The 49,503-nt window shown below is 62.1% G+C and carries 43 protein-coding genes and 1 pseudogene (1 of these 44 only partly in view); 27 read left to right on the top strand and 17 right to left on the bottom strand.

Annotated elements, in window-relative coordinates; genetic code table 11:
• Together ACT6VE_RS07785 and ACT6VE_RS07790 are read left to right on the top strand one after the other, a co-directional pair.
• On the top strand, positions 1-58 hold the end of the coding sequence (locus tag ACT6VE_RS07785; RefSeq protein ID WP_444798035.1) for an amidohydrolase family protein. 1,130 nt of this gene lie to the left of the window's left edge; only the last 58 of its 1,188 coding nucleotides appear in the window; its start codon lies off the left edge, out of view; the stop codon is at positions 56-58.
• Positions 59-248: 190 nt separating this feature from the next.
• Positions 249-722 carry a VOC family protein gene (locus ACT6VE_RS07790; protein ID WP_444798036.1) on the top strand — a complete coding sequence of 158 codons (474 nt, stop codon included), beginning with the start codon at positions 249-251 and terminating at the stop codon, positions 720-722.
• A 59-nt stretch (positions 723-781) separates the two neighbouring features.
• Here the strand turns inward: ACT6VE_RS07790 and ACT6VE_RS07795 are convergent, their stop codons facing one another.
• The 5 genes from ACT6VE_RS07795 to ACT6VE_RS07815 all read right to left on the bottom strand — a co-directional run bounded on the left by ACT6VE_RS07795 (position 782) and on the right by ACT6VE_RS07815 (position 6,530).
• On the bottom strand, positions 782-2,671 hold the full coding sequence (locus tag ACT6VE_RS07795) for a bifunctional sugar phosphate isomerase/epimerase/4-hydroxyphenylpyruvate dioxygenase family protein (RefSeq protein WP_444798037.1): 1,890 nt from the start codon (positions 2,669-2,671) through the stop codon (positions 782-784).
• An 11-nt stretch (positions 2,672-2,682) separates the two neighbouring features.
• Entirely contained in the window at positions 2,683-3,543 is an 861-nt protein-coding gene (locus tag ACT6VE_RS07800; protein ID WP_444798038.1) for a shikimate dehydrogenase, read from the bottom strand.
• Positions 3,544-3,604: 61 nt separating this feature from the next.
• Positions 3,605-4,621 carry a TRAP transporter substrate-binding protein gene (locus ACT6VE_RS07805; protein WP_444798039.1) on the bottom strand — a complete coding sequence of 339 codons (1,017 nt, stop codon included), beginning with the start codon at positions 4,619-4,621 and terminating at the stop codon, positions 3,605-3,607.
• A gap of 54 nt (positions 4,622-4,675) precedes the next feature.
• The gene (locus ACT6VE_RS07810) at positions 4,676-5,956 is read right to left on the bottom strand and encodes a TRAP transporter large permease (protein WP_444798040.1); all 1,281 of its coding nucleotides are present in this window, start codon (positions 5,954-5,956) and stop codon (positions 4,676-4,678) included.
• A gap of 10 nt (positions 5,957-5,966) precedes the next feature.
• Entirely contained in the window at positions 5,967-6,530 is a 564-nt protein-coding gene (locus ACT6VE_RS07815) for a TRAP transporter small permease (protein ID WP_444798041.1), read from the bottom strand.
• 284 nt (positions 6,531-6,814) lie between these two features.
• On the opposite strand from ACT6VE_RS07815, the gene ACT6VE_RS07820 reads away from it, so the two are divergent.
• Complete coding sequence (locus ACT6VE_RS07820; protein ID WP_444798042.1) at positions 6,815-7,453, top strand: TetR/AcrR family transcriptional regulator; 639 nt, start codon at positions 6,815-6,817, stop codon at positions 7,451-7,453.
• A 383-nt stretch (positions 7,454-7,836) separates the two neighbouring features.
• The gene (locus tag ACT6VE_RS07825; protein ID WP_444798043.1) at positions 7,837-9,024 is read left to right on the top strand and encodes a TCR/Tet family MFS transporter; all 1,188 of its coding nucleotides are present in this window, start codon (positions 7,837-7,839) and stop codon (positions 9,022-9,024) included.
• A gap of 91 nt (positions 9,025-9,115) precedes the next feature.
• Here the strand turns inward: ACT6VE_RS07825 and ACT6VE_RS07830 are convergent, their stop codons facing one another.
• On the bottom strand, positions 9,116-10,078 hold the full coding sequence (locus ACT6VE_RS07830) for a LysR family transcriptional regulator (RefSeq protein ID WP_444798044.1): 963 nt from the start codon (positions 10,076-10,078) through the stop codon (positions 9,116-9,118).
• Between the two features lie 164 nt (positions 10,079-10,242).
• Between ACT6VE_RS07830 and ACT6VE_RS07835 the strand changes: the two genes are divergently transcribed.
• From ACT6VE_RS07835 to ACT6VE_RS07865, 7 genes and pseudogenes are all read left to right on the top strand, one after another.
• On the top strand, positions 10,243-10,551 hold the full coding sequence (locus ACT6VE_RS07835; protein WP_444798045.1) for a cupin domain-containing protein: 309 nt from the start codon (positions 10,243-10,245) through the stop codon (positions 10,549-10,551).
• Between the two features lie 5 nt (positions 10,552-10,556).
• A pseudogene (locus ACT6VE_RS07840) lies at positions 10,557-12,209 on the top strand (choline dehydrogenase); the annotation flags it as partial.
• A 101-nt stretch (positions 12,210-12,310) separates the two neighbouring features.
• Complete coding sequence (locus tag ACT6VE_RS07845; RefSeq protein ID WP_444798046.1) at positions 12,311-13,342, top strand: histone deacetylase family protein; 1,032 nt, start codon at positions 12,311-12,313, stop codon at positions 13,340-13,342.
• Between the two features lie 14 nt (positions 13,343-13,356).
• On the top strand, positions 13,357-14,472 hold the full coding sequence (locus tag ACT6VE_RS07850) for an ABC transporter substrate-binding protein (RefSeq protein WP_444798047.1): 1,116 nt from the start codon (positions 13,357-13,359) through the stop codon (positions 14,470-14,472).
• Positions 14,473-14,480: 8 nt separating this feature from the next.
• Complete coding sequence (locus tag ACT6VE_RS07855) at positions 14,481-15,524, top strand: ABC transporter ATP-binding protein (protein WP_444798048.1); 1,044 nt, start codon at positions 14,481-14,483, stop codon at positions 15,522-15,524.
• Positions 15,521-16,384 carry an ABC transporter permease gene (locus tag ACT6VE_RS07860; RefSeq protein ID WP_444798049.1) on the top strand — a complete coding sequence of 288 codons (864 nt, stop codon included), beginning with the start codon at positions 15,521-15,523 and terminating at the stop codon, positions 16,382-16,384. The genes ACT6VE_RS07855 and ACT6VE_RS07860 overlap by 4 nt, the downstream gene beginning before the upstream one ends.
• Entirely contained in the window at positions 16,377-17,216 is an 840-nt protein-coding gene (locus ACT6VE_RS07865; RefSeq protein ID WP_444798050.1) for an ABC transporter permease, read from the top strand. The genes ACT6VE_RS07860 and ACT6VE_RS07865 overlap by 8 nt, the downstream gene beginning before the upstream one ends.
• A 282-nt stretch (positions 17,217-17,498) precedes the next feature.
• Here ACT6VE_RS07865 and ACT6VE_RS07870 read toward each other — a convergent pair whose 3' ends face one another.
• The gene (locus ACT6VE_RS07870) at positions 17,499-18,866 is read right to left on the bottom strand and encodes a virulence factor family protein (RefSeq protein ID WP_444798051.1); all 1,368 of its coding nucleotides are present in this window, start codon (positions 18,864-18,866) and stop codon (positions 17,499-17,501) included.
• Positions 18,863-21,460: a bifunctional lysylphosphatidylglycerol flippase/synthetase MprF gene (gene mprF / locus ACT6VE_RS07875; protein WP_444798052.1), complete on the bottom strand. Its 2,598-nt coding sequence runs from the start codon at positions 21,458-21,460 to the stop codon at positions 18,863-18,865. The genes ACT6VE_RS07870 and mprF overlap by 4 nt, the downstream gene beginning before the upstream one ends.
• A 516-nt stretch (positions 21,461-21,976) precedes the next feature.
• On the opposite strand from mprF, the gene ACT6VE_RS07880 reads away from it, so the two are divergent.
• The 16 genes from ACT6VE_RS07880 (at position 21,977) to cas1c (ending at position 39,084) form a co-directional block, all read left to right on the top strand.
• Positions 21,977-22,633: a pentapeptide repeat-containing protein gene (locus ACT6VE_RS07880; RefSeq protein WP_444798263.1), complete on the top strand. Its 657-nt coding sequence runs from the start codon at positions 21,977-21,979 to the stop codon at positions 22,631-22,633.
• 323 nt (positions 22,634-22,956) lie between these two features.
• The gene (locus tag ACT6VE_RS07885; RefSeq protein ID WP_444798053.1) at positions 22,957-25,113 is read left to right on the top strand and encodes a 4Fe-4S binding protein; all 2,157 of its coding nucleotides are present in this window, start codon (positions 22,957-22,959) and stop codon (positions 25,111-25,113) included.
• A 32-nt stretch (positions 25,114-25,145) separates the two neighbouring features.
• A complete protein-coding gene (nosZ, locus tag ACT6VE_RS07890; protein WP_444798054.1) occupies positions 25,146-27,074 on the top strand; it encodes a TAT-dependent nitrous-oxide reductase in 1,929 nt (642 codons plus the stop codon).
• A 3-nt stretch (positions 27,075-27,077) separates the two neighbouring features.
• Complete coding sequence (locus tag ACT6VE_RS07895) at positions 27,078-28,409, top strand: nitrous oxide reductase family maturation protein NosD (RefSeq protein WP_444798055.1); 1,332 nt, start codon at positions 27,078-27,080, stop codon at positions 28,407-28,409.
• Positions 28,375-29,274 carry an ABC transporter ATP-binding protein gene (locus tag ACT6VE_RS07900; protein ID WP_444798056.1) on the top strand — a complete coding sequence of 300 codons (900 nt, stop codon included), beginning with the start codon at positions 28,375-28,377 and terminating at the stop codon, positions 29,272-29,274. Before ACT6VE_RS07895 ends, ACT6VE_RS07900 begins: the two co-directional genes overlap by 35 nt.
• Positions 29,271-30,092 carry an ABC transporter permease gene (locus tag ACT6VE_RS07905; protein WP_444798057.1) on the top strand — a complete coding sequence of 274 codons (822 nt, stop codon included), beginning with the start codon at positions 29,271-29,273 and terminating at the stop codon, positions 30,090-30,092. The genes ACT6VE_RS07900 and ACT6VE_RS07905 overlap by 4 nt, the downstream gene beginning before the upstream one ends.
• Positions 30,089-30,670: a nitrous oxide reductase accessory protein NosL gene (locus ACT6VE_RS07910; protein WP_444798058.1), complete on the top strand. Its 582-nt coding sequence runs from the start codon at positions 30,089-30,091 to the stop codon at positions 30,668-30,670. The genes ACT6VE_RS07905 and ACT6VE_RS07910 overlap by 4 nt, the downstream gene beginning before the upstream one ends.
• Before the next feature lie 3 nt (positions 30,671-30,673).
• Entirely contained in the window at positions 30,674-31,588 is a 915-nt protein-coding gene (locus ACT6VE_RS07915; protein ID WP_444798059.1) for an FAD:protein FMN transferase, read from the top strand.
• Between the two features lie 138 nt (positions 31,589-31,726).
• Positions 31,727-32,017 (top strand): CRISPR-associated endonuclease Cas3'', encoded by a 291-nt coding sequence (locus ACT6VE_RS07920; protein ID WP_444798060.1) that lies wholly within the window; start codon positions 31,727-31,729, stop codon positions 32,015-32,017.
• The gene (gene cas3, locus ACT6VE_RS07925) at positions 31,984-33,987 is read left to right on the top strand and encodes a CRISPR-associated helicase Cas3' (RefSeq protein ID WP_444798061.1); all 2,004 of its coding nucleotides are present in this window, start codon (positions 31,984-31,986) and stop codon (positions 33,985-33,987) included. The genes ACT6VE_RS07920 and cas3 overlap by 34 nt, the downstream gene beginning before the upstream one ends.
• Positions 33,988-34,017: 30 nt before the next feature.
• Complete coding sequence (cas5c, locus tag ACT6VE_RS07930; protein WP_444798062.1) at positions 34,018-34,686, top strand: type I-C CRISPR-associated protein Cas5c; 669 nt, start codon at positions 34,018-34,020, stop codon at positions 34,684-34,686.
• Positions 34,683-36,431, top strand: coding sequence for a type I-C CRISPR-associated protein Cas8c/Csd1 (cas8c, locus tag ACT6VE_RS07935; RefSeq protein ID WP_444798063.1), 1,749 nt, complete (start codon positions 34,683-34,685; stop codon positions 36,429-36,431). Before cas5c ends, cas8c begins: the two co-directional genes overlap by 4 nt.
• Positions 36,428-37,381, top strand: a complete 954-nt coding sequence (gene cas7c / locus ACT6VE_RS07940) for a type I-C CRISPR-associated protein Cas7/Csd2 (protein ID WP_444798064.1) — start codon at positions 36,428-36,430, stop codon at positions 37,379-37,381. Before cas8c ends, cas7c begins: the two co-directional genes overlap by 4 nt.
• A 2-nt stretch (positions 37,382-37,383) precedes the next feature.
• Complete coding sequence (locus ACT6VE_RS07945) at positions 37,384-37,653, top strand: CRISPR-associated protein Cas4 (protein WP_444798065.1); 270 nt, start codon at positions 37,384-37,386, stop codon at positions 37,651-37,653.
• A gap of 115 nt (positions 37,654-37,768) precedes the next feature.
• Positions 37,769-38,053, top strand: coding sequence for a CRISPR-associated protein Cas4 (locus tag ACT6VE_RS07950; RefSeq protein ID WP_444798066.1), 285 nt, complete (start codon positions 37,769-37,771; stop codon positions 38,051-38,053).
• Positions 38,050-39,084 (top strand): type I-C CRISPR-associated endonuclease Cas1c, encoded by a 1,035-nt coding sequence (cas1c, locus tag ACT6VE_RS07955; protein WP_444798067.1) that lies wholly within the window; start codon positions 38,050-38,052, stop codon positions 39,082-39,084. Before ACT6VE_RS07950 ends, cas1c begins: the two co-directional genes overlap by 4 nt.
• A 73-nt stretch (positions 39,085-39,157) precedes the next feature.
• On the opposite strand, the gene ACT6VE_RS07960 is transcribed toward cas1c, so the two are convergent.
• From ACT6VE_RS07960 to ACT6VE_RS08000, 9 genes are all read right to left on the bottom strand, one after another.
• The gene (locus ACT6VE_RS07960) at positions 39,158-39,961 is read right to left on the bottom strand and encodes a hypothetical protein (protein ID WP_444798068.1); all 804 of its coding nucleotides are present in this window, start codon (positions 39,959-39,961) and stop codon (positions 39,158-39,160) included.
• A gap of 97 nt (positions 39,962-40,058) precedes the next feature.
• Positions 40,059-41,225: a PP2C family protein-serine/threonine phosphatase gene (locus ACT6VE_RS07965; RefSeq protein ID WP_444798069.1), complete on the bottom strand. Its 1,167-nt coding sequence runs from the start codon at positions 41,223-41,225 to the stop codon at positions 40,059-40,061.
• A gap of 90 nt (positions 41,226-41,315) precedes the next feature.
• Positions 41,316-41,795 (bottom strand): type VI secretion system baseplate subunit TssE, encoded by a 480-nt coding sequence (tssE, locus tag ACT6VE_RS07970; RefSeq protein WP_444798070.1) that lies wholly within the window; start codon positions 41,793-41,795, stop codon positions 41,316-41,318.
• Positions 41,796-41,837: 42 nt separating this feature from the next.
• Positions 41,838-43,373, bottom strand: a complete 1,536-nt coding sequence (gene tssC, locus ACT6VE_RS07975) for a type VI secretion system contractile sheath large subunit (RefSeq protein WP_444798071.1) — start codon at positions 43,371-43,373, stop codon at positions 41,838-41,840.
• Positions 43,374-43,380: 7 nt separating this feature from the next.
• Positions 43,381-44,874, bottom strand: coding sequence for a type VI secretion system contractile sheath large subunit (tssC, locus tag ACT6VE_RS07980; protein ID WP_444798072.1), 1,494 nt, complete (start codon positions 44,872-44,874; stop codon positions 43,381-43,383).
• A 4-nt stretch (positions 44,875-44,878) separates the two neighbouring features.
• Positions 44,879-45,388: a type VI secretion system contractile sheath small subunit gene (gene tssB, locus ACT6VE_RS07985; RefSeq protein WP_444798073.1), complete on the bottom strand. Its 510-nt coding sequence runs from the start codon at positions 45,386-45,388 to the stop codon at positions 44,879-44,881.
• A 50-nt stretch (positions 45,389-45,438) separates the two neighbouring features.
• A complete protein-coding gene (gene tssA / locus ACT6VE_RS07990) occupies positions 45,439-46,572 on the bottom strand; it encodes a type VI secretion system protein TssA (RefSeq protein ID WP_444798074.1) in 1,134 nt (377 codons plus the stop codon).
• 186 nt (positions 46,573-46,758) lie between these two features.
• Complete coding sequence (locus ACT6VE_RS07995; RefSeq protein WP_444798075.1) at positions 46,759-47,367, bottom strand: DUF6931 family protein; 609 nt, start codon at positions 47,365-47,367, stop codon at positions 46,759-46,761.
• Between the two features lie 9 nt (positions 47,368-47,376).
• Entirely contained in the window at positions 47,377-49,413 is a 2,037-nt protein-coding gene (locus tag ACT6VE_RS08000) for a type VI secretion system Vgr family protein (RefSeq protein ID WP_444798076.1), read from the bottom strand.
• Between the last annotated feature and the right edge of the window lie 90 nt (positions 49,414-49,503).

The following is a 49,503-nucleotide window of genomic DNA, read 5'->3' on the forward strand; positions in this document are numbered from 1 at the left end:
CAGCCTCGTGGTTAAGCGCGGCCGCATCGTTGCGTGCGAGGGCGTCTGGGTGGGTTGAACGCTCGCTCATGCAGAAGGCAGCCAGCACCGCATAGATCAACGCCGTCCATGTCGGTGCGTGGTTCGACGCGCCGTGCGCAGGCTCATCGTTTTTCGATGGTAGTTAAAACGGCGTGCGGGACTGGAGAATGACGGCCTGGCCTCTATTTCGGAAGGACATCGGAAACAAAGCGCGAAAGGATCGCACAATGGCGAAGAACACCATTTGTCTCTGGTACGACAAGGACGCCGAGGACGCCGCCCGTTTCTACGCCGAGACCTTTCCCGATAGCGCGGTGGGCGCCCTTATCCGTGCCCCCGGAAACTATCCGGAGGGGAAACAGGGAGACGTCCTGGTTGTCGAGTTCACGGTTGCCGGTGTTGCCTGCATCGGCCTGAACGGCGGCCCGGCGATCAAGCACAATGAAGCCTTTTCCTTCCAGATCTCGACCGAAGACCAGGAGGAAACCGACCGCTACTGGAACGCGATCGTCAACAATGGTGGCCGGGAGAACGACTGCGGCTGGTGCAAGGATAAATGGGGCGTGTCCTGGCAGATCACGCCGCGTGTCCTGATGGAGGCGCTGGCGGTTGGCGGCGATGAGGCAAAGCGCGCTTTCGATGCCATGATGACGATGAGGAAGATCGATGTCGCAGCAATCGAGGCGGCGCGGCGCGGTTGAATTCATCGTGGCGCCGGGGCTGCGCTAGTCCGGTCTGGCCATGCGTGCCATCGAAGCAATCACGCGCGCGGCATCCCCGCCGGCCGGAGATGCCGGCGTAGCGCGGCGATGCGGAAGATCGCATTCGCCGCTCCATAACCGTGATAGCCCTTGCGCTGGACGATTTCGAAGAAGAAGCCTTCCCGGTAGGTGGGACTGTAGAGTTGGAAATACTCGCCGTGCTCGTCGCGGTCGTAAAGGATGTTGTGCGACTGGAGCTGTTCCGTGAGGGCAGGGTCGAGGCCGAAGCGCGCTTCCAGGTCATCGTAATAGTTTGGCGAGATTTCCAGTGCGGCGAAGCCATTGGCGGTGAGTGCAGCGGCTGTGGCGAAGATGTCGTCGGTGGTGAAGGCGAGGTGCTGGATGCCGGAACCAAAGGTCTCCGTGATGAAACGCCCGGCGACCGTGTTGCGGTTCTCCGCACCATTCATGGTGATGCGCAACGATCCTTCACTGTTCTCGATCGCCTGGCTGCGCACGAGGCCGGATGGATCGACGATATCGACCATGGGTGTTTTCCCGGCTTCGAAGATCGAGGTGTAAAACAACAGCCAGGTCAGGAGTTCGTCATAGGGCATCGTCTGCGCGACGTGATCGATGGTTGCAAGACCGGCGTCATGCGTGTGCATCTCGTTTTCGATGGAATCGAACTCGATGTCCCAGATGCGGGCGAGATCAGTGCTCCGGTCCAGAAGGTAGATGATGCCGCCGCCGACACCGCGCACGGCCGGCATTTCGATCTCGCCACGGTCGAGCGGTTGTTCAAAGACTTCGGCGCCGAGCGCGATAGCGCGCGCCCTTGCCGCCCAGGCGTCGTCGACGAGAAGGCCCATCGCATAGGCGGATGTGCCGTGCACGAGATAGGAAGAACTGGCAAAGCCGCGGCCATCCGCATTGACGACCAACCGGATATCGCCCTGCCGGAACACGGTGACGTTCTTGGTCTTGTGGCGCGCATCCCGGCGAAAGCCGAGGGTTGTGATCATGGCCTCCAGCGCCGGCGCCTCCGTTTCGTCTACCGCGAACTCGATGAAGGCGACGCCTTCGACGCGGCTGCGATCCGGCATTTTGGGCACGTTCACCGCGAGGCCGGGATTGGCGCGACGAACCCGGTCGCCGAGATAGACGAGGGAGCGATGCCCGTCGGCCGCGATCGCGGCGGGCGAACCGCCGCGGAACTGGTCGTTGAAGATTTCGAGGGACAGATAGCCATCATAGCCGGTCTCCGCGACGGCGGCCATGAACGCCTCGACCGGCAGCTCGCCTTCGCCCGGCATGTTGCGGAAATGCCGGCTCCAGTAGAGAAGGTCCATGTCCATCTTCGGTGCATCCGCGAGCTGGATGATGAAGATCTTCTCTTTCGGGATCGAGCGGATCGAATTGACATCGATCTTGCGCGCAAGCGTGTGAAAGCTGTCGAGGATCAGCCCGATATTGGCATGATCGGCCCGACGCACGATTTCCCACGCATCCCGGTGATCATTGATGTGTTTGCCCCAGGCGAGTGCTTCATACCCGACCCGGAGGCCGCGTTTCGCCGCACGCTCGCCAAGTTCACGGAAATCGGCCGCGGCGCGATCCAGGCCACCGAGGGCGGCGCTGGAAACGTTCGAGCAGACGAGCACGAGGTCCGTGCCCATGTCCTGCATGAGGTCGAACTTGCGCTCGGCCCGATCGAAGGTGCGGCTACGCAGCGGTTCCGGCATCCCCTCGAAATCGCGGAAGGGCTGGAAGAGGGTAATCTCCAGGCCGAAATCCCGCACCATGCGGCCGAGCTGCTTCGGGCTCTCGTCGAAAACGAGGAAATCGTTTTCGAAGATCTCGACACCATCGAAGCCTGCCTTGGCGATGGCTCCGAGTTTTTCACGCAGGTCGCCGCTGAGCGAGACGGTCGCGATCGAGGTCTTCATGGCATCTTCCTTCAGCGTGCGAGCGTGTTGAAATGCGCGAGCATGCGGTCAACGTCCGGCTCGCGGCCGGTAAACAGCCGGAATGCATCGACCGCCTGGAACACCGCCATGCCGCCACCATCGAGCGTCCGGCAGCCAACGCGCTTCGCCGCGCGCAAAAGCTCGGTTTCAAGCGGAAAATAGACGACCTCGGCAACCCAGTGCCGGTGGTCGAGCAGATCGGCCGGCAAAGGCAGGCCGGGATACTTGGCCATCCCGGTCGGAGTCGCATGCACGAGGCCGGCAACTGTCTGCATGGCGTGCGCCAGGTCATCAGCCACATCGACGGCGGCATTCGGAAAGAGGGCGGCCATGGCCTGTGCGAGCGCCGCGGCGCGCTTCCGTTCGCGGTCGAACACAAGGAGCTTTTCCAGCCCAAGCGACAGAAGGGCGTAGGCGGTGGCGGCTCCGGCGCCGCCGGCGCCAAGCTGCAAGGCCGACGATAAGTCCGTCTGCGGCAGGCCTCTTCGAAAACTTTCGGCAAAACCCCACCAGTCGGTGTTGTGGCCGGAACGCCTGCCGTTGCGAAACACCACGGTGTTGACGGCCCCAAGATCGCGGGCTTGCGGGGAGAGCTCATCGAGATGGGGAATGACACTCTGCTTGCAGGGATAGGTAATGTTGAGGCCGGCGAGCCCTCGGGCCTCGGCCTCGTCGAGCAGGCGCGGAAGATCGGCCGGCGTGGCGTTAATCTGGCTGAGATCGATCAGCTCATAATCATAGGAGAAGCCCTGTGCCTCGCCTTCGCGCATGTGCATGGCCGGGGTCAGTGATGCCTGAATGCCGGCACCGATAAGCCCAGCCTTCAACGGTTTCAGCAGAATTTCGCTCATCTCTCGCAGTCCAGTGAGGTGAAATCCGGCCCGCCAGCTCCGGCGGGCCGGTTTGCTGGCCTTAGTTGCCGCGGATCGTCTCGAGTTCCTTGAAGAGGGCGGCAACCGTCTCGGGGCCGATCTCCGCAGCGAACTTCTCAATCAGCGGCTTGACGGCGTCACGCAGCTTCTGGGTTTCCTCCGGCGAGAGCTCGCCGACCTCCATGCCGGTCGCCTTGATGTCTTCGATGGCCTTGGCGTCCACCTCGCGCGAAACCTTGCGCTGATAGTCGCGCGCCTCCGTAGCAGCGGACTGGAAGACAGCCTTCTCCTCGTCGTTAAGCCCGTCCCAGACCTTCTTGCTGATCAGCACGATCTGCGGATTGTACTGGTGACGTGTCACCGTCATGTATTTCTGCACTTCGTAGAATTTGGCGTTGAGGATGTTGGCGGCAGGGTTTTCCTGGCCATCGACAGTGCCGGTTTCGAGTGCCGTGTAGAGTTCGGTATAGGGCAGCGGCACGGCATTGGCGCCGAGGCTGTTGAACAGCTCGATCGGGATCGGCGACTGGATCGTGCGGATCTTCAGTCCGCTGATGTCTTCCAGCTTGGTGACCGGATGGCGGTTGTTGGTGAGGTTGCGGAACCCGAGCTCCCAATAGCCGAGGCCCACAAGGCCGGTATCGGGCAGGAGATCCATCAGGCCCGTGCCGAAGGCGCCGTCCATCACCTTGTCGGCTTCCTCGCCGCTGTTGAACAGGAACGGCAAATCGACGGCACCGAACTGCTTGACGTTGCTGGCGAGGATGCCGGCATTCAGCACGGTCATTTCGATGACGCCGCCCTGCAGCGCCGAAATGGTCTGCACGTCGCCGCCGAGCACGCCGCCGGGGAACAGCTTCACGTCGATCTTGCCGCCGCTCTTCTCCTTGATCAGTTCGGCGAATTTCTCCATGCCGGTCACCTGCGGGTGACCCTTGTTGTTGGCCGAGGCGAATTTGAGCTGGTGCTCGCGGATTTCTGCCGCGGCCGGACCGGCAGCCAGCACGGCGAGCGGAACGATCGCCCCGAACACCAGCCTCTTCAGGATATTGCGCATGTTTTCCTCCCAGGTTTGGCCGCGCTTTTGCGTTCGGCCGGTTAAATCAACTGCTCAATGCCCCATCAGCGCCACGGGAAACGTGACGAGTTGCGGGAACAGGACGAGCAGCAGAAGCACGATGATTTCGGCGATGAGGAAGGGCATCACACCCTTCATCAGTTGCTCCATGTTGAGCTTGGAGACGCCGCAGATCACGTTGAGCACGGTGCCGACCGGCGGCGTGATCAGGCCGATGGAATTGTTGATGATGAACAGCACGCCGAAATAGACCGGGTCGATGCCAGCCTGCTTGATGATCGGCATCAGCACCGGCGTCATGATCAGGATGGTCGGCGTCATGTCCATGGCGGTACCCACCACGACGACGAGGGCCATGATGGCGAGCAACAGCAGCGTCTGGTTGTCCATCAGCGGCTCGAGCAGGGACACGAGCTCGCCGGGCACATCCGCGACGGTGACGAGCCAGGCCGAGACGGCCGCGCAAGCGACGAGGAACATGACGACGGACGTGATCTTGGCCGCAGCGACGAAGACGCCGAAGAGTTTTGCCGGCGGCAACTCGCGGTAGACGACCATGGCCACGAAGAGCGAATAGACCGCGGCAACGACACCCGCCTCCGTCGGCGTGAACACGCCGAATTTCAGCCCGATGATGATGATGACCGGCAGCATCAAGGCCCAGAGGCTGTCGACGAAGGCTTTCAGGCGCACCGCGCCGCTCTGGCGTGGCGGCAGCGCAAACTGCTCCTTGCGCGCGACCAGCAGCCAGGTGATGCAGAGCGCGGCTGCGATCATCAGGCCGGGAAAGATGCCGGCGAGAAAGAGCTTGGTGATCGAGACGCCGCCGATGACGCCGTAGAGGATGAAGCCGATCGACGGCGGAATGATCGGCCCGATGACCGAGGCGGACGCGAGCAGCCCGCCGGTGCGCGCCGGGTCATGGCCGGATTTCACCATCATCGGGTAGAGCAGGGCGCCGAGTGCCGCCGCATCGGCAACCGCCGAGCCGGAGAGGCTGGACAGGATGCAGGCCGCGAAGATGGCGACGAACCCGAGCCCGCCGCGGATATGGCCGACCAGCGCCATGGCGAGGTTGACGATGCGGCGCGACAGCCCGCCCGTGTTCATCACCTCCCCGGCAAGCAGGAAGAAGGGCACGGCCATCAGGGGAAAACTGTCGGCGCCATTGAGCACGTTCTGGGCGACGATCTGCGCGTCGAAGAGGCCGAGATACATCATCAGCGCGACGCCGCTGAGGATCAGGGCGAAGGCGATCGGCACACCAAGGGCCATGGGAACGAGAAGGGCGCCGAAGAAGATCGTGACGGTCATCGGTGCAACCTCAATGTTTGACGGAAGACGTGACGAGGGACGGCTCCGGCTGGTGTTCCAGCGCCACCTCGTCCTCGCTGTCCTTGACGAATTCGGCGGTGGTGACGTCGATACGGCCGGTGAGAACGCCGATCATGTCGGCGAGGATGAGGAGCAGGGCGGGCACGCCGAAGGCAAGGCCGGCGCCGTAGAAGACGCCCATGGAAATCCCCGTCGCGGGTGCCGAAACGTGAAGGTTGATTACGGTCTGTGTCCAGCTTCCGCTGATCATCAGCCACGTCGCCCAGAGCATCAGCGCCTGCCCGGCAAGGACGGCAACCTTTGCTCCCTTGGGTGGCAGACGACGCAGAAGGGAATCGACACCGAGATGGCCGTGTTCGCGCATGGCGACGACCGCGCCGAGAAAGGTTAGCCAGACGAAGAACATGCGCGACAGTTCTTCCGAATAGGTGATGCCCGTGTTGAAGGCGTAGCGCAGGACGACGTTGCCGAAGACGAGGACGACCATGCCGGCAAGCAGGGCGGCGATCGCTGCCTTCAGCAGCCAGAAGCTGAAATCAATGATGCGAACCATAACGCTCCTCCCAAAGCGAATTGCCGCTGATGCGGCCTGTATCCGTTCCTAGCCTAGGTCCGGCCTGGCGCGTTAGCGCTATGGTGCAGCGACGCCCTCCTCCTGGCCGTCGGCGCATCTACAAAATGTACGAACTAGTACGTATGTCAAGCAGAGTCTCTTGAAAGACCCCCATAAGCTCAATATGACTTTCCTGGGAGGCGAGATGGGACGGCTGTTTAGCCGGCCCGTTAGGCGGTGTTTTCTTGATGAAAATCAAGTTGATCGCGGGGAGAATGGGGAAAATGGTAGAGCGGGCTGAGGCGAGTCGAAAAAACGATCCGGAGCGGACGAAGGAAGATATCCTCGTCGTCGCCACGGAGGAATTTTCGACCCATGGTCTCGCCGGCGCGCGTGTCGATGCCATCGCAGAGCGCACGCGCACGTCGAAGCGCATGATCTATTACTATTTCGGCGGCAAGGAGGGGCTCTATCTCTCCGTGCTGGAGCGCGCCTATCGCAAGATCCGCACGCTGGAGGAGGATCTCAAGCTCGCCAGCCTCGCGCCGGAAGAAGCACTCCGCACGCTCATCGCCAGCACCTTCGACCACGACGAGGCCAATCCGGATTTCGTGCGGCTGGTCAGCATCGAAAACATCCACCACGCCGCCCATATGCTGCGTTCGGAGGCGATCCGCGACCTCAACGTCTCCGTCATCGAAACGATCGCTGGCATCCTGGAACGCGGTGTCGCCGAGGGCGCTTTCAAGCGCCAGGCCGATCCGATCGACGTCCACATGCTGATCAGCGCCTTCTGCTTCTTCCGCGTCTCGAACCGCTACACCTTCGGAACGATTTTCCGGCGCGACCTGTCCGAGCCGGAAACGATGACGCGGCACAAGGGCCTGATCGCAGACGCGGTTATCCACTATCTCAAGGGGTAGAGCTTGTCCTGTATCCGCCTTCGCTGGCGCGCCGCGTCGAAGACGAGTGAGTTTGTCGAAAATGTCACTGGGCCGCGGTGACACCCTATCCTCGCGACGTAGAACGGTGCCGACGTTGAAGCGGTGGCTCCAGCGCCTTTAAGAGCGGCTGAACTCAACTGGCCCAACGGGTTGCTATAAATGTGGCTTGCTGTGCCAGGCAATCAAGTATAGATGGCGATAGTCGCGAAAATCGGCAGCCATTTCTAGGCAGCCAAGTATACGCCATCTGCGCAGCTGATCGGCCAGCGTCTCCCAAACATCAACCGCCTGACAATTTGTCGGCTATAGCGAACGTCCGTAGCCCTTTGGTCGCTGCCGAGTTCGTCTGAACGGAGCACGCTATGCGCAAATCGCTCATCGTCATCTATACTGCCATCGCCCTTGATGCCGTCGGCGTCGGGCTGATCTTTCCCATCCTGCCTTCGCTGTTGCAGGAGGTTACCCATGCCGAGAACGTGGCCGCCTACATCGGCGTCATGACGGCCCTTTACGCTGCCATGCAGTTCATCTTCGCGCCGGTACTCGGTTCGCTAAGCGACCGGCTGGGCCGGCGACCTGTGCTGCTGGTTTCCCTTGCCGGGGCCACGATCAACTATCTTTTCCTCGCCGTCGCTCCCAGCCTCTGGATGCTGGTGCTCGGCAGGGCGATCGCTGGCGTAACGAGCGCCAACGCCTCGGTGGCGGCGGCCTACATCACCGACGTTTCGCCCGCGCAGACGCGCGCGCGCCGCTTCGGCCTGCTCAACGCCATGTTCGGTATGGGCTTCATAGTCGGGCCCGTGCTCGGGGGCGCGCTTGGTGACACCTGGCTGCGGTTGCCTTTCATGGCAGCAGCCGTGCTGAACGGTGGAAACCTCCTTCTAGCCTTCTTCGCTCTTCCGGAGTCGCGCATGCCGACCCGCGAAAGGATCGACCTGGCGGCACTCAACCCGCTGCGGCCATTGCGCTGGGCGTTCTCAATGAAGAGCCTTCTGCCTGTCATCCTGATCTTCTTCCTCTTCAGTGCCATTGGTGAAGCCTACGGTGTTTGCTGGGCCTTGTGGTGTGGAGATACGTTCCATTGGAACGGGCTGTGGATCGGTCTGTCGCTTGGCGCGTTCGGCGTGTGCCAGACGCTCGCTCAGGCATTCCTGCCTGGACCAGCGGTCAAACTGCTGGGCGAGCGGGCAGCCGTTACCACTGGCATCGCCGCCGTCTGCGCCGCCCTTGTGGTCATGGCGTTTGCCACGCAAGGCTGGATGATCTTCGCAATCATGCCCGTCTTCGCTCTCGGTGGCATCGGCGTACCCGCTTTGCAGTCGCTTGCGACAAGGCAAGTCGAGGAGAGCCTGCAAGGCCAGTTCCAGGGCGTGCTAGCCTCGGTGGTGAGCCTTGCCTCCATTGCCGCGCCACTCGGCTTCTCGAGCTTCTACTTTGTCGTCAGAGAGCAATGGCCCGGCGCCGTTTGGCTGTTGGCCGTGGCTATCTACGCCATCGCAATTCCGATCGTCCTCGGGCTGCAGCTAGAAAAGGCGGAGGCTTCCGCGTGACAAGTGAGTGAACGCTCTTGAGGTGATGGGGCGTCAATCTATCGGCAGGTTCGTATCCCGTTGAGTTAGCAGGCCCTCAACAGCCGCCAGATTACCCCTGGTCACAGGGGCGTTCGGCGACTTCAATTCCTTTTTCCTCAAGCACCTGGAGCACCGTCAGTTGATAGGTATTGATCGCGCCGCGGAGCCATGATTCGAATTTTCGGCTCGCTGACGCTGGTGCGCGCCCCTGCGGCTTGAAGAGGGCATAGTTCTGCGCGCTCATCAGACCGAGCTTGTGCGGCACAATCAGTTGACCTGCCCGGATCGCGGGCATAGCCAGAAAGCTGTCGCCTATTGTCAGGCCACCGCCCGATGCGGCAACTGACAGGCATAGTGTGGTCTCGTTGAAGACGGTCTGTTGTCGGCGCGGGCCACCGGGATCGATTCCGGTTAGCGCGCACCACTCGTCCCAAACGTCATAATTGGCATCGATCAGATATGGCGCATCGCATATATCGCGGTCTTGGCCGAGATAGGAATCCGCGAATGAGCGGGTGCAAACCAACATGTCGATCCAGCGGCACAGCTCGCTTTCTTCGAGCCCCATTCCAGCCTTGGCCCCCTGCATTCCATAAAAAATGCGGAAGTCAAAATCTTCGTCCAGACGGAAGGCGCCGTTCTTCTCTGCGGTGATCTCTACCGAGATGCCGGGATTGGCCACCAAGAATGCGCCCACCTGGCCGGCCAGCCAGCTCGATGCGAAGTCGCGACAGACCAAGACCCGGAGGTGCTGGCCTTGCTTGGCTCTGCGGATGATCGTGTCGGTTGTCGAATGGATCAGTTCGAACGCTTGCTTCAGGGCCAGAAACAGCTCGCTCCCGGCAGGCGTAAGGCGGATCATGTTGCCGGTGCGCAAAAGCAGGGCGCACCCCATATCATGCTCGAGCTGCGTAACCTGTTTTGACACAGCCGGCCGCGTTACGTGCAGCTCTTCGGCTGCTGACGAGATGCTATTCAGGCGCGCTACTGCCTCAAATGCGCGCAATGCAGTCAAAGACTGACGATTACTCAAAGCTCTCTCCGTAACCTCAGGTTACTCAATTGGAAATCTTGTAACTTGTCAACCGCGCGCGGCGATCACACGGTGCACAGCAATTCAACACCCGCGAATCCCGAGGCTTTTCCATGGTTCTGCCTATCCGTTTCTCTTCAACCGGCCCGGAAGGGTGGCAGCAAATGCCCGATCTTCCTCTTGAACATGCAGAGTTGATCGAGGGGCTGCCGGTGGGGCTGGACCACGCATACCATGCTCGTCCCGAACGCGGCATGAAGGCCGGTATCTGGCGTTGCGGCCCCTATACGGAACACTACGATAGCTATCCCGCCGACGAATTCATGGTTGTGCTGGAAGGCGAGGTGACGCTCGAGACGGAGGGTTTTTCCGAAACCTACGGCAAGGGTGCGTCTTTCCTCGTGCCGAAAGGATTTAGTGGCACCTGGCGACAGACGGTACCGATGCTCAAATTCTACATGATCGTCGAGTAGCCGACATGCGGGATGAGGGCATCTATCACTACATTATTGTTGGTGCAGGGGCTGCGGGCTGCGTCCTGGCGAACCGTCTGGGCGAGGATCCCGACACGCGCATACTGGTGATCGAGGCAGGCGGCAGCGAGAAGGCGGTCGTCGTCGACATGCCTGCTGCCTTGTCGATTCCGATGAACACGAAACGCTTCAATTGGGGCATGAGGACCGAGCCTGAGCCGGCGCTGGGCGGCCGCGAGTTGAACTTGCCGCGTGGCAAGGGGATTGGCGGCTCGTCCTCGATCAACGGCATGTGCTGGGTGCGCGGCAATCCCATGGATTACGAATTGTGGGAGGCGCACGGCGCCGACGGCTGGCGCTGGTCGAACGTGCTTCCCTATTTCGAACGTCTCGAAAATGTCGAGGGTGGCGGCCGGCTCCGCGGAACGGCAGGCCCGATGCGCATCAAGCGCGGGCCTGAGACGAACCCGCTCTATCACGCTTTCGTGGAGGCGGGCGTTGAGGCCGGCTATGCGCGAAGTGACAACATGAACGGCCGGCAGCATGAAGGTTTCGGCCCGATGGAAATGAATGTCGGGGATGGGCGTCGCATGAGTGCGGCGCGCGCCTATCTGCGCCCCGCGATTGTGCGCGGCAATGTCCGGGTGATCGAGGGGGGGCTGGTCGAACGTGTGACCTTTGATGGGCGACGGGCGACGGGCGTTGTCTTTTCGGTGGGGGGAGGCACAGCACGGGCCACCGCCGAGCGGGAGGTGATCCTGTCGGCTGGCTCCATCATGTCCCCTGTCATCTTGAAACGTTCAGGTGTCGGGCCGGCACAGGAACTGGCCGACCATGGTATTGCTGTGGTGCAGGACGCCGGAGACGTGGGCGAAAACCTGATGGATCATCTGGAACTCTACCTTCAGATGGAATGCACGCAGCCAGTCAGTCTGTTCCCGACGCAGAGCCTGTTGGGCAAGGCGAAGATCGGCATCGAGTGGCTGGCAACCAAACGCGGACACGGAGCAACGAACCATTTTGAAAGCGGTGGCCATATCCGCAGCCGCGCAGGCATCGTCTATCCCGACATCCAGTTTCATTTCCTGCCGCTCGCCATTTCCTATGATGGGCAAACGCTTGCCGAAGGACATGGGTTCCAGGTGCATGTCGGCACCAAGCGGTCGAAGAGCCGCGGCTGGGTCAGGCTGCGCGACGCGCACCCCGAAAGCCTGCCGCGCGTGCGCTTCAACTACATGTCGCATCAGGATGACTGGGCGGAGTTTCGTGCCTGCGTCCGCCTGACGCGCGAAATCTTCGCGCAACCTGCCTTTACGCCGTACCGCGGTCGGGAACTGACGCCCGGTGCAGCCGTTCAAAACAATGCGTTGCTGAACGACTTCGTGAAACAGAAGGTAGAGAGCGCCTATCATCCCTGCGGTACGTGTCGAATGGGCAGCGACGAGGCTGCCGTGACATCGCCCGATGGGCGCGTGCGCGGGCTGCATGGCCTGCGCGTGGTCGACGCTTCTCTGATGCCGCAGGCAACGGCCGGCGACCTGCATGCGCCCACGCTCGTACTGGCCGAGCGCATATCCGATCTCATTCGCGGGCGGCACCTTCCCGAAGCGGTAGAGGCCGAGCTGCTGGCGGACCCGCAGTGGGCGACGCGCCAGCGCGGTCCCGCCATCACTCGCAACTATGCTGGCGACCGTGACCTGCTGGCAGCAACCCTTCTCGCCAATGCGAAGGGTCAGCCTGCGCCGGAGGAGTCCACCTGATGCGCATAGTCTACTCAGAAGCTCATCGTGGTCACGATGGCGCAAAGGAGATGCGCTATGACCAGATGATCCCGATGTGCGAAAATCCGGGCCGGATGGATGCGATCGTCGCGGCGTTGCGCGTGGAGGGGCATCATGATTTTGTCGATGCACGGTCTTTCGAACTGAATTCGATCCTGCGCGTCCACACGCCCGGTTTCGTGGATTTCCTCGAGCGATGCTGGCCATTGTGGGAAGTCGAGTTTGGCGCCAGTGGCTTTGCTACTGCCTATATGTTCGGTATGCGTGGCATGGAGCAGCTGCCAAATGACAGCGTCCATTCGATGCTGTCCTGCTACACCTTCGATGTGTGCGTGCCCTTCGTGAAGGGGACATGGAGCGCGATCCGTTCAGCCGTCGATGTCACGCTGACGGCGACGCAGGAAATCACGAACGGCGCGGACGCCGCCTTTGCCCTATGCCGACCGCCGGGTCATCATGCCTCGTCGGATCTTGCCGGCGGCTATTGTTATGTGAACAACGCTGCTGTGGCTGCGCAGACACTGCTCGACCAGGGCGCCAACCGCATCGCGATCCTCGATGTCGACTACCATCACGGCAACGGCACGCAACGGATCTTCCACGATCGCTCCGATGTGCTCTACGCATCCTTGCACGCCCGGCCGGAGCAGGAATATCCGTTCCTGACCGGCTATGCGCACGAGACTGGCACAAGTGCCGGCGAGGGGTTCAACCTCAATCTGCCGCTACCGCTCGGGACCACCATTGCCGCCTATCGTGAGGCTCTTGCCGCGGCGATCGCCCGGATCCGCACATTCGGGCCGGACGTGCTGATTGTCTCCCTCGGCGTGGATACCTTTGTAGGCGACCCGGTTGGCGGATTCCGGCTCGAAACGCCCGATTTCCTAACGATCGGCGCCGACATCTCGACCCTCGGCCTGAAAACCCTGTTCGTCATGGAAGGCGGTTACGCCATCGCAGCACTCGGCACAAATACCGCCAACGTCATCACCGGGTTCATCCAACGATAAAAAGGGAACATCATATGACTGACAGGATTCATCTATCGCGCCGGCATTTTCTGGCAGCGGGCACTGTCGCTCTTGCCATGCCCGCCATCATCGGGCGTGCTTCCGTCGCCTCGGCGAAGGCAAGCTTTGCCGGCGAAGGCATGATTGTCGTCCCTTGGTCCGGCGGCTACGAGACGGTTTTCAAGGAAACGGTGATCGAACCCTTCAATGCCGAATTTGGAACCCGGGTCGAGAGCAGTGGCGGCTGGGACCAGATGGTGCCGCAAATCCTGGCCGCGCCGGTGGACAACCCGCCCTTTGATATCACCATTACCGAAGAATTCGTCACCAAGCAGGGCATTGCCGAGAACCTGTGGGTGAAGAACAACCGTGCGGCGCTTCCCAATCTCGATGCGGTCTATCCCTATTTCGCCGAGACCCGCCCCGGTGCAGGGGACTACGGTGTGCCGTTTTCCGGTGGCACCTGCATGCTGCTGGTTCGCAAGAGCCTCGGTCTCGAGCCGACGAGCTGGTCGATTCTCTGGGACGAGAAGCTCGCGGAGAAGGTCACGCTCGACGGATCGTCGTGGTGGTGGTCGCTCTCGGTCCCGGCGCTGATGAGCGCCAGAAAGCCGGGCCTCGATGACATGTTTTCGATGGCAAGCGCCGAACCGCTGTTTCATGAACTCGACAAGCTGCGTGTCGCGCGATGGTATATGAGCGGCGCGGAACAGGCCACAGTCCTGAACCAGGAGGAGGCGGATGCCGCACTTACCTATTCTTCTGACGCGCTCTCCCTGATGCAGGCGAGCCCGGATGAATATCTGGTCACCGTTCCAAAGGAAGGAACATCGGCATGGACTGACTGGTTCATCAAGGTTCGCGGCACGCGGCACAGCGATCTAGCCGATCTCTTTCTCAACTACCTTCTGGCAAAGGAAACTCAGGATCGCTTCCTCGCCAAATCAATGGTCTTCATGTCGCGCAGGGATGTTGAGGTGCCCTCTCACTGGCAGAACTATCCCCGCTCCAACGAGGACCTCCACAGCATGTTCCAGCTTATTACAATGGAGGGATGGGCGAGCATCAATAATGAATATCAGGCGTTTGACGACCGGATGAAGCTCGCGATCTCGCGTTCGGCGGGCTGAGGGTGGGGATGGTGCCTGCGCTGGAACTGGACCGTCTCCACCGCCGCTACGGCGCGGTGATGGCAGTGAACGGAGTATCCCTCTCCCTTGGCAAGGGAGAGTTCCTCACCCTGCTTGGACCGTCGGGTTCTGGAAAAACGACGACGTTGAGGATGGTCGGAGGCTTCGAAGCACCCGATGGCGGCGAGATCCGCATCAACGGCGAACGCGCCGATCGGCTGCCGCCCTATCGACGCGATACAGCGACGATCTTCCAGTCTGGCGCGCTTTTTCCTCACAAGACGGTGGCCGACAACATTGCCTTCGGACTGCGGATGCGAGGGGTTCCTCGCAATGAGATCGCCCGCAGGATCGCTGAGGTGCTGGACACCGTGCGGCTTGGCGGCATGGAAGAGCGTTATCCCGAGCAACTTTCCGGGGGGCAGCGGCAGCGGGTGGCGCTGGCGCGTTCGCTGGCGGTTCGCCCGGCAGTACTGCTTTTCGATGAGCCGCTTTCCGCCCTCGACCTGACGCTGCGCCTGCAGCTGCGAGCGGAAATTCGCCGGCTGCATCAGCAGATCGGCTTTTCAGCAATCTACGTGACGCATGACCAGGGCGAAGCCATGGCGCTCTCCGACCGGGTGGCGGTGATGAACCGCGGGCAGATCGAGCAGATCGGCCCGCCCGATATCATCTATGGCGCAGCCTCGAGCGAGTTCGTGCATGGCTTTGTTGGGGAAAGCTCGTGCTTCGAGGTCACGGCGACGGGAAACGACTATCGTGACGCAGGCGGAGCGCTGCTCTGCCTCGCCCTTGCCACCCCCCTTCCGCCTGGCCGGCATCGGCTCTATCTGCGCCCCGCCCAACTGCACATGAGCCCGGAGGAGGCGACGGGGGCAAACCGTCTGAATCTTCGCGTCGAAACACTGGAGTATCTTGGCGATAGCTGGCGCTATCACCTCGTTGCCGGACAGGTATCGCTGGTGTGCGACCATCGCACCAATCTGGGGCTCCAGCCCGGAGCCGACGTAACCGTTGGCTGGGACAATGCCGCGATGCGGGTGTTTGCATGAGCCGCCCGGGGGAAAGCCGGCTGGGGTTCTGGCTGGTCATGGCGCCGGCGCTGACGCTCTCGCTGGTCTGCTTCGGCGTGCCGGCCCTGTTCATGGCCCGCATGAGCCTCAACGGGCATGAGCCGATGACCGCCTATGTCGACGGGTTCACCTTCGAACACTATCGCCGCCTCCTGTCGGATCAGCTGATCGCCGGCGTGATCTGGAACACGGCTCGGCTCGCGTTCCTCGCGTCGATCCTGACGGTCGTCCTCGCCTATGCCTTCGCTCTGCTCGTCTGGTTGCGGCCGGGACGGTGGCGCATCATGTTCATCGGGCTGGCCCTCCTGCCAATGCTGATTTCCGAGATTGCCATCATCTTCGGCTGGTGGATGGTCTTTCCCAAAAACGGGCTGCTCAGCTACCTTCTTATGTCGGCAGGTCTGATCAACAACAAGATCAGTATGATGTACACCGAAGGTGCCGCCCTCGTGGGCCTCGTCTATGTCACACTTCCCTATTGTTTCTTCATCCTGCTCTCGGTTTTCGATGGCATCGACCGGCGTACGCTAGAGGCCGCTTCCGATCTCGGTGCGCCGCCGCTCACGACATTTTACGAGGTGATCCTGCCACAAACGATCGTCGGTCTGTTTGCGGCCTTCGCGCAAGCCTTCATCTGGACGATGGGCGCCTACGCGACACCGCTGGCGCTTGGCCCCGATACGCTGTGGACGCTCGGTTATCTGATCCAGGATCAGATGCTGAGTAAACATCATTGGCCCATGGCCGCAACACTTTCCATGGCGCTGATGCTGGGGGTTGCCGGCATGATTGTCGTGGTCCGCTGGCTTCAGCCCACCCAGAGGGCTTTCCATGTCTAGATCCGTTCCAATGCCAGCGCGAAGGGACCGCATCCTGCGGATATCGGCAACCCTCTTCGGCGCGAGCATCCTGGTGTACATCCTGCTCCCGATCCTGATGACGCTGGCAATGTCGTTCAGTGCCGGTCAGCAGCTCCGTTTCCCTGTCCGTGCCTTGTCCCTCGGCTGGTATCTCGATTTTGCCGGAAGCGCGCAATGGACGTCTGCATTGGCCAACAGCTTGCTTATCGCCACCGGCACGATGCTCCTCTCCACCAGTACTGGCGTTGCCGCTGCATGGGTTTTTACACGCTCCAGAATGCGGGGCTCCTCTGTGCTTTACGTTATCATCATGTTGCCGCTGTTCATGCCCGGCGTGGTTCTGGGTCTTGGCATTGCGATGACGTTCAGCCGGATCGAGGTTTTTGGCATGTCGCTTTTCGGTTCGCCGTTGCTGGTCGTGCTTGCCCATTCTCTCTGGGCCATGCCGCTGGTCTTCCTGCTGATGGAAGCCGTCTTCCGCACCGTCGATCAGCGGCTCGTTGAAGCGGCTCTTGATCTCGGCGCGCGCCCGTGGCGGGTCTTTGTCGAGGTTGTGCTTCCGGGGTGTACGACGGGCATCTTTTCGTCGGCGCTGTTTGCCTTCGTGATTTCGCTGAACGAGTTCGTAATGGCGCTTTTCCTGACGGATCGGGGCAGCCAGACGTTGCCCGTTCTCATGTGGCTGTCCTTGCGCTCCGCGGCCACACCAGCGCTCGCAGTCGCGTCGATGGCACTCACCGGCTCGGTGCTTATCGGCCTTGCTCTCATTGTGTTCGTCCGGACCCGTCGCGCACGACCAGAGTTCGGATAATCAATATCGCAAGGACATTTTAATGCATGTCGCCCAAAGGTGTGCAGCGGTTTAGCGCCAACGACATGCGAAAAATCAGGAACTTAAAGCGCGAGGAGCGAGCCTGAACGATCGCGACGTACTTTGGGGGTACTTCCTTGGTCTACCAGGAAAGCCGTTTGATAAGCTCTCGAACTGCCGCTTTTCAAAGCCCGCTGAATCTGGCCGCGGCAGCTACGACGTCGTCTTTGCCGTCTGTAAGGTTCTTTCGGAAAAGGCAGGGCGCTCGCCTGGCAGTGGTGATCAATTCTGGGCCAGCCGCGCCTTCAACCCATCGATGATACGCCCGGCAAGACTCTCGTAGTCGCTGTCGAAATGATGGCCTCCTTCGATGGCAATCGATTGTACGCCCGAAGACTTCAGGGTGGGGCAGGGATCGTCGCCCTCCTGCGTGCCGTAGATGCATTGGACCAGTCTGGCGTCGATCTTGGCGATATCCTCGACCGGATCGCCGCCCGCCCCAGCGCCAGCGGCGCCGAGCCAACCCGATACGGAAATTTCGTAGTCGACCTGATGGGAGAGCGCCATCAGCGTCACTTGCTGCACGCGGGCACGGTCCTCGGGCGAGAGGAGATTGTAGGTGGCCGGCAGAATGTCGGCGCCGAAGGAATAGCCGACGAGCAGCACATGCTTGACGTTCCATTGCTTGCGGAAGGCATCGATGATGCGAGCAAGGTCGTCGCTCGTCTCCTGCGGTTCGCGCTCGGACCAGAAGTAGCGCAGTGAATCCACGCCGACAACGGGAATACCGCGCTGTTGCAGTGCGCCGGCGACCTGTTTGTCGATGTCGCGCCAGCCGCCGTCGCCGGAATAGACCACGGCCATCGTGTCGAAGGCCGGCGTTGCCTTGAGGATGCTGAGTGGCAGGCCGAGCGGCGTTTCCGTATCACCGGCCGCATCCACGCGGTCGGCGAGCACCTGCGACAGGGCGCTGGCGGCCGATGTAGTCTCATTGCGCACATCGATATCCGCATGAGCCTGTTTCAGGGCGGCAACGTGGTCGCGACCGTCCTGTGACGCGTTGCCGGTCAGGAGCACGGTCACCGAAGCGGGCAGTGCGCCATCGGTGAGGCCGTAAATCGTGCGGCCCCCCGCTTTGGTCTTGGAAGCGGGGGTGCAGAGGACTTTGTCGAGCGGGATGCCGGCCTCGGGATCGACGACGATCGCTTCGCCGATCGTTGCCAAGGGGCTCTGCGCGATCATGGCGAGCGCCAGCGCTCCGCCTTCGCCAATGCCGGCGACGATGGGCGGGTTGTAGCTCATGGCCCCGCCGGCGCGCTGCACTTGGTGGGCGAGCGCCTCGATGTCGGAGATCATGTAGATGCAATCGCCGTTGTCGGCCTGCAGGGTCTTGAGATAGGTGGGGAAATCGATGCCGATGACGGCCGCGCCCTTGGCGGCGAGCCCGGCGGCTTCTTTGTCCTCCGCCGCGCCCCAGCCGGCGGCGCCCGAGATCAGGAAGATACTCGCCTCCGGCGCGCTGTCCGGCATCAGGATGTGATCGGCAGGGATCATGCCGGTCGAAAAAGCCTGCATGTCCTGTGCGAATGCGGCGAGCGAGAGACAGCACGCGAGGAGGCCGGTGGCTGCGAAGTGGAAACAAGTCTTCATTTGGAAATGACTCCTTTGACGCCGCCGCCGATGAGGAAGGTCACGTCCATCATGGCGAGCGCCGCGCCGGTGCCGTTCGAGACCGCAAGATAGCGCGGCTCCCAGCGTGGATGGAATTTCGACTTGAAGGCGCGCAGACCCTTGAAATTGTAGAAGCGTTCGCCGTGCTCGAAAAGCGTGCCGCCGACGCGATCCCAGACCGGCGCTGCCTCGCGCCGCGCCATGCCGGAAAGCGGCGCCATGCCGAGATTGAATTGGCGATAACCTTGCGAGCGCAAATACTCGAATATGCTGGCGAAGAGGAAATCCATCGCGCCCTTCGGTGCGTCAGGCGCGAAACGCATGAGGTCCACCGTCGCCTCCGCCTTGGTGTCCGTCACCAGCAGCGTTGCGAAGGCGACGATACGCTCTGCCAGCCGCACCACGGCGACCGGCTGCGCCAGCACATAGGCATCCTCGAAGGCGCCCAGCGAAAAGGTCTTTTCCCTGGTGTTGTGGTGGTCGAGCCAGCCATCAGACACTGCCCTGAGGTCGGGCAGGATCGCAGCGATCTCGGCGGGTGGCACGACGGTAAAGGTGAGCCCGTCGCGCAGGCCGCGGCTGTAGGATTGTCGGAGATTGGCGAAGCGACTGCCCTTCATCTCGAATTGCGCGAGATCGATGATGGCGAGTTCTCCGAGCTTGAAGGCGCGTAGCCCCACATCCGCGCAGGCCGAGAGCAGGGCAGGAGATGTCTGGTAGAAGGACGCGCGTCCGCCGCCGGCCCGCGCCGCGCTGACGAACTGCCAGACGAGCTCCGGAAATTCGTCTTCCCGGCCGATCGGGCCAGAGAGTGCGACCCAGGACCGGCCGTGGATGCCATACATGATGTAGGAGTTTCCTGAGGGGGAGAAGAGCAACCGTTTGTCGCCCATGCGCACGAGATTTGCGTCGGCCACATCCTGTCCAAGGGTGATGGCGACAGCCCTGTCCAACTCCTCCGCTGTCGGGCCTTGCGCGCGTAGATGCGCTGGCCGCAACAGGCTGGAAAGCGCCAGCACCGAGGCCGCGATGGCAAGACCGAGCAGGGCACGCAGGCCCCGGGGGGCCTCCTCCGAGAATTCGAACTGCCACCAGAGCTCATGTGCATATTCCGTATCACGATAGACGAACAGCAAGATGAGGGCAGCGGTGACGAGGACGACTGCGATGGCCGCAAGCCAGGAGGGGCCGAGCGCCTGGCGGAGCAGCGAACTGTGCCGGTCGAAGGCGCGGGCATTGGCAAGCAGCGCCACGATAAAGAAGGCGAGCAGCCCCGCTTCAAACACGGCGATGGCTTTCAGGAAGGCGAAAGCAAACGCGACGGAAGCGCCGGCAAGCGCCACCCACCAGGCGCCGTCCAGACGTTGGCCGAGGCCGCGGGCGGCGATGATCAGCAAGAGACCGATCAGGCTCGACAGGAAATGCGCGCCCTCGACGATCGGCAGCGGCAGGTAGGTGGAGAGAAAATCGAGGTCGGAGCCCGGGGTCGGCACCACGCTCGAAAAGATCAGCATGGTGCCGAGCACAAGCGAGAGCGCAGCGATCAGCGACGGGGCGAGTTTTCCGGCAAGCTGTGCGGCCTCCGCCACGCCCGGCTTCAGCACGAGCTGCCGCATTTCGGTGACGAGCAGTAGAACAGTCGCCAACAACAGGGGCAGCACATAGTAGATCAGGCGGTAAAGCACGAGGCTGCCGAGCAGTTGGTCGATACCGATCGCATTGGACAGCCCCGCCATGATGATCGCCTCGAAGACGCCAAGGCCTGCGGGTACGTGGCTGAGCACGCCGAAGCCGATCGCCACTGCATAGACGGCGAGGAAGGTCGGCCAGCCGACATGCGTATCCGGCAGAAGCACGTAGAGGGCGGATGCTGCGGCCGCGATGTCGAAGGCCGAGACGAGGAACTGGCGAGAGGTGGTGCGGCTGTCGGGCAGACGAAGGCTGAAGTTCCCGATGCCGATCGCACGGCCGCTGCGGCCAGCGTAGAACAAGGCGATCAAGGCGGCAAGCACGAGGAGCGCGATGGCACGCAGCCAGAGTGCATCGATACCGAGGATGCCGGCGACGCGTGGGGCGACGGCAAGCGTGGCAAGCGCACTGACGCAGAGCAGACCAAGGCCGAAGGCGAGCGTAACGAAGGCGATGACACGCGCGATCTCGCCGGGCGCAAGGCCGAGGCGGGAATAGGCGCGGAAGCGGATCGCCCCGCCGCTGAGCGGCCCGAAGCCCACCGTGTTGCCAACCGCATAGGCCATGAGCGCCGTCACGGCAACCGAAGGAAAGGGCGTTCGGCGGCCGATATAGTCAAGCGCATTGGCATCGTAAAAAATCAGTGCGAAGAAGCTCAAGCCGGTGAAGAGCACTGCCATCGCGATGGCGCTCCAGGAGGTCGCCGAAAGCGCTGCCAGCACGTCCTCGTAGCGCACCTCCGCTGTCAGCTGGTAAATGGCGAAGGCAACGAGGGCGAAGACGAAGAGGCTCGCCGCCCCGAGGACATAGAGCCGATATGTCAGGAACAGCCGGACAAACCGCGACGACCGATCTTCGGCAACGACACTCTTTTCATCCACCATGTTCCGACCCGTACTGAGCTGACGGAGCCGCATACTAGCCGCGGATGTGGCAAATATCGGACGATTTGAAAGTAACCGCAATTGAAACGAGTAGGCTTACAAAATCCGACAGTCGGGGCGCAGGTCACGCGCGGCTGTATGGCCTCCCGAAAGCTCACGCTGGAGCGGGAAAGCGGTGCCGACATCACGTGGTCTGGCGGCAGGATTGCATTGAGAGCCTGCCTCATATGGCTCCCAATGGAAAATCCCCACAGAATTTGCCGGAACATCAGGCCTGTGCCATGACGGAGAGGTCAAAATCGCCGCTGGATTCCAACGCCTGACCCGAACTACCCATTGGGCAGCGAGATGAACGCCTTGATGTTTCTGCGGCCGCGAGTTGGCTGATGACATTTGGCTTCTAATCGCCATATTTACGTAGCTGTCAGATTAGAAGCAGCATTTGCAACAGGAGTTACATCAGTGAGCGGACTGCAGAAGGGCGTGTTTTTTGGCTTCGTTGCGGCATTCCTGGCGATGGCCGTGAGCCTTCCTTTCCGTCTTGCCAACGCCGCGGATTGCCGGGCAGATCCAGCGCCTGAAGTCGACTGGAGCAACTGCAGCAAGAAGAACCTGATGCTGAGCGGAAATGATTTTTCCGGTGCGAATTTCCGTGATGCCGACCTGAGCCTAACCGACATGCGCAATACGAATTTGACGACTGCCGATCTGGAGAAGGCGACCTTGATCCGCGCCTGGTTCACTGGTGCGCGTCTGGACAAGGCGAATTTCGAAAGGGTCGAAGCCTATCGAGCGGGCTTTCAGAATGTCTCTGCGCAGGGAACCTCGTTTGCATCCGCCGAACTTCAACGCGCTACGTTCAATGGTGCCGATCTGCGTTACGCAAGTTTCGAGAAGGCTGACCTGAGCCGCGCGACCTTTGCCGAGGCGGTACTGTCGGGGGCGACCTTTTCCTATGCGAACCTCTCGCGCGCCGATCTGACCAAGGCGAGCGTGCAGGGAACGCTCGGCTTTGAAAGGGCGTTCATGTTGTTGACCCGGATCGAGGGGCTGGATCTGTCCGGCGCTGCCGGTCTCGACCAGTCCCAGATTGACATTGCCTGCGGCGACGCCAAGACCAAGCTTCCGAAAGGCCTTACGGCACCAACATCCTGGCCCTGCCCACGGGACTGAGACGTCCCTTCTTCGCCCGTACACGTCTGGCTCAAGAGGTCAGCATGAATTTGCTGGCTGGCGCTGAACCGCGCGGGCTTTTCCCCTCGACCCCAGCTTGTAGGGTCGCTGACAAGCAAACCGGACATGGCCGATACCCTCTGCGCTGAACCCCGCCTTGATGGTTCGAATGCCTTCGAGGCCGCCAAAATATCTTGGCGTAGCCGGATTTCGCGCTGACCTGAGACATTAACTGGGCAATCGTCGCTTGTTTGACCCAGGTCAACGACCGCCCTGCGCGAACGCTCCAATGGTCCTGCAACGATTTGCGGGAATGCCCTGGAATGAAACTCTTCCGTCTAGTCTTTTTGCTCTGCGCCAGCCTTTGTGTTGCGGTCTCGGCCAGGGCGGCCACGGTGTTGCAGGAGTATCTGCCCGTCGCTACGGCCTCGGATCTCGTGCCGGGCGCGGAGCGCTTTGGCCCGGTGCGTGACGATCTGGCGGTGGCCCCGGTGTTGAAGGGCGGCCAGACGGTCGCTTGGGTCTTTATTACCTCGGATTTCGTGGGAACGACCGGCTATTCCGGCAAGCCGATCCATACGCTCGTAGCGGTGGACAAGGACGCGAGGATCGTCAGCGTCCGGCTGGTGAAACACTCCGAGCCCATCGTCCTCATCGGCATTCCGGATGCGAAGATCAAGGCATTGGTTGCCGGTTATGCTGGCCTCGACCTCGTCGCTGAGGCGAAATCCGGCGGCACGGCGCATGAGGTGGATATCATCTCCGGCGCGACGGTGACGGTGATGGTGATCGACGATTCCATCGTTCGTTCGGGGCTGAAGGTCGCGCGTGCGCTCGGCCTTGGCGGACTGGCCCCGGACGTGGAAAATGCCGGCCCGCGCTTCGAGATTGATCCCGCTGCCGCCTCGCCGGCGGACTGGGTCGAGGCCGAGGGCGATGGAACGTTGCGCCGGCTGTCGCTCGATGTGGCGCAGGTCAATGCCGCCTTTGCCGAACATCCCGACGAGCGAGCCCGCGAGCGCGCGATTGGGGAAGCGCCGCAAACCACCTTCATCGAGATGCAGACGGCGCTGGTCTCCGTTCCCGCCATCGGCGAGGCGCTGCTCGGTCCGGCCGAGGAGGCCAATCTCGCGGGATGGCTGGGCGAAGGCGAGCATGCCGTCGCGGTGATGGCGCGCGGGCTCTATTCCTTCAAGGGCTCGGGCTATGTGCGTGGCGGCATTTTCGACCGCATCGTGCTTATCCAGGACGACGTTTCCGTCCGCTTCCGTGACCGTGACCATCGTCGTCTTGGCGCCATCGCGCTTGCCGGCGCGCCGGAATTCAACGAGATGGACCTGTTCCGCATTCCCGCCGGCCTCGGCTTCGATCCGACAAAACCTTTCCGCATCCAGCTCCTGGCGCAACGCGAGGTCGGGCCGATCGAGAAGGTTTTCCATACATTCGATCTCGCCTACCAGCTGCCGCAAAAGTATCTGCGCGCCATCGAGCCGCCGGCAAAGGACATCGCCGCTGTCGCAGACCGTGACGAGGGAACCGCGCAGGCGGAGCTGTGGAAACGCATCTGGAGCGACTCGACGCTGAAGATCGCCGTGCTGGGCGTCATGCTTGTGGTGCTGACCGGGGTATTCTTCTTCCAGAGCTATGCGGTTCGGAACGCGCGGGGCTTCTATATTTTCCGCATGGGCTTCCTGGTGGTGACGCTGGTCTTCCTCGGCTGGTACGCCAACGCACAGCTTTCGGTCGTCAACCTCATGGCGCTGTTCGGCAGTCTCGTGAACGGCTTCAGCTGGCAGGCCTTCCTGCTGGACCCGCTGACCTTCATCCTGTGGTTCTCCCTGGCCGCCGCGCTGCTGTTCTGGGGACGGGGCGCCTATTGCGGCTGGCTGTGCCCCTTTGGCGCCCTGCAGGAGTTGACCAACCAGATCGCACGCAAGCTGCTCATTCCGCAGTGGACACTGCCCTGGGGCCTGCACGAGCGGCTCTGGCCGATCAAATACATGATCTTCCTCGGGCTTTTCGGGGTGTCGCTGGTCAGCGTCGAACAGGCCGAACATCTGGCCGAGATCGAGCCGTTCAAGACCGCGATCATCCTGAAATTCATCCGCGCCTGGCCATTCGTGGCCTATGCCGTCGCGCTGCTGGTCGCCGGGCTTTTCGTCGAGCGGTTCTACTGCCGCTACCTCTGCCCGCTGGGTGCGGCGTTGGCGATCCCCGCGCGCATGCGCATGTTCGATTGGCTCAAACGCTACCATGAATGCGGAAACCCCTGCCAGAGCTGCTCCAACCAGTGTCCGGTGCAGGCCATTCATCGGACCGGCGAGATCAATCCGAACGAATGCATCAACTGCCTGCACTGCCAGGTGCTCTACCAGTCCGAAACCATCTGCCCCGTCGTGATGAAGAAGATGAAGTCGCGGGCAAAGCTCGCGGCGAGCCCCGGCGGCGCCCCGATCCACCAACCCGCAGCCAAAGTTTAATTGAAGCCAGGTTTATAAACAGGAGTCCGATCATGGAATCGAAGGAAAACAAGGGATTGAGCCGCCGAGCGCTGTTCAGCGCCACGGCAGGAAGCGCCGTGCTGGCCGGGGCGATGGGGCCTGCCGCACTGGGCTTCGGCACTGCGGGGCTGGCGACTCCGGCCCGCGCCGCCACCGGGGCGGACGGGTCGGTCGCACCCGGCAAGCTGGACGACTATTACGGCTTCTGGTCTTCGGGCCAGACCGGTGAGATGCGCATTCTCGGCATCCCCTCCATGCGCGAACTGATGCGGGTGCCGGTGTTCAACCGCTGCTCGGCCACCGGCTGGGGCCAGACCAATGAATCGCTCCGCATTCACCAGCGCTCGATGACGGAAAAGACCAGGAAGCAGCTTGCCGCGAACGGCAAGCAGATCCATGACAATGGCGACCTTCACCATGTCCACATGTCCTTCACCGAGGGCAAGTATGACGGTCGCTACCTGTTCATGAACGACAAGGCCAACACCCGCGTGGCGCGGGTGCGCTGCGACGTGATGAAGACCGATGCCATCCTGGAAATTCCCAACGCCAAGGGAATCCACGGCATGCGCCCGCAGAAATGGCCGCGGTCGAACTACGTGTTCTGCAACGGCGAGGACGAAGCGCCGCTCATCAATGACGGCTCGACCATGACGGATGTCTCGACCTATGTGAACATCTTCACGGCGGTCGATGCGGACAAGTGGGATGTGGCCTGGCAAGTGAAGGTGTCGGGCAACCTCGACAATTGCGACGCCGACTACGAAGGCAAATGGGCGTTTTCGACCAGCTACAACTCCGAAATGGGCATGACCCTGGAGGAGATGACCAAGTCCGAGATGGACCACATCGTCGTCTTCAACCTCGCCGAGATCGAGAAGGCCATCGCCGCCGGTCAGTACGAGGAGATCAATGGCGTCAAGGTGGTGGACGGGCGCAAGGAGGCCAAGTCCCTCTTCACCCGCTACATTCCGATCGCCAACAATCCCCATGGCTGCAACATGGCGCCGGACAAGAAGCACCTGTGCGTTGCCGGCAAGCTGTCGCCCACCGTCACCGTTCTGGATGTGACGAAGTTCGACGCCCTGTTCTACGACAATGCCGAGCCCCGCAGCGCGGTGGTGGCAGAGCCGGAACTGGGCCTCGGTCCGCTTCATACCGCCTTCGATGGACGCGGTAACGCCTACACCTCGCTCTTCCTCGACAGCCAGGTGGTGAAGTGGAACATCGACGAGGCGATCCGCGCCTATGCCGGTGAGAAGATCAACCCGATCAAGGACAAGCTGGATGTTCAGTACCAGCCGGGTCACCTGAAGACGGTCATGGGCGAGACGCTGGATGCGTCCAATGACTGGCTGGTGTGCTTGTGCAAGTTCTCCAAGGACCGCTTCCTGAACGTCGGCCCGCTGAAGCCGGAAAACGACCAGCTCATCGACATCTCCGGCGACAAGATGGTGCTGATGCATGATGGCCCGACTTTCGCCGAGCCGCATGATGCGATTGCCGTCGCCCCCTCGATCCTGTCGAACATCCGCTCCGTCTGGGACCGTAACGATCCGTTGTGGGCCGAAACGCGCAAGCAGGCCGAGGCCGATGGCGTCAATATCGACGAATGGACCGATGCCGTGATCCGCGACGGCAACAAGGTCCGCGTCTACCTGACCTCGGTCGCGCCCAGCTTCAGCCAGGAAAGCTTCACGGTGAAGGAAGGCGACGAGATCACGGTGATCGTCACCAATCTCGACGAGATCGACGACCTGACCCACGGTTTCACCATGGGCAACCATGGCGTGGCGATGGAGGTCGGGCCGCAGCAGACGAGTTCCGTTACCTTCGTCGCCGCCAATCCTGGCGTCTACTGGTACTATTGCCAGTGGTTCTGCCACGCCCTGCACATGGAAATGCGCGGGCGCATGTTCGTGGAACCGAAGGGCGCCTGACCGATGATGCGTCTGCCCGTTCTCCTGATCGGCCTTCTTCTCGCGTCGCCGCTTGCGGCGGCGGAGCGCGCCGTTGTGCCGGGAACGGGCAGCCTGGCGGCTGCCATCGCCGGGGCTGCCCCCGGCGATGTGCTGAAACTGATCGACGGGGTCTATCGCGGCCCCGTTACCGTCGACCGTCCGCTCACCATTCTCGGACCCCGTGGGGCCGTGGTGGACGGAGAGGGCCAGGGCAGCGTGCTGACGATTGCCGCACCGGATGTGACGTTGACGGGTTTTACCGTTACCGGGTCGGGCCGGGTGAACCAGGATCTCGATTCAGGCGTAAAAATCCTCCAGGGCGCCGACCGCGCCCGTATCGAAAAGCTGCTTGTCACGGGCAATATGCATGGCATCGATGTGCATGGCGGCCGAAACGCCACAGTCCTGCAAAATGAAATCGTCGGGACGAACAGCCCGCGCATGAACGAGCGCGGCAACGGCATCTATGTCTGGAACAGTCCCGGCACGCTGCTGGAGGGCAATTCGATCCGTTACGGCCGCGATGGCATCTTCTCCAACGCCAGCGCCGACAGTGTCTATCGCGGCAACATCATGCGCGACCTGCGCTTTGCCGTGCATTTCATGTACACCCGAAACACAGAGGTTTCCGGCAATGTCTCGGTTGGAAACCATCTCGGCTTCGCCATCATGTTCTCCAACCGGGCGAAGATCCTGAACAATCTCAGCCTTGGCGACCGCGAACACGGGCTGATGCTGAACTATGCCAACAATGCCGACGTCACCGGCAACCTGGTGCGGGGTGGCACGAAGAAATGTTTCTTCATCTACAACGCCCACAAGAACCTCATCTGGGACAACCGCTTCGAGAATTGCGGCATCGGCATTCACTTTACCGCCGGCTCTGAGAAGAACGTGCTGACCGGCAATGCCTTCATCGCCAATCGCGAGCAGGTGAAATATGTCGGCACCCGCAACATGGAATGGAGCCATGAGGGGCGGGGCAATTTCTGGTCCGACCATCCGGCCTTCGATCTCAACGGCGACAGCATCGCCGACAGTTTCTACCGCCCCAATGACCTGATGGACCAGATCCTCTGGTCGCAACCGGCGGCGAGCCTGCTGATCGGCTCGCCCGCCGTGCAACTCGTACGCTGGAGCCAGCGGGACTTTCCCGCAACGCTGCCCGGAGGCGTGCGCGACAGCGCGCCGCTGATGCGCCCCCTGACCATATCCGTACCGCCCGAAATCCTTGGCTACGAAGCCGAGGCCGCCGGTCGCTGGGCCGAAGGAAATTATGATGACACCGACCCTGACAATCTCTCGGCTCACTAAGCGGTTTCAGACCGTCGAAGCGCTGAAGCAGGTTTCGCTGACGCTGGAGCCGGGAAAACGCGCAGCGCTGCTCGGCCATAACGGCGCAGGCAAATCGACGATGATGAAGATCGTCCTCGGCCTCATTCCCTTCGATGGCGGCGAGGTGTCGGTCTGCGGTGCGCCTCCGGGCTCCACGTCCGCACGGGCGCAGGTTGCCTATCTGCCGGAAAACGTCGCCTTCCATCCCGCCCTCACAGGGGAAGAGCAGGTGCGCCACTATCTGGCCCTGCGCGGCGAAAACCCGCGCCAGGCCACGGAGCTTCTGTCCCGCGTGGGTCTGACCCATGCCGCTCGGCGGCGGATCGGCACCTATTCCAAGGGCATGCGCCAGCGCGTGGGCTTGGCCCAGACGCTGATCGGTCGCCCCCGCCTGCTGGTGCTGGACGAGCCGACCTCGGGTCTCGACCCGGTTTCGCGACGCGATTTTTACGATCTGCTCGACGGCCTTTCCGCCGAGGGAACGGCGATCCTCCTCTCCTCCCACGTACTGACCGAGGTGGAGGCCCGCACCGACCGCATCCTCATTCTTTCTGGTGGGGACCTGGTGGCGGAAGGCACGCTTGCGGATTTGCGCACCCGGGCCGCACTGCCGGTCGCTTTCTCGGTTCGCCCCGCGCCCGGCCATGCGGCATCGCTGGCGGCGGCTTTTCCCGAAGGCGGGCTAGGGGACGACGGTCTTTTGCGCCTTTCCTGCTCGCAGGCGGAAAAACTGCCGCTCCTCGCCCGTATCGCAGCGCTTGGGGAAGAGATTGCCGATCTCGATGTCATCCCGCCGAGCCTTGAGGACATCTACAGCCATTTCAGCCGGAGGGACGGGCAATGAACCGCATCCTCGCCACCGCGATGAGCGAATTCCGCATCGCCTTCCGCAATCGCTGGGTCTCCATCGCCACCGGCATGATGGTGCTGTTCGCGCTGGTTCTGGCCGCTGCCGGCTCCGCCCCTACGGGCGATGTCGGCGTGGACCGGCTCTCGGTGACGGTTGCCTCCCTGACCTCGCTTGCCGTCTATCTCGTGCCGCTCTTGGCATTGCTGATGAGTTTCGACGCGGTGGCGGGCGAGGTGGAGCGCGGCACGCTGCCGCTTCTGCTCACCTATCCCGTTTCGCGCCTGCAGATCCTGCTCGGCAAGCTTTTGGCGCATCTGGCGATCCTCGGCCTTGCGGTGACGCTCGGCTATGGCGCGGCAGCACTGGTGGCCATCTGGTCCGATCCCGCTGCAATCGCGGGACTTGGCTCGCTGTGGCGGCTGATCTGGTCCTCGGTCCTGTTGGGCGCAACCTTCGTCGGTGCGGGCTATGCGCTCTCCGCGCTGGCGCGGCGACCCTCCGGGGCGGCAGGGCTGGCGATTGCCCTTTGGCTGGTGGCCGTGGTGCTCTACGACCTTGCTTTGCTGGCGCTGATCGTCACAGACGGCGGCGGGGCTTTCACGACGCAGGCCTTGCCCGTGGCGCTGCTCGCCAATCCGGCCGACGCCTTCCGCGTCTTCAATCTTTCGGCAGCGGAAGCTGTCGCCGTTGCCGGCGGCATCGGCGGGGCGGCGGGCGCAATCCCCCTCTGGCAATCGGCAGCCTCGCTCCTTCTCTGGCCGCTTGCCGCCATCGCGCTTGCCGTTACGGCCTTCCGGAAGGTGACGCCATGAGAATTCGCCTTCGCCCCGTGCTGCTTGTGGCAATGCTCGCGCTGCTGTCCGCCTGCAAGGAGGACGTGGCCCACGATACCACGCCGCAGGACCTGACACCCGAGACCCTCGGCCATTACTGCCAGATGAACCTTCTGGAACATCCCGGCCCCAAGGCCCAGATATTCCTCGAAGGCAACCCCGCGCCGCTGTTCTTCAGCCAGGTGCGCGACGCCATCGCCTATATGCGCGGGCCCGAGCAGGTCGCGCCGATCCTCGCCGTCTATGTCAATGACATGGGGAACGCCGGGGCAACGTGGGACCGGCCCGGCGACGGCAACTGGATTACCGCCGACCTGGCCTTCTATGTCGTCGGTTCCGCCCGACGAGGAGGCATGGGGGCGCCCGAGACCGTGCCCTTTTTCAGCCGGGAGGAGGCCGCGGCCTTTGCCCAAGCCGAGGGCGGCCATGTGCTGGCGCTTGCCGACATTACCGATGCCATGGTCCTGACCCCGGTGGAAACCGACACGGACGATGGACCTGACGACGATGACTATCTCGGTCGTCTGCGCGCTCTGCCCAATCCAGCCGGAGGTTGACCCATGATGCTGACAAGACGCCGCCTGATCGCCATTTCCGCCGTTATGGCTGCTCTACCCGCCACTACTGCTCGCGCCAGGGCGGGAGCCGTCCGGCACTGGACAGGTCAGGCTCTCGGCGCGCGCGCCTCGATCAGGCTCGACCACCCCGAAGCCGAAGCCATCACGGCGCGCGTCATGGCCGAGATCGACAGGCTGGAAAACGTTCTGAGCCTCTATCGGCCGCAAAGCGCGCTTTCGCGGCTGAACCGCGAGGGTCATCTCGACGCCCCGCCCTTTGAGCTGCTGGAATGCCTGTCACTGGCCGGCGCCGTGCAGCGAGCGAGTGGCGGGCGGTTTGATCCGACCGTGCAGCCGCTCTGGGCGCTCTGGGCAGAGTCAGCCGCAAGTGGCGGTCGACCCGATGCGCGGGCCATCGAAGAAGCGCGGCGCAAGACCGGCTGGGAAAAGATGAAACTCGATGCCGCGGCGGTCACCCTGCAGCCGGGTATGGCGCTGACGCTAAACGGGATCGGTCAGGGCTATGTCGCCGACCGTGTTGCCACGCTTCTGGAGGCCGAGGGCCTGACCGACATCCTGATCGACACGGGTGAGTTGCGTGCTCTCGGAGGGCGGCCGGCGGGCGGCGAATGGCCCGTACGGCTGGAAACCGGAGGGCATCTGGCGTTGCGCCAGCGCGCTCTGGCGACCTCCGCCCCGCTTGGCACGACCTTCGATCAGGCCGGAAGAGACGGGCATATCCTCGATCCTGCGACCGGTATGCCCGCGCCGGCGAAATGGCGCTCGATTTCGGTCTCTGCCTCTACCGCCGCCATAGCCGATGCGCTGGCAACAGCTGCTTGCCTGATGCCCGACACAGGATCGATCCTCGCCATGATCGGGCATTTTGAAGGCGCGCGTCTGGATGCCGGAGTGTAGCCATCGCCGCGGTATTTGGCACGCCGCACGCAACTGCTTCATCCATTCCACCACACGGACCAGCCGGAACCGACCAAAAGCCGCGTGACAACGTCTCGGATTTATGAAGCCTAAGCGTGTATAAAGGGGACGCGCGCCATGACTTACTACGCCCATTCCGGTCCATCCGATGACAAAAGCGACTGGCAGGGGCTGAAGGCGCATCTCGAGCAGGTTGCCGCACTGGCCGCTCAAATGGCCGAGCCACTGGGCTTGGAAAAGGCGGCTTGCCTTGCAGGGCTGTTCCACGATCTCGGGAAATATACGGCCGACTTTCAGAAGCGCCTGACGGGTGCCGATGTTCGGGTCGACCATTCGACCATTCGACCGCCGGGGCCTGGCATATTCTTCAGGCGGTGCAGGGCCCGGACAGGTTCGTCGCCGAGCTGATCGCCTACGCCATCCTCGGCCACCACGCCGGATTGCCGGACAAGCGTGGCATCGAATTCGCCCTGACGGAACGCATTGCCGGGTTCAAGAGCGGTTCGCTGGACAGGATCTGGGAGACGGAACTCACCGCAGACCTTTCCGCGCTGATGCCCGGCTTCTCCTGGGAAAAGACAAAGGAAAGGCTTGCCTTCCAGCTGGCATTTTGCGGCCGCATGTTGTTTTCGTGTCTGGTAGATGCAGATTTCAAGGATACGGAAGCGTTTTACGGGGCGCTGGAAGGGCGCCAGGTGGACCGCGCGTGGCTGCCGTTGCAGCAGCTTCTGCCGGCGTTTCTTGCCGGCTTCGAGCACTATATGGCGGGCAAGAAGAGCAGTGCGAGCGATCTCAACAGGCTGCGGTCGGAAATTCTCGCGCATGTGCGTGAAGAGGCGCTGGAAAAGCCCGGCCTGTTCACCCTCACCGTGCCGACCGGCGGCGGCAAGACGCTGGCCTCGCTGGCCTTTGCCCTCGACCATGCGCGCGCCCACGGGCACAGCCGCATCATCTACGCCATACCGTTCACCTCGATCATTGATCAGACGGCGTCCATTTTCCGGGATGTTCTTGGCGACGCGCATGTGCTGGAGCATCATTCCGCAATCGACGAGGAAAAGTTCGATCCAAAGGAGCGAAGGGAAGGCCGCGACAAGCTGAAGCTGGCCATGGAGGATTGGGCAGCGCCGGTGGTGGTGACGACCAATGTGCAGCTCTTCGAAAGCCTGTTTGCCGCAAAAACCTCCCGGGCGCGCAAACTCCACAATATTGCCGGCTCGATCATCATTCTGGACGAGGCCCAGACGATCCCCCGCCACCTGCTGGCCCCGGCCGTCCGCGCGCTCGACGAACTGGCGCGCAACTACAAATGCACCATCGTGCTGTGCACGGCGACGCAACCGGCTCTGGACGAGCGAAAGTTTCCGGAGGCGCATCCGGCCGGGCTCACACTCGAAGGCCAGGAACTCGCTCCCGATCCCGAAAGGCTGGCGAAGGAACTGCGGCGCGTGACGATCGAGCGCGCCGGCGCGATGAGCAATGCCGATCTCATCGCAGCGCTGGAGGGGACGTCGCAGGGGCTGGTCATCGTCAACAGCCGCAAACATGCCCTCGAACTTTTTCGCGAGGCACAGGCCGCCGGACTGGAGGGCCTGGTTCACCTCACGACCCGGCAATATGCGGCACACCGGCGGGAGATCCTCGCGGGTGTTCGGCAAAGACTGCGCGACGGCGTACCGTGCAGGGTGATTGCGACCAGCCTAGTCGAGGCGGGCGTCGACGTGGATTTTCCAAAAGTCTGGCGGGCAGAGGCGGGACTGGATTCCATCGCGCAGGCCGCAGGCCGTTGCAACCGCGAGGGCAGGAGGCCGGTGGAGACGAGCATCGTCATCGTGTTTTCCGCGCCGGACTATCCACCGCCCTCCGAGATCAAGGGGCTGATCGCTGACACCGCACGCATGGTCGACAAGCATGAGGACCTGCTGTCCCCCAAAGCCATTGCCGCCTATTTCGAAGAGGTCTACTGGCGCGTCGGCATCAAGGGCCTCGACAGGAAAGCCATCCTCGAACGCTTCCGGGTGGACAAGACCGGAACCGACTTTGCCTATCGCAGCGTGGCTGCGGATTTCCGCATGATCGAGAGCGAGATGGTGCCGGTCATCATCGCCCGCGACGAGGTTGCAAAGAGAGTGGTGGATGAACTGGGGATAGAGAACATTCCTTCTGGTGGGGTCGCCAGAAAGTTGCAAGCATATGTCGTGCAAGTACCGTTAAAGGCGCGCGATCTCTTGCTTGCGAATGGGCATGTGAAATTCATTCACCCGAAAATCCGGGGGGATCAGTTCGCGGTGTTACAGACGGCCACCCTGTATTCGGAGGAGATCGGCTTGTTGTGGGAGGACGCTGATTATCTCTCGGTGGAGAGTCTGGTGATTTAACATTCCCGGCAGTGAGGTGAGGGGGAAAATTTGTCATATGGAGTCCGCTTAAGAGTTTCTGGCGACTACGCCTGCTTTACGAGACCGGAAATGAAGGTAGAGCGCGTCAGCTACGACGTGCCGACACCGTCGGCTGCGAGAGGCATACTCGAAGCGATCCACTGGAAGCCGGCCATCCGCTGGATCATCAATGCCATCCATGTGCTGGAGCCCATCCGCTTCCAGTCGATCCGCCGCAACGAAGTGGGCGGCAAGGCGCCGGCGGGCAAGATCAAGAGTGCGATGAAGCGCGGCGATCTCGCAGACCTGCAATTGCTGGTGGACGAGGACCGCCAGCAGCGGGCCTCCACCGTGCTCGTCAAGCCGGCCTATGTCATCGAGGCGCATTTTGAACTGACGGACAAGGCGAGTGCGGAAGACAACGAGGGCAAGCATCTCGACATCTTCAACCGGCGTGCCGCACGCGGGCAGTGTTTTCACCAGCCCTGCCTCGGCACGCGGGAATTCGCGGCGCATTTTGAACTTTTACCGGCCGACGCGCCGCTTCCCGAGGCGATCGGGGAGACCCGCGATCTCGGCTACATGCTTTTCGATATCGATCACCAGGCCAAGGACCGGCCGTCGCTGTTCTTCCGGGCCTTGATGGAGAACGGCATCATAAAGGTGCCGTCACCGAATTCTCCGGAGATCCGCCGATGAGCATTCTGGCTTCGCTGGCGAGAGCCTATGACCGGCTGCCGGACGCGCCGCCGTTCGGGTTTTCGTCCGAAAAGATCGGGTTCCTGATTTCCCTGAATGCCGACGGCAGCGTGGTATCTGTGAGCGATCTGCGGGAGGGGGAGGGCAAGAAGAAAATAGCACCCACCATGCTGGTGCCGCAGCCGGTCAAACGCACGGCCGGCATTGCGCCGAACTTTCTGTGGGACAAGACATCCTATGTGCTGGGCGTGACGGCAGGGGAGGGCAAACGAACCGCCGACGAGCATGCGGAATTCGTCCTGCGTCATGAAACCGATCTGGCAAATACGGACGATGTTGGTCTCAAGGCCTTGTTGCTCTTTTTGAGAAACTGGACCGCAGACCAGTTCACCGCACCGCTCTGGCCGGATGAAATGAAGGACCAGAACGTGGTTTTCGCGCTGGAGGAAGAGCGGCTGCGGCACATCCGGCTTCACGACAGGCCGGCGGCGAAAAGCCTCTGGGGAAGCCTTTCCGCCGCCGGTGACAAAGGTGCCCAGATCTGCCTTGTGACCGGCGAGCGCGGCCCCGTGGCGCGACTTCACCCCTCCATCAAGGGTGTTTGGGGCGCCCAGTCCTCGGGCGCGGCCCTCGTATCCTTCAATCTCGACGCCTTTACCTCCTACGGCCACGAACAGGGCGACAACGCGCCCGTTTCAGAACTCGCCGCCGCCAAATATACCACCGCCCTCAACCGGTTTCTGGAACGCGACAGCGGCCATCGCATCCAGATTGGCGATGCCTCGACGGTGTTCTGGGCGGATGCTTCCCATGCCAGTTCCGACGTCGCGGAGCTTGCCGAAAGTGTCTTCGGCGGGATGCTCGACAGCATCGACGAGGCGATGCAGTCCAGCAAGGTCGGCGATGTCCTGGCGAAAATCCGCGAGGGAAAGCCGGTTTCTAGCTTCGATCCGGAGCTTGCCGAAGATGTGCGGTTCTACGTGCTGGGTCTGGCGCCCAATGCTGCGCGCCTGTCGATCCGGTTCTATTTCGAGGATAGTTTTGGCGCTCTGGCCAGGAACTACCAGAAATTCATGTCCGACATGCGCATCGTGCCGGCGCCTCGGGAAGGCTATCCTCCGCTCTGGCGATATCTCCTGGAAACGGCCGTTCTCGGCAAGCGGGAAAACGTTGCGCCCAATCTTGCCGGTGAGTGGATGCGCTCCATCCTGAGCGGATCGAACTATCCCCTGACGCTGATGACGTCCGTGCTGACACGCATTCGTGCCGATGGTGAGGTGAACGCTCTGCGCGTCGGCATCCTCAAAGCTCTTCTCGTTCGAAATTTCAAAATGGAGGCACCCGTGGCGTTTGATCCGGATAACAAGAATAAAGGTTACGTGCTTGGCCGCCTGTTTGCCACCTATGAACAAATCCAGTCGGCGGCGCTTGGCTCGAAGCTGAATTCGTCGATCAAGGACAAGTTTTACGGCTCGGCTTCCGCTCAGCCGCGAAAAGTTTTCTCGATGCTTGAAAGCGGTTCGGCCAATCATCTGTCCAAGGTTGGAAAGCAATCGCCCGGCTGGCGGGTTAATCTGGAGAAGCAGATCAGCGAGATCATGGCGATCATGAGCCCGGCTGACGATCCATTTCCGGCCTCCCTGCCATCGGCAGACCAGGCGCTGTTCGGTCTTGGCTATCATCATCAGCGCAATGAATTTTTCAAATCTAGAAAGTCCGAGGCTTCGGGGGAGACCGCAGAATGACCATTCTCGCCAATCGATATGATTTCGTCCTGATCTTCGACGTTGCCAACGGCAATCCGAACGGTGACCCCGATGCCGGCAACCTGCCGCGCCTCGATCCGGAAACGAACAAGGGCCTGGTCACGGACGTCAGCCTCAAGCGCAAGATCCGCAACTATGTGGAACTGGCCCGCGAAAAACAGGATGGTTTTCATATCTACGTGCAGGAAGGCGCGATCCTCAACGAAAAACACCGCCAAGCCTACAAGGCGCTGCGACCGGGCGATGCCAAGGCCGAGAAGGACGCGAAACTCAATCCGAAGGACGATGCCGAGGCGGTGAAACTGCGCGATTTCATGTGCATGAACTTCTTTGATGTGCGCACCTTCGGCGCGGTGATGTCCACCGGCATCAATTGTGGCCAGGTGAAAGGCCCGGTGCAGCTGACGTTCGCGACCTCGGTCGAGCCGATCATGCCGCTCGAAATCTCCATCACGCGCATGGCCGCCACCAACGAGGCGGAAAAGAAGCAGAAGGCGGAGGGCGACGACAGCAACGACCGGACGGACAACCGCACGATGGGCCGCAAGCATATCGTGCCCTATGGGCTCTACGTCGCCCACGGCTTCATCTCGGCCAAATTTGCCCAGCGCACGGGGTTTTCGGAAAGTGATCTGGAGCTGTTGTTCGAAGCGCTCGGCACCATGTTCGAACATGACCGGGCGGCTGCACGTGGCGAGATGACGACGCGCAAGCTGATCGTTTTCAAGCATGAAAACCCGCTCGGCAATGCGCCGGCCGGCCAACTGTTTGATCGTGTGAAGATCGGCCGCAACGTGCAGGGCGAATTCCGCGACGTCGATGACAGACGCATCGACAACGAGCCGCCGGCCCGCAAGTTTTCAGACTACATCGTCGCAATCGACAGGGACAACCTGCCCGCGGGCGTCGAAATCATCGAAAAGCTGTAGCCATGGAACCGGCGGGGGAGACGGAGGAACCCATCCCGCTGTCTGCCCTGCAGCATGCCGTCTATTGCTTGCGGCAGGCGGCGTTGATCCATCTCGAACGGGTCTGGGCCGACAACCGCTTCACCGCCGAGGGCAATGTGCTGCATGCGGTGGCCGACAAGGGCGGATCGCGAAAGGGACGCTGCACGCGCCAGGTGATGGCGCTGCCGCTTGCCTCGAAGCGGCTGAATATTGTGGGCGTCGCCGACCTCGTCGAGTTCCATCCGGCGTAAGAAAAGGGTGCCGGCCAGGAAGTAGCCTTCCCGATCGAATACAAGCGCGGCAAGCCGAAGCTGCACCGCGCCGACGAGGTGCAGCTCTGCGCCCAGGCGGCTCTGCCTGGAGGAGATGACCGGGTGTCCAGTGCCGGAAGGGGCCTTGTTCTACACCGAGACGAAGCGGCGGCTTGTCGTGCCCTTCGACGTGGAGCTGCGGCGGCTCACGGAAGAGGTGGTCGGCGATCTGCAGGCGGTCTTCGACAGCCGTGTGACGCCTCCGCCGACAACCCGACGCGAGCGCTGCCGCGCCTGTTCCTTGATCGAGCTCTGTCGCCCGGGCACGGTGGCCAGACCCGTCCGTGCCTGGCGTGGCCGCATGCTGCAAAAGCTGCTGGCGGAGGAGCCGGTGCCATGAAGAAGCTGCTCAACACGCTCTATGTCACCACCGAAAACGCCTCGCTGCGCAAGGACGGTGAAAATCTGGTGGCCGAAGTGGACGGCGCCGATCGCGCCCGCGTACCGTTGCATATGCTGGCGTCGGTGGCGGTGTTCGGCGCGATTTTCGTTTCGCCGCCGCTGATGGCCGCCTGCGCTGGTGCGGGCATCTCTATTGTGCTGCTGGATCGCAACGGCCGGTTTCAGGCGCGCATTGAAGGCCCGGTCACCGGCAATGTGCTGTTGCGCCGTGCGCAATATCGCGCGTCCGACCGGCCGGAAGAGATCGTCCGGTCGATCGTCATCGGCAAGGTCGCCAACCAGCGCTCGGTGCTGACGCGCTCCTTGCGTGACTATGGTCCGGAATTCTCGGAGCCGGATCGGGCGGCGATCATCGCCGTTATCGAGCGATTGGCACGCATCATCCGCCGCGTGGAGCTTGCCGATGAGAAATTGGACGAGATGCGTGGCTCGGAAGGGGAGGCGGCCAATCTCTATTTCTCGGTTTTCGACCATCTGATCCGCTCGCCGGATGAGGAGATGTGCAGGAAGGGCCGATCTCGCCGTCCGCCGCACGATCCGGTGAATGCTCTGCTCTCCTTTCTCTACACGCTGCTCACCCATGACTGCCGCAGCGCCTGCGAAAGTGTTGGGCTCGACCCCGCCGTCGGCTTCCTGCACCGTGATCGGCCCGGCCGCCCGAGCCTGGCCCTCGACCTGATGGAGGAGATGCGCCCGGTTCTGGCGGACCGGCTGGCGCTGTCCCTGATCAACCGCCGGCAGCTGCGCGCAAAGGATTTCGAGACGCGCGACGGCGGCGCAGTGATGATGTCGGACGATGCCCGCAAGCTGGTGCTGACGGCCTGGCAGGAGCGCAAGAAGGACGAACGGCTGCATCCCTTCCTGGAAGAAAAAGCGCCCCTTGGGCTGACGCCCTATCTCCAGGCGCAGATGTTGGCCGGCCATCTGCGCGGCGATCTCGACGCCTATGCGCCCTGGCTTTGGAAATAGAGGCGATCACGCTGGTGCTGGTGACCTACCACGTCACACCATCGAGGGAAACGGTGCGGCCCGGCTGCGAGCACTACATCAGCATGAGCTTGTCGTTCAGCGCCATCCAGCCGGCGGGCTCCTTGATCAAAGCTGCGGTGTCGTGTTTGCCGAAGATGCGGGTGAAGCTGCGCTTGGTGAAGATTTCGTGGAACATCGCCGAGGCGGGGCCAACGGGACCGCTGGTGGCGCCGAACGCACCGGCAATCACGGTTTCCTGGTAGGCGCGCCAGTGAACCTCCATCGACGTGCGGGCGACGAGCTTGCTCAGCGTCACCTTGATGCCGAGTTTGGCGACGGTGGTTGCGATATTGGTCGCAAGGCCGACGGCAGGGATCGGAATGGCGGCGCCCGCTAGACCCACGCCACGAACGCCGATCTTGGCGACTTTCGCCTTGAGCATTGCATCGACCCAGCGGGTGATCGTCTCACTCTTCTTGAAACCCTTGCCGGCTGCCTTGATGCCGATCAGATGCGCAGCGGTCGTGCCGACGGCGCTTCCCTCGCGCAGGATGCTGCCGACGTCGACGGCCGTCACGCCGGATGCCAACCCGCCCGCAAGGCTGACGGCGCTTCCCCCCAGGCCCTTGAACGTGCGCCCGGTGAAATATTTCCGGGTCTTGGGCGACAGCCCGTCATGGCCGTTGGCCAGAAAGGCCGGGTTCGGGATGACCTTCTCGTCGGCCTCCTCGGCGCCATAGGCTTCGCGAAGGAAATGGATGACGGAGACGAGGTTCGAGGCCGTGTCGTCGATACTCGAGATAGACTCCACGACACACCAGCACACGTCTTCCGCATCGGTCTTGTCGATGGCGCCAAAATTGAAACTGCCCGGCACGATATCCCCCTCGGTCTAGAGCTTCGGCCGCAAAGCTACTGCAAAGCCTATTCAATTAACAGTAGCGAACGCGCCCGCTACCCGCGTTTGTACCGCCTTAGCGCAACCGTTTCACGACCAGCAGGGTGATGTCGTCGAACTGTGGTGCTCCTCCCGCAAAGGCATAGGCTTTTGCAAGCACACCCCGGGCGAGATCACCAGCCGTAGCCCCCGGATTTGCGGCGACTTCGGCCAGCACGCTGTCCGTGCCGAACTGCATCTGGTCGGCGTTCTGCATGTCCGAAAGACCGTCGGAGGTGAGGAAGAGAACGTCGCCCTCGGCAAGAACGAATTCACGATCGTTGAACACGAGTGCCTCGATGACCCCAAGCGCCGGATCGGGAGCCGTTGAAACCTCGGAAACGGTGCGGCCGCTCGTGAGAATCGGATAGACGTGGCCGGCATTGCAATAGATGAGGCGGCCGGTCGCGACGTCCAGAAGGGCGAAGAACAACGTTACGAACCGCGAGTTCGGATTGTTCTTGCACAGTTCGTCATTGACGAGGGCGACGATCTCCGAGGGCTGCGGCACTCGCCCGGCAATGGCGTGGAATTGCAGCGTGCCGGCGCGCAGCAGGCTGCGCGTGCGCGCCATGAAGAGCGCTGCAGAGGCACCCTTGCCCGCCACGTCGCCGATTGCGAGTGCGATCAAGCCCGGCGTCACTTCAAAGACGTCATAGAGATCGCCGCCAATTTCGAGCGCCGGGTCGATGCTTGCGAAAATCTCCAGTTGCGCGGGATCGACAGGAAAGCTGGTCGGGAGCATGGATTTCTGGCAGAGCCAGGCTTCCGCCAGCTCGTGTTCGAGCCGCTCCAGTTGACGCTGGTTGATGTCGCGCAGGAACTTCTTCTCAAGCACCGCGCCCACACGGGCGGCAAGCAAGGCCGGGTTGAAGGGTTTGGGCAGATAGTCCTCGGCGCCCAGTTCAATGCAGCGCACCACCGTCTCGATTTCAGAGGCCGCCGAGATCATGACGACCGCCGTGGTCTTGAGCCAGCCCTCGTCGTTGAGTGCCTGCAGGGCATCGATGCCGTTCATGCGCGGCATCATCACGTCGAGAAGGATGAGATCGAAGGGCTCGGCGCGAACTTTTTCAAGGGCTTCGAGACCGTCGCCGGCCTGCACGACATTGACGATGCCCTGCCGCCGGAGACGCCGTGCCAGCACATCCCGGTTGTCTTCGATATCGTCGACGATGAGGACTCGCGCCTGGGGAAAATCCAAAGAGGACCTCGTGAGTGCTGGCCGGGTGACCGCGGCCGAGGCCGCTTACTGGCCGCTACGTTACGTCAATCGCCGATCGTTTCAAGGCCGTCAACGCCCGTTGATGGAGAGCATGCCGGTGACCGGGTCGATTGCCGTGTTGAAGATGACGGCCTCGGTGGTGGAATCCGTTTCGAGAATGGCGTTGATCTGGAAGCGCAATATTCGCTCGACCTGGTTTTCCGGCACGATGAGCGTCACGGAGAGTTCGCGGAACCTGGGCTCGAACCGGCGGATGACGTCCTCCAGGTTCTTGCGGAACTGCTCCTGCTGCGCCGGGGACGCGAGATGCTGGCTTTGCACTTCCGGCAGGCCATAGGTCAGGATCGACTGGCGCAGCTCCGTAAGCTTGGGGTCGGCGGGCAACCGGCCCGGTCGAGTGTTGAACAGAATTTCGAGGTCGCGCCGCACGGACTCGTGCAGTTCCTGCAACGCGCGATCGACGTTGCGGTCTGTTTCCATACTGTCACCCTGCAGCAGCCGATCGAAGAGGGAAAGCCGGGGAGGGGCCTTGTTGGGAAGCCGGGCCATGCTCTATCCTTTGTTTTGGGCGATAGTGGGCGTAAACATGCCCTATCGCGAGCGCATCGTCTGCACTTCGGTACGCATGCGAAAACCCGAGATGACCTGGTCGAACTGGAAGTGCGGCTGGAGATGCAGCACGCAGTTCATGACGCCGGGGCGACCGCTGATTTCGTTCATCTCAAGCCGGGCGCCGGCAAGCGGGTAGCGCGCTTTCAGTTCGGGGCCTGCGTCGGTGTTGCCGATCGTGTAGTCGCGCAACCAGTCTTCGAGGTAGCGTTCGAGATCCTGCGGTGTCGTATAGGCGCCGACCCGGTCGCGAGCCATGATCTTAACATAATGCGCAAAGCGGCTCATGCACATGACGTAGTGCAGCATGGCGGAAAGCCGGCCGTTCACCTGGGCGGGAAGGTCGCTGTCGTTCGGGGCGGCATAAAGCGATTGAGCGCCGAGAAAAACCACGGAGCGATCGAAATTGCAGGGGGTGAGCGCGATGAAACCAAGCGCCTCGAGAACCTTCTGCTTCTTGTCGGTCAGTTCCACCTCGAGCGGCCGCCTGTAGGCGATCGTCTCGGACGTCGAGAAGTTCGCCACCGGCAGATGGGCGACGACGCCGCCGAGATCGCCTTGCGGACCCCGCGTGCCGCACATGTCGGCAAACCAGCCCCAGTCGCGGAACGCCCGGATCGCGATGACGCCGAAGGCGAAGGCCGCATTGCCCCAAAGCCAGGAATCGACGCCCGTTCCGCCTTCGCTGTAGCGGAAGCCGTCCTGCCGCGAGGCGGTGTCGCGGTAGCGGTCGCGCAGCAGGACGCGCGGCATGGCGATACCGAGGAAGCGGCTGTCCTCCAGGTCGCGTAGCCGTCGCCACCGGTGGTATTCGCCGAGCTGAAAACCGGCGTCGAGCCGCTGGGCATAGGAAAGGTCGGCAAAGGTGCCGACCCCGAACAGTTCGGGTGCTGCGCCGAGAATGCAGGGAGAAAAGGACGCTGCTGCAACCTGCGCCAGGCCTGTGAGCGTGCCGACATCATCCTGCGCGCCCGCACCGGCCGGTGCGCGATGGCGCACTGCGTGGTCGCAGAGAAGCAGGCCGTACGGCACGCCACCCGGCATGCCGTATTCCTCACTATAGACCTTGGCGAAAAGAGTGCTCTGGTCGAATTCGATGGCGCGGTCGAAGTCGCGCGACAGCTCTGCCCAGGTGGCATTGAACAGCTTGACGCGCACCTTGTCGTCGTTGCCGGTCTCCGAGAGCAACAGCTCTACACCACGCCAGGAGGCTTCGAGCTTGGTGAAGTCCTCTGTGTGGATGATGGCGTCGATCTGGTCGCCAAGCAGCGGGTCGATCGCCGCGATGTCGCGGGTCAGGATCGCGCGCCAGCGTTCCCCGCCGCCGCGAGAGCCGAACCATAGACGGAGGCATTCGTCGGGGTCGTCGCAGTCCATGAAACGGTCGAGCGTGGCGGAGATCTCCTCCCCGCCACGCTCGAGAACCGCATCGACGATGCGAAGCCGGAGACCGGCCTCGCTGTTGGCGCCAGCGCCGCCGGAAGGGTTTTCCGTGGCGATGGCATCGTCCTGTTCCATGCCTGCGTCAGCCCATCTGCGGGATGCGCGCGACGAGGCGCATGGAGGCCGTCAACTCTTCCATCTGCAACCACGGGCGCAGATACGCGACGGCATTGTAGGAGCCCGGCGAACCGGGGACTTCCTTCACGCTGATCGAGGCTTCCGCCAGCGGGTACTGCGCCTTCATCTCGGCACTTGCTTCCGGATTGCCGTTGACGAAATTGCGGATCCAGTTGTTGAGCCAGGTTTCGCAATCGCTGACTTCCAGGAAGGAACCGATCTTGTCGCGGCCCATGACCTTCAGGTAATGCGAGAAGCGCGAGGTTGCCATGATGTAGGGCAGGCGGGCGGAAATCGCCGCATTGGCCGTGGCATCTGGCTTGTCGTACTTCTTCGGGCGCTGTGTCGTCTGTGCACCGAAGAACACCGCATAGTCCGTGTTCTTGTAGTGGCAGAGCGGCAGGAAGCCGAGCTTGGAAAGCTCTGCCTCGCGGCGATCGGTGATGCCGATTTCCGTCGGGCATTGCTGGTCGGCGTCGCCGTCATCGCTGGTGAAGGTGAAGGTCGGCAGGCTTTCGACCTTGCCGCCGCCTTCGGCGCCGCGGATCGCGACGCACCAGCCATATTTCGAGAAGGCCGATGTCAGGCGTTCGCCAAGTGCGTAGGAAGCGTTCATCCAGGTGAACTCGTCCGACTTCATCTTGGTGACGACGCCGTTCGCGCCGATCGGGGCTTCCTCGTAGGCGAACTCATCGATCTGCTTGCCCTGCGAGCCGTAGGGAACGCGGGCGAGCACGCGCGGCATGGTCAGCGTGACGAAGCGAGCGTCTTCGCTGTCACGGAAACCGCGCCACTTGATGTATTCCGAGCTTTCGAAGATCTTTTCGAGGTCGCGCGGCTTGGAGAGTTCAGTGAAGCTTTCCAGGCCGAACATCTTCGGGCTTGCGGCCGAGACGAAGGGTGCGAAGGACGCTGCGGCGACATTCGACATGCCCTGCAGCACTTCGAGGTCTTCCGTGCTGGAGCCGAATTCGAAGTCGCCGATGAGCGCGCCATAGGGCTCGCCGCCGGGTGTGCCGAACTCGGTTTCGTAGAGCTTCTTGAAGGTCTGGCTCTGGTCGAACTCGACTGCCTTGGTCAGGTCCTTGTGCAGTTCCTTCTTCGACAGGTTGAGAACGCGGATCTTCAGCGTGGCGCTGGTCTCCGAGTTCTTGACGAGGTAGTTCAGGCCGCGCCAGCTGCCTTCCAGCTTCTGGAAGTCTTCATTGTGCATGATAGCGGTCAGCTGCTTCGACATCTTCTCGTCGATTGCGGCAATCGCCTTGTTGAAGGTCTGCGTCAGGTTCTTGCTGAACGTGACGGTGCCGGAAAGGGCTTCCGACGTCAGCGTGCGGAGCAGATCCTGGATTTCGTCCGGTTCGGCAGTCTTCGTGACCTGGATGGCCTGGTCGAGAAGGCTCACGGAGCCGGTGTCTTCGGCGGCAGCTGCGCTGCCGGCTGCTTGGGTCTCGGCGCTCATCTGATTACTCCTTCGCACTCTCGGTGCCAAGCTCGTTGGCAAGGGCTGCAAGCTTGTCGGTGTTCTGCAGGACTTCTTCCAGAAGGCTTTCCAGCTCTTCGGAACGGTCCACCTTCGACATCAGGTCACGCAGCTTGTTGCGCACGGCCAGAAGCTTGCGCAGCGGCTCGACCTGCTGGACGACGGCGCCGGGTTCGAAATCGTCCATCGACTTGAACTTCAGCGATACCGGCAGCAGCGAGTCGTCGCCTGCCAGCGTGTTCTCGACCTTGAATTCCGCGCCGGGCGTCATGCGCTGCATGACGTCGTCGAAATTGTCGCGGTCGATCTGGGTGAACTTGCGGTCGCGCAACGGCTTCTGCGGTTCGTAGGACTTGCCGGAGAAATCGCCGATGACGCCGACGACGAAGGGCAGTTCCTTGCGGACCTGCGCGCCTTCGGTCTCGACGTCGTATGTGATGTGAACGCGCGGTGCGCGCACCCTCTTGAGTTTCTGTTGAACGCTTTCTGCCATGACGGCCCCCTCTTCAGATGGTTGAATTGCTGCTCATATGGACTGGTAAATCAATAACCTGTTTCAGCTGCTGGCGGCTTAATACCCGCCGCCAGCAGGATGCGCTGGAGGTGGGCCGGGTCTTCGACCAGTTCCACCAGAAGGTCGGGTAGGCTCATGCGCGCACGCCTGACGGCGTCTTCGAGCGTGTACGACATGGGCGAATGCGGTTCTGTCTTGCGAAAATAGCTGGCTATGCGGGTTAGCTCCGCCAAGGCCTCTTCGCGCGTCTGGTATCCGTCGATCTTGCGTACGGCCACAGTGCCGCCCGCTGCTGCCCGTTGTCCGGGCTCGCCTTCGGCCGCGTCTTCGGCGATGGTTTCTTCGCCAGCGGCAGAATAGTTCGCCACCGCCAGTTTGTCAGCGGCGAAATGGGTAATCGAGCGGGAGATCTCTTGCAGAAGCTCCCGGAGTGCGGAGACCGGCGGCGCATCCATTCCGGCGACCGCATCGAAGGCCTTGTCCATGTCCGCGAGAGCGGCGATCGTCTCCTCGATGACTGCCTGGGTTTCCGAGAAAAACGACGGCTGCGTATCCGCCACGCTTTCCTGGAACTGCTCCATGGTCACGGCGCCGTTGTCGATGCGCTCCTGCCGGCGGGCGGGATCGGTGACCTTGGCGAGATCGGTTGCCTGTTCGTAGTTCCAGAGGGAGAAGCTCCACTGCGAGCCGCGGGTGATCGGTACGAGCCGGATCGGCTGGATGAGCGTTCCGACCGCGCCCGACCCGTTGAGGCCGGCGACCGCGGAAACCTTGCCTTCGATGCCGTCTTCATCGAGCTCGGGAAAGCAGGGTTCCCAGAAGCCGGAGACGATACCGGTGATCACGTTCATGCCGTCGCGCAGGCCGGCGAATCCCTCCTGCCGCAAAAGCGCCTCGACCAGCCAGGCGGCGATCTCGAGGTCCTTGCCGTGCGAACCGATGATTTCCATCGCGGTTTCGGCGACCGTGATCCATTCCGGTGGCGGGGCTGCACCGATTTCGACGGCCGCGCGTTCGGCGGAGCGTGCGGCGTTGCGGGCATCCTTGGTACGATAGTAAAGCGACGTCGGGGAACTGTCGGCACGCGGATCCGTCCCGGCAGGAGCCTCCTCCGAGATATTCTGGAGCAGAGCATCGATATCAATAACCTGCGGCAGAGCCATGGGTAGATATCCTCCTTCCCTTGCGGGCCTCTTTACGGAAACCCGGGCGCACGCAGCTCCCGCCGTAATTGAAATCTCTAAACAGACGCGAACTCGGATACCGCTACACGCGCGGGCTGGCAGCAAGCATGCTTAGCCCCAAATACTTAATTGATCTTGAAGCGAATCTCCGGATTCGCCCTACGATCAATTCATCCCGGTCGGTCGCTCGCCCGGCAACCAGCCGTTGCCGCCATTGGCAATGTTTACCGCCCGGATGACAGCCGTCTCGAAACGGTTGACGAGTGTCGTTGCGTCACCCCCGGTAATCGATAACAACACCGAAGCACCCACGCCGATCGGACCCAGTCGTGGATCAGCATCCGCATCCGGCATGCCTTCAGGCGCAAGGCTGCCGCCCGACCAGAAGACTGCGAGCGCCGCATAGGCCGCCGCACCCGTAAACTTGGCTGATTCGGCACATTCCATGCAAGAGCGGCGGCGCGGTTCGTCCGGTTCGTAGACCCAGGCCGCGGTCCGCTCGAGGCAGAGTTGTTCCAGTTCGGCGGGCGCTGGAATATTGGTCTTCGCGACGATATAGGCCCACCAGATCGCCTCGCGCACGGGAAGTGCGAAAGCCAGGAAACGAATGGCGTCGCCAATGTTCTCCGCCTCGACGAGAAGCGAGAGGAAACCCTGCGGCGACAGATCGGGCAGCAGAAAGGGGCGCGCTTCGGCAGAGAGGTCCGCCCGGCTGCAGATTTCCTGCGCCGTTTCGGCCGTCAGCTTGCGGAAGGCTTCCGTCTGGATTCTCACCATCTACCCCTAATTGATCTTGACCATGCCACCCTTGACGGTGACCATGCCGTCGCCGGCGACATTGACGATCGGCCCCTTTACTTCGCTCTTGGCGGAGCCCTGGATCGTGACTGTGACGCCCTTGACGGTAATGCCGCTCGGGGTGATCTCCACCGTGCTACTGCCACACTTGAAGGTAATGCCCTGCATCGCTTCGAGCGTGATCTTGCCGGCGCTTGCCTTCGTCGTCTGGTTCCCTTTGGTGATGGTCAGGCTGTCATTGCCCGTGCTCAGCGTCACCGCGCGGTCGCCCTTCTTGAGGGTCAGCGCATCGTTGCCGGTCGAGAGCGTGACGGCGCGATTGCCCTTGGCGATATCGAGCGTTTCGTTGCCGGTCTCGACCTTCTCCGTCCGGTTGCCCTTCTTGATCGTCAGGGTTTCATTGCCCTCGGTGATCTCGGTGGTGCGGTCGTTCTTGATCGTGCGTTTCTGATCGTGGCCGACAGTCAGCGTGTCGTCGTTCTCGACCTCGCGCAAAAAATCCTTCTCGGCGTGGAAGGTGATCTTTTCCTCGCCCTTCTTGTCTTCGAAGGAGAGTTCGTTGGCATTCGCCGTCTGGCCGGACTTGCTGCTGCGGGTCAGGAGCCCGCTCTTGGTCATGTTGGCGGGCAGCGCCCAGGGCGGCATGTTGTCGGCATTATAGACCGCGCCCGTAACGAGCGGCCGGTCCGGATCGCCATCGAGGAACTGCACGACCACTTCCATGCCGATGCGCGGCACGAAGACCGAACCCCAGTTGCTGCCGGCAAGCGACTGCGCCACGCGCACGAAGCAGGAACTCTTCTCGTTCTTCTTACCGTAGCGGTCCCAGTGGAACTGCACACGGATGCGGCCATATTTGTCCGTGTGGATCTCGTCGCCGGCCGGCCCGACGACGATCGCCGTCTGCGGCCCTTGGACGACCGGTTTCAGCGCGGGCAGCGGACTGCGCGCAATACGCGTCGCCGGCATGCAGGTGAAACTGTTGCGGTAATAGGGTCGCCCGTCGGTTCCGGCGCGCACGTTGAAATGCGCGCGATCGACGGCCTCGTGGCGGACTTCAGTCAGCACCAGCCGGCGGTTTTCCGTCTCGACCGGATGCTCCTTGAGCGTGAAGGCGTGCCCGCTGGTGAAGCTTGCGCAGGTCCCGGCACCGGTCGCGGTTTCGAAGCCGGCTTCGGCGGCGTCGATCGCCGCGGTCGCAAAGAGCTTCAAGCTGCCCGCCTTGAGGGACGAGCCGGGAAAGCGGTAATGCTCCCATTTCTTCGACGACGCGGGCTGCTGGTTGGTCTTGCGCTCCCCTTCGATATTGTTCGCCGGCTTTTCGAAGTCGTAGTCCTCGATATGCCAGGTCGCGTCGGTGAGGCTCGCCCCCGTATTGAAGGAATGCACGCTGTCGACGGCCTCTTCCTGCCCCTGGCGATACAGCACAGTGTCCTGGGTGCAGTCGACATAGGCCGAGGCATTGTCGGTGAGCACCAGCTTGTGGGAACCATTCGTGTGCTTGAAGAAGTAGAAGATGCCCTCTTCCGCGAGGATGCGCTGCAGGAAGTCGAAGTCGGTCTCGCCGAACTGCACGCGATATTCGCATGTCTCGTAGGTTCCGGTGAGCTTCTTCTCGAAGACGACGTCGCTGTCGGCCAGCAACTGCTCGGCGATGGCGACAACGGTCTTCTCCTGAAAGACCTTGTGGTCGGACGTGCGCTGGGCAAGCCAGAGCGTGGGCGAGATGACCATCGTGTAAAGCCGGTAGTCGTTGCGCGTGAAGGCGCCGGCGGAAAACGCGGTGACGATACCGTTGACATAGCGGCGGCCGCCGCCCGGTTTGGCCATCGAAAGCGTAACGCTCTTGCCGAGCAGATCTTTCGGCTCGATGGAGGCACGAGAGGAAATCGCGCTGACGGTGAACTCGAAAAGGCTGGAAATCCCTTCCGTCCCGCGCGCTTCGGTTGCGACGAAGGCGTTTTCCCCGAGAGGTGTCTCGAGGGTGATCCAACGGTCCTCTTGAACTAGGATTGTTGCCATGAGGTACTAGGTGCCCGATGGATGCGCGCAGACACGCATCGCCGCGTAATGCAATCGAATATCGGGGCGCGGGGTGAACCACCAAAACAG

The organism is Shinella sp., assembly GCF_052438155.1.
GTDB lineage: Bacteria > Pseudomonadota > Alphaproteobacteria > Rhizobiales > Rhizobiaceae > Shinella.

Coding starts and splice junctions, on each gene's coding strand:
- tssA (WP_444798074.1), bottom strand. CDS start 46,572: ATGGCTCTGCCGCAGGTTATTGATATCGATGCTCTGCTCCAGAATATC.
- cas7c (WP_444798064.1), top strand. CDS start 36,428: ATGACCATTCTCGCCAATCGATATGATTTCGTCCTGATCTTCGACGTT.
- cas8c (WP_444798063.1), top strand. CDS start 34,683: ATGAGCATTCTGGCTTCGCTGGCGAGAGCCTATGACCGGCTGCCGGAC.
- ACT6VE_RS07920 (WP_444798060.1), top strand. CDS start 31,727: ATGACTTACTACGCCCATTCCGGTCCATCCGATGACAAAAGCGACTGG.
- ACT6VE_RS08000 (WP_444798076.1), bottom strand. CDS start 49,413: ATGGCAACAATCCTAGTTCAAGAGGACCGTTGGATCACCCTCGAGACA.
- ACT6VE_RS07915 (WP_444798059.1), top strand. CDS start 30,674: ATGATGCTGACAAGACGCCGCCTGATCGCCATTTCCGCCGTTATGGCT.
- cas1c (WP_444798067.1), top strand. CDS start 38,050: ATGAAGAAGCTGCTCAACACGCTCTATGTCACCACCGAAAACGCCTCG.
- ACT6VE_RS07805 (WP_444798039.1), bottom strand. CDS start 4,621: ATGCGCAATATCCTGAAGAGGCTGGTGTTCGGGGCGATCGTTCCGCTC.
- ACT6VE_RS07795 (WP_444798037.1), bottom strand. CDS start 2,671: ATGAAGACCTCGATCGCGACCGTCTCGCTCAGCGGCGACCTGCGTGAA.
- ACT6VE_RS07860 (WP_444798049.1), top strand. CDS start 15,521: ATGAGCCGCCCGGGGGAAAGCCGGCTGGGGTTCTGGCTGGTCATGGCG.
- ACT6VE_RS07880 (WP_444798263.1), top strand. CDS start 21,977: ATGGCCGTGAGCCTTCCTTTCCGTCTTGCCAACGCCGCGGATTGCCGG.
- ACT6VE_RS07845 (WP_444798046.1), top strand. CDS start 12,311: ATGCGCATAGTCTACTCAGAAGCTCATCGTGGTCACGATGGCGCAAAG.
- ACT6VE_RS07950 (WP_444798066.1), top strand. CDS start 37,769: ATGACCGGGTGTCCAGTGCCGGAAGGGGCCTTGTTCTACACCGAGACG.
- ACT6VE_RS07820 (WP_444798042.1), top strand. CDS start 6,815: ATGGTAGAGCGGGCTGAGGCGAGTCGAAAAAACGATCCGGAGCGGACG.
- ACT6VE_RS07910 (WP_444798058.1), top strand. CDS start 30,089: ATGAGAATTCGCCTTCGCCCCGTGCTGCTTGTGGCAATGCTCGCGCTG.
- ACT6VE_RS07850 (WP_444798047.1), top strand. CDS start 13,357: ATGACTGACAGGATTCATCTATCGCGCCGGCATTTTCTGGCAGCGGGC.
- ACT6VE_RS07815 (WP_444798041.1), bottom strand. CDS start 6,530: ATGGTTCGCATCATTGATTTCAGCTTCTGGCTGCTGAAGGCAGCGATC.
- tssB (WP_444798073.1), bottom strand. CDS start 45,388: ATGGCAGAAAGCGTTCAACAGAAACTCAAGAGGGTGCGCGCACCGCGC.
- tssC (WP_444798071.1), bottom strand. CDS start 43,373: ATGGAACAGGACGATGCCATCGCCACGGAAAACCCTTCCGGCGGCGCT.
- ACT6VE_RS07865 (WP_444798050.1), top strand. CDS start 16,377: ATGTCTAGATCCGTTCCAATGCCAGCGCGAAGGGACCGCATCCTGCGG.
- ACT6VE_RS07825 (WP_444798043.1), top strand. CDS start 7,837: ATGCGCAAATCGCTCATCGTCATCTATACTGCCATCGCCCTTGATGCC.
- ACT6VE_RS07945 (WP_444798065.1), top strand. CDS start 37,384: ATGGAACCGGCGGGGGAGACGGAGGAACCCATCCCGCTGTCTGCCCTG.
- ACT6VE_RS07895 (WP_444798055.1), top strand. CDS start 27,078: ATGATGCGTCTGCCCGTTCTCCTGATCGGCCTTCTTCTCGCGTCGCCG.
- ACT6VE_RS07790 (WP_444798036.1), top strand. CDS start 249: ATGGCGAAGAACACCATTTGTCTCTGGTACGACAAGGACGCCGAGGAC.
- ACT6VE_RS07835 (WP_444798045.1), top strand. CDS start 10,243: ATGCCCGATCTTCCTCTTGAACATGCAGAGTTGATCGAGGGGCTGCCG.
- tssE (WP_444798070.1), bottom strand. CDS start 41,795: ATGGCCCGGCTTCCCAACAAGGCCCCTCCCCGGCTTTCCCTCTTCGAT.
- ACT6VE_RS07800 (WP_444798038.1), bottom strand. CDS start 3,543: ATGAGCGAAATTCTGCTGAAACCGTTGAAGGCTGGGCTTATCGGTGCC.
- ACT6VE_RS07900 (WP_444798056.1), top strand. CDS start 28,375: ATGACACCGACCCTGACAATCTCTCGGCTCACTAAGCGGTTTCAGACC.
- ACT6VE_RS07810 (WP_444798040.1), bottom strand. CDS start 5,956: ATGACCGTCACGATCTTCTTCGGCGCCCTTCTCGTTCCCATGGCCCTT.
- ACT6VE_RS07870 (WP_444798051.1), bottom strand. CDS start 18,866: ATGAAGACTTGTTTCCACTTCGCAGCCACCGGCCTCCTCGCGTGCTGT.
- mprF (WP_444798052.1), bottom strand. CDS start 21,460: ATGGTGGATGAAAAGAGTGTCGTTGCCGAAGATCGGTCGTCGCGGTTT.
- ACT6VE_RS07885 (WP_444798053.1), top strand. CDS start 22,957: ATGAAACTCTTCCGTCTAGTCTTTTTGCTCTGCGCCAGCCTTTGTGTT.
- tssC (WP_444798072.1), bottom strand. CDS start 44,874: ATGAGCGCCGAGACCCAAGCAGCCGGCAGCGCAGCTGCCGCCGAAGAC.
- ACT6VE_RS07905 (WP_444798057.1), top strand. CDS start 29,271: ATGAACCGCATCCTCGCCACCGCGATGAGCGAATTCCGCATCGCCTTC.
- ACT6VE_RS07855 (WP_444798048.1), top strand. CDS start 14,481: ATGGTGCCTGCGCTGGAACTGGACCGTCTCCACCGCCGCTACGGCGCG.
- nosZ (WP_444798054.1), top strand. CDS start 25,146: ATGGAATCGAAGGAAAACAAGGGATTGAGCCGCCGAGCGCTGTTCAGC.